At 68.8% G+C, this 55,441-nt stretch carries 53 protein-coding genes and 1 pseudogene (2 of these 54 only partly in view); 20 read left to right on the top strand and 34 right to left on the bottom strand.

The window, feature by feature from the left end:
- The 4 genes from I4U41_RS15040 to I4U41_RS15025 all read right to left on the bottom strand — a co-directional run.
- Positions 1 to 425, bottom strand: partial view of a hypothetical protein gene (locus tag I4U41_RS15040; RefSeq protein ID WP_206861981.1) — the 5' portion only. Its footprint begins 211 nt before the window's first position; the window shows 425 of its 636 coding nt (coding positions 1-425); its start codon is at positions 423 to 425; its stop codon lies beyond the left edge, outside the window.
- A gap of 130 nt (positions 426 to 555) precedes the next feature.
- A complete protein-coding gene (locus I4U41_RS15035) occupies positions 556 to 1,212 on the bottom strand; it encodes an outer membrane beta-barrel protein (RefSeq protein ID WP_206861980.1) in 657 nt (218 codons plus the stop codon).
- 171 nt (positions 1,213 to 1,383) lie between these two features.
- On the bottom strand, positions 1,384 to 2,004 hold the full coding sequence (locus tag I4U41_RS15030) for an Ax21 family protein (protein ID WP_320415203.1): 621 nt from the start codon (positions 2,002 to 2,004) through the stop codon (positions 1,384 to 1,386).
- Positions 2,005 to 2,051: 47 nt separating this feature from the next.
- Complete coding sequence (locus I4U41_RS15025; RefSeq protein ID WP_206861979.1) at positions 2,052 to 2,627, bottom strand: outer membrane beta-barrel protein; 576 nt, start codon at positions 2,625 to 2,627, stop codon at positions 2,052 to 2,054.
- Positions 2,628 to 2,841: 214 nt separating this feature from the next.
- Here I4U41_RS15025 and queF point away from each other — a divergent pair, with 214 nt between their 5' ends.
- The 3 genes from queF to I4U41_RS15010 all read left to right on the top strand — a co-directional run bounded on the left by queF (position 2,842) and on the right by I4U41_RS15010 (position 4,623).
- Positions 2,842 to 3,663 carry an NADPH-dependent 7-cyano-7-deazaguanine reductase QueF gene (gene queF / locus I4U41_RS15020; RefSeq protein ID WP_206861978.1) on the top strand — a complete coding sequence of 274 codons (822 nt, stop codon included), beginning with the start codon at positions 2,842 to 2,844 and terminating at the stop codon, positions 3,661 to 3,663.
- Between the two features lie 98 nt (positions 3,664 to 3,761).
- Positions 3,762 to 4,073: a LysM peptidoglycan-binding domain-containing protein gene (locus I4U41_RS15015; RefSeq protein ID WP_320415202.1), complete on the top strand. Its 312-nt coding sequence runs from the start codon at positions 3,762 to 3,764 to the stop codon at positions 4,071 to 4,073.
- 43 nt (positions 4,074 to 4,116) lie between these two features.
- Positions 4,117 to 4,623, top strand: coding sequence for a hypothetical protein (locus I4U41_RS15010; RefSeq protein WP_206861977.1), 507 nt, complete (start codon positions 4,117 to 4,119; stop codon positions 4,621 to 4,623).
- A gap of 105 nt (positions 4,624 to 4,728) precedes the next feature.
- On the opposite strand, the gene I4U41_RS15005 is transcribed toward I4U41_RS15010, so the two are convergent.
- Complete coding sequence (locus I4U41_RS15005) at positions 4,729 to 5,145, bottom strand: YchJ family protein (protein ID WP_206861976.1); 417 nt, start codon at positions 5,143 to 5,145, stop codon at positions 4,729 to 4,731.
- 68 nt (positions 5,146 to 5,213) lie between these two features.
- Between I4U41_RS15005 and I4U41_RS15000 the strand changes: the two genes are divergently transcribed.
- Entirely contained in the window at positions 5,214 to 5,927 is a 714-nt protein-coding gene (locus I4U41_RS15000) for a UPF0149 family protein (protein ID WP_206861975.1), read from the top strand.
- A gap of 235 nt (positions 5,928 to 6,162) precedes the next feature.
- Positions 6,163 to 8,388, top strand: coding sequence for an NADP-dependent isocitrate dehydrogenase (locus I4U41_RS14995; RefSeq protein ID WP_206861974.1), 2,226 nt, complete (start codon positions 6,163 to 6,165; stop codon positions 8,386 to 8,388).
- A 203-nt stretch (positions 8,389 to 8,591) separates the two neighbouring features.
- On the opposite strand, the gene I4U41_RS14990 is transcribed toward I4U41_RS14995, so the two are convergent.
- The 11 genes from I4U41_RS14990 to I4U41_RS14940 form a co-directional block, all read right to left on the bottom strand.
- Complete coding sequence (locus tag I4U41_RS14990) at positions 8,592 to 8,966, bottom strand: hypothetical protein (protein ID WP_206861973.1); 375 nt, start codon at positions 8,964 to 8,966, stop codon at positions 8,592 to 8,594.
- Between the two features lie 48 nt (positions 8,967 to 9,014).
- Positions 9,015 to 9,803: a LytR/AlgR family response regulator transcription factor gene (locus I4U41_RS14985; protein WP_206861972.1), complete on the bottom strand. Its 789-nt coding sequence runs from the start codon at positions 9,801 to 9,803 to the stop codon at positions 9,015 to 9,017.
- Positions 9,796 to 11,049: a sensor histidine kinase gene (locus I4U41_RS14980; protein ID WP_320415211.1), complete on the bottom strand. Its 1,254-nt coding sequence runs from the start codon at positions 11,047 to 11,049 to the stop codon at positions 9,796 to 9,798. The genes I4U41_RS14985 and I4U41_RS14980 overlap by 8 nt, the downstream gene beginning before the upstream one ends.
- 189 nt (positions 11,050 to 11,238) lie before the next feature.
- Entirely contained in the window at positions 11,239 to 12,276 is a 1,038-nt protein-coding gene (locus I4U41_RS14975; RefSeq protein ID WP_206861971.1) for a DUF4344 domain-containing metallopeptidase, read from the bottom strand.
- Positions 12,277 to 12,425: 149 nt separating this feature from the next.
- Positions 12,426 to 13,394, bottom strand: coding sequence for a DMT family transporter (locus I4U41_RS14970; protein WP_206861970.1), 969 nt, complete (start codon positions 13,392 to 13,394; stop codon positions 12,426 to 12,428).
- A gap of 205 nt (positions 13,395 to 13,599) precedes the next feature.
- A complete protein-coding gene (locus I4U41_RS14965) occupies positions 13,600 to 14,427 on the bottom strand; it encodes an AraC family transcriptional regulator (RefSeq protein ID WP_320415201.1) in 828 nt (275 codons plus the stop codon).
- Positions 14,428 to 14,484: 57 nt separating this feature from the next.
- Positions 14,485 to 16,092, bottom strand: coding sequence for a PepSY-associated TM helix domain-containing protein (locus tag I4U41_RS14960; RefSeq protein ID WP_206861969.1), 1,608 nt, complete (start codon positions 16,090 to 16,092; stop codon positions 14,485 to 14,487).
- Between the two features lie 7 nt (positions 16,093 to 16,099).
- Entirely contained in the window at positions 16,100 to 16,363 is a 264-nt protein-coding gene (locus I4U41_RS14955; RefSeq protein ID WP_206861968.1) for a hypothetical protein, read from the bottom strand.
- Positions 16,363 to 16,659 (bottom strand): hypothetical protein, encoded by a 297-nt coding sequence (locus tag I4U41_RS14950; protein WP_206861967.1) that lies wholly within the window; start codon positions 16,657 to 16,659, stop codon positions 16,363 to 16,365. The genes I4U41_RS14955 and I4U41_RS14950 overlap by 1 nt, the downstream gene beginning before the upstream one ends.
- 12 nt (positions 16,660 to 16,671) lie before the next feature.
- Entirely contained in the window at positions 16,672 to 18,789 is a 2,118-nt protein-coding gene (locus tag I4U41_RS14945; RefSeq protein WP_425492595.1) for a TonB-dependent siderophore receptor, read from the bottom strand.
- Positions 18,790 to 19,036: 247 nt separating this feature from the next.
- Positions 19,037 to 19,249: a hypothetical protein gene (locus I4U41_RS14940; protein WP_206861966.1), complete on the bottom strand. Its 213-nt coding sequence runs from the start codon at positions 19,247 to 19,249 to the stop codon at positions 19,037 to 19,039.
- 153 nt (positions 19,250 to 19,402) lie between these two features.
- Here I4U41_RS14940 and I4U41_RS14935 point away from each other — a divergent pair.
- The 3 genes and pseudogenes from I4U41_RS14935 to I4U41_RS14925 all read left to right on the top strand — a co-directional run.
- Positions 19,403 to 20,347, top strand: a pseudogene (locus tag I4U41_RS14935) (LysR substrate-binding domain-containing protein); the annotation flags it as partial.
- 133 nt (positions 20,348 to 20,480) lie between these two features.
- Positions 20,481 to 21,326 carry a class I SAM-dependent methyltransferase gene (locus I4U41_RS14930; RefSeq protein ID WP_206861964.1) on the top strand — a complete coding sequence of 282 codons (846 nt, stop codon included), beginning with the start codon at positions 20,481 to 20,483 and terminating at the stop codon, positions 21,324 to 21,326.
- Positions 21,327 to 21,442: 116 nt separating this feature from the next.
- Complete coding sequence (locus I4U41_RS14925) at positions 21,443 to 21,976, top strand: pseudouridine synthase (RefSeq protein WP_206862120.1); 534 nt, start codon at positions 21,443 to 21,445, stop codon at positions 21,974 to 21,976.
- Between the two features lie 11 nt (positions 21,977 to 21,987).
- Here I4U41_RS14925 and I4U41_RS14920 read toward each other — a convergent pair whose 3' ends face one another.
- Together I4U41_RS14920 and I4U41_RS14915 are read right to left on the bottom strand one after the other, a co-directional pair.
- A complete protein-coding gene (locus I4U41_RS14920; RefSeq protein ID WP_206861963.1) occupies positions 21,988 to 22,968 on the bottom strand; it encodes a DMT family transporter in 981 nt (326 codons plus the stop codon).
- A gap of 57 nt (positions 22,969 to 23,025) precedes the next feature.
- Positions 23,026 to 23,988 (bottom strand): aldo/keto reductase, encoded by a 963-nt coding sequence (locus I4U41_RS14915; protein WP_206861962.1) that lies wholly within the window; start codon positions 23,986 to 23,988, stop codon positions 23,026 to 23,028.
- A gap of 224 nt (positions 23,989 to 24,212) precedes the next feature.
- Here I4U41_RS14915 and I4U41_RS14910 point away from each other — a divergent pair, with 224 nt between their 5' ends.
- Complete coding sequence (locus I4U41_RS14910; RefSeq protein WP_206861961.1) at positions 24,213 to 25,322, top strand: hybrid sensor histidine kinase/response regulator; 1,110 nt, start codon at positions 24,213 to 24,215, stop codon at positions 25,320 to 25,322.
- 451 nt (positions 25,323 to 25,773) lie between these two features.
- Here I4U41_RS14910 and I4U41_RS14905 read toward each other — a convergent pair whose 3' ends face one another.
- Positions 25,774 to 26,184, bottom strand: a complete 411-nt coding sequence (locus I4U41_RS14905; protein ID WP_206861960.1) for a hypothetical protein — start codon at positions 26,182 to 26,184, stop codon at positions 25,774 to 25,776.
- Positions 26,185 to 26,285: 101 nt separating this feature from the next.
- Between I4U41_RS14905 and I4U41_RS14900 the strand changes: the two genes are divergently transcribed.
- Positions 26,286 to 26,981, top strand: coding sequence for a Fe2+-dependent dioxygenase (locus I4U41_RS14900; protein WP_206861959.1), 696 nt, complete (start codon positions 26,286 to 26,288; stop codon positions 26,979 to 26,981).
- A gap of 226 nt (positions 26,982 to 27,207) precedes the next feature.
- Here I4U41_RS14900 and I4U41_RS14895 read toward each other — a convergent pair whose 3' ends face one another.
- The 6 genes from I4U41_RS14895 to hrpB all read right to left on the bottom strand — a co-directional run bounded on the left by I4U41_RS14895 (position 27,208) and on the right by hrpB (position 34,023).
- Positions 27,208 to 28,272 (bottom strand): saccharopine dehydrogenase NADP-binding domain-containing protein, encoded by a 1,065-nt coding sequence (locus I4U41_RS14895; RefSeq protein ID WP_206861958.1) that lies wholly within the window; start codon positions 28,270 to 28,272, stop codon positions 27,208 to 27,210.
- 9 nt (positions 28,273 to 28,281) lie between these two features.
- Positions 28,282 to 29,178, bottom strand: a complete 897-nt coding sequence (locus I4U41_RS14890) for an alpha/beta fold hydrolase (protein ID WP_206861957.1) — start codon at positions 29,176 to 29,178, stop codon at positions 28,282 to 28,284.
- A complete protein-coding gene (locus tag I4U41_RS14885) occupies positions 29,178 to 29,315 on the bottom strand; it encodes a hypothetical protein (RefSeq protein ID WP_206861956.1) in 138 nt (45 codons plus the stop codon). The genes I4U41_RS14890 and I4U41_RS14885 overlap by 1 nt, the downstream gene beginning before the upstream one ends.
- 114 nt (positions 29,316 to 29,429) lie before the next feature.
- Positions 29,430 to 30,266 carry a helix-turn-helix transcriptional regulator gene (locus tag I4U41_RS14880; RefSeq protein WP_206861955.1) on the bottom strand — a complete coding sequence of 279 codons (837 nt, stop codon included), beginning with the start codon at positions 30,264 to 30,266 and terminating at the stop codon, positions 29,430 to 29,432.
- A 127-nt stretch (positions 30,267 to 30,393) separates the two neighbouring features.
- On the bottom strand, positions 30,394 to 31,383 hold the full coding sequence (locus tag I4U41_RS14875; protein WP_206861954.1) for a sulfotransferase family protein: 990 nt from the start codon (positions 31,381 to 31,383) through the stop codon (positions 30,394 to 30,396).
- A gap of 150 nt (positions 31,384 to 31,533) precedes the next feature.
- Positions 31,534 to 34,023: an ATP-dependent helicase HrpB gene (gene hrpB, locus I4U41_RS14870; protein ID WP_206861953.1), complete on the bottom strand. Its 2,490-nt coding sequence runs from the start codon at positions 34,021 to 34,023 to the stop codon at positions 31,534 to 31,536.
- A gap of 88 nt (positions 34,024 to 34,111) precedes the next feature.
- Here hrpB and I4U41_RS14865 point away from each other — a divergent pair, with 88 nt between their 5' ends.
- Positions 34,112 to 34,954, top strand: a complete 843-nt coding sequence (locus I4U41_RS14865) for a TatD family hydrolase (RefSeq protein WP_206861952.1) — start codon at positions 34,112 to 34,114, stop codon at positions 34,952 to 34,954.
- Positions 34,955 to 35,053: 99 nt separating this feature from the next.
- The gene (locus I4U41_RS14860; protein ID WP_206861951.1) at positions 35,054 to 35,371 is read left to right on the top strand and encodes a winged helix-turn-helix domain-containing protein; all 318 of its coding nucleotides are present in this window, start codon (positions 35,054 to 35,056) and stop codon (positions 35,369 to 35,371) included.
- A 122-nt stretch (positions 35,372 to 35,493) separates the two neighbouring features.
- Here the strand turns inward: I4U41_RS14860 and panE are convergent, their stop codons facing one another.
- Genes panE through I4U41_RS14845 form a run of 3 tightly spaced genes read right to left on the bottom strand, consistent with a single transcriptional unit; the run spans position 35,494 to position 38,245 of the window.
- Positions 35,494 to 36,447 (bottom strand): 2-dehydropantoate 2-reductase, encoded by a 954-nt coding sequence (panE, locus tag I4U41_RS14855; RefSeq protein ID WP_206861950.1) that lies wholly within the window; start codon positions 36,445 to 36,447, stop codon positions 35,494 to 35,496.
- The gene (locus I4U41_RS14850) at positions 36,447 to 37,253 is read right to left on the bottom strand and encodes an ABC transporter permease (RefSeq protein ID WP_206861949.1); all 807 of its coding nucleotides are present in this window, start codon (positions 37,251 to 37,253) and stop codon (positions 36,447 to 36,449) included. The genes panE and I4U41_RS14850 overlap by 1 nt, the downstream gene beginning before the upstream one ends.
- Positions 37,250 to 38,245 (bottom strand): ABC transporter ATP-binding protein, encoded by a 996-nt coding sequence (locus tag I4U41_RS14845; RefSeq protein WP_206861948.1) that lies wholly within the window; start codon positions 38,243 to 38,245, stop codon positions 37,250 to 37,252. Before I4U41_RS14845 ends, I4U41_RS14850 begins: the two co-directional genes overlap by 4 nt.
- Before the next feature lie 144 nt (positions 38,246 to 38,389).
- Here I4U41_RS14845 and I4U41_RS14840 point away from each other — a divergent pair, with 144 nt between their 5' ends.
- The 4 genes from I4U41_RS14840 (at position 38,390) to I4U41_RS14825 (ending at position 42,727) form a co-directional block, all read left to right on the top strand.
- The gene (locus I4U41_RS14840) at positions 38,390 to 39,115 is read left to right on the top strand and encodes a ferredoxin--NADP reductase (protein WP_242525278.1); all 726 of its coding nucleotides are present in this window, start codon (positions 38,390 to 38,392) and stop codon (positions 39,113 to 39,115) included.
- A 123-nt stretch (positions 39,116 to 39,238) separates the two neighbouring features.
- A complete protein-coding gene (locus I4U41_RS14835) occupies positions 39,239 to 40,768 on the top strand; it encodes an alpha/beta hydrolase (RefSeq protein ID WP_206861946.1) in 1,530 nt (509 codons plus the stop codon).
- A gap of 4 nt (positions 40,769 to 40,772) precedes the next feature.
- On the top strand, positions 40,773 to 41,519 hold the full coding sequence (locus I4U41_RS14830; protein ID WP_206861945.1) for an ABC transporter ATP-binding protein: 747 nt from the start codon (positions 40,773 to 40,775) through the stop codon (positions 41,517 to 41,519).
- On the top strand, positions 41,516 to 42,727 hold the full coding sequence (locus I4U41_RS14825; RefSeq protein WP_425492594.1) for an ABC transporter permease: 1,212 nt from the start codon (positions 41,516 to 41,518) through the stop codon (positions 42,725 to 42,727). The genes I4U41_RS14830 and I4U41_RS14825 overlap by 4 nt, the downstream gene beginning before the upstream one ends.
- 136 nt (positions 42,728 to 42,863) lie before the next feature.
- Here I4U41_RS14825 and I4U41_RS14820 read toward each other — a convergent pair whose 3' ends face one another.
- The 6 genes from I4U41_RS14820 to rpmH form a co-directional block, all read right to left on the bottom strand.
- Positions 42,864 to 43,910 (bottom strand): energy transducer TonB, encoded by a 1,047-nt coding sequence (locus tag I4U41_RS14820; RefSeq protein WP_206861944.1) that lies wholly within the window; start codon positions 43,908 to 43,910, stop codon positions 42,864 to 42,866.
- Between the two features lie 91 nt (positions 43,911 to 44,001).
- Positions 44,002 to 45,279: a 5-demethoxyubiquinol-8 5-hydroxylase UbiM gene (ubiM, locus tag I4U41_RS14815; protein ID WP_206861943.1), complete on the bottom strand. Its 1,278-nt coding sequence runs from the start codon at positions 45,277 to 45,279 to the stop codon at positions 44,002 to 44,004.
- Between the two features lie 81 nt (positions 45,280 to 45,360).
- Positions 45,361 to 46,707, bottom strand: a complete 1,347-nt coding sequence (gene mnmE, locus I4U41_RS14810) for a tRNA uridine-5-carboxymethylaminomethyl(34) synthesis GTPase MnmE (RefSeq protein ID WP_206861942.1) — start codon at positions 46,705 to 46,707, stop codon at positions 45,361 to 45,363.
- A gap of 247 nt (positions 46,708 to 46,954) precedes the next feature.
- A complete protein-coding gene (gene yidC / locus I4U41_RS14805; protein ID WP_206861941.1) occupies positions 46,955 to 48,652 on the bottom strand; it encodes a membrane protein insertase YidC in 1,698 nt (565 codons plus the stop codon).
- 15 nt (positions 48,653 to 48,667) lie between these two features.
- Positions 48,668 to 49,099, bottom strand: a complete 432-nt coding sequence (gene rnpA / locus I4U41_RS14800) for a ribonuclease P protein component (RefSeq protein WP_206861940.1) — start codon at positions 49,097 to 49,099, stop codon at positions 48,668 to 48,670.
- 58 nt (positions 49,100 to 49,157) lie between these two features.
- A complete protein-coding gene (rpmH, locus tag I4U41_RS14795; protein ID WP_036139660.1) occupies positions 49,158 to 49,298 on the bottom strand; it encodes a 50S ribosomal protein L34 in 141 nt (46 codons plus the stop codon).
- A 425-nt stretch (positions 49,299 to 49,723) separates the two neighbouring features.
- Here rpmH and dnaA point away from each other — a divergent pair, with 425 nt between their 5' ends.
- From dnaA to gyrB, 4 genes are all read left to right on the top strand, one after another.
- Positions 49,724 to 51,058 carry a chromosomal replication initiator protein DnaA gene (gene dnaA / locus I4U41_RS14790; RefSeq protein ID WP_206861939.1) on the top strand — a complete coding sequence of 445 codons (1,335 nt, stop codon included), beginning with the start codon at positions 49,724 to 49,726 and terminating at the stop codon, positions 51,056 to 51,058.
- Between the two features lie 301 nt (positions 51,059 to 51,359).
- The gene (dnaN, locus tag I4U41_RS14785; RefSeq protein WP_206861938.1) at positions 51,360 to 52,460 is read left to right on the top strand and encodes a DNA polymerase III subunit beta; all 1,101 of its coding nucleotides are present in this window, start codon (positions 51,360 to 51,362) and stop codon (positions 52,458 to 52,460) included.
- A gap of 79 nt (positions 52,461 to 52,539) precedes the next feature.
- Entirely contained in the window at positions 52,540 to 53,637 is a 1,098-nt protein-coding gene (gene recF, locus I4U41_RS14780) for a DNA replication/repair protein RecF (protein ID WP_206861937.1), read from the top strand.
- Positions 53,638 to 53,770: 133 nt separating this feature from the next.
- On the top strand, positions 53,771 to 55,441 hold the 5' portion of the coding sequence (gyrB, locus tag I4U41_RS14775) for a DNA topoisomerase (ATP-hydrolyzing) subunit B (protein WP_206861936.1). It continues 795 nt past the right edge of the window; the window shows 1,671 of its 2,466 coding nt (coding positions 1-1,671); its start codon is at positions 53,771 to 53,773; its stop codon lies beyond the right edge, outside the window.

The raw sequence follows: 55,441 nt of genomic DNA, 5'->3' as shown, positions 1-55,441 counted from the left end.
ACGTCGTCACCGTCGTTGGCGCCTTCCTGGTCGTCTTCCACGTCGATCTTCGTGCTGAGCCAGCTCAGCTCGGCGACCAGGTCGGTGCGCTCGCGCAGGTCGTGGTGCCAGCCCACGCCGAGCACGCCCTGCGACATGTCGACGCCGGCGCTGGCGATCTCGCCACCCGACGGCAGCGAGATGCCCACGTCGTCGTCGCCATCACGGTAAGCGCCGAACACGTGGACCGACGGCGCGACCGCCACGGACCCGGCGAGGTAGAAACCGCCGGCTTCGATGTCGTCGACGTCGAACCCCGCCGGCGACGGCAGTTCCTGGTCGAGCCGGGCGTAACCGGCTTCGATGTACGTATAGCTGTGGCCGCCGGCAAGCGCGGCGAACGGCGCGGCGGCCAGCGCCACCGCCAGTGCGAGTTGCTTCTTCATCCGATCCCCGAAAGGTGCACAAACGCGAGCCGGACTTTCGCATGAAAGCGTGCGTCCGGCATGAGGCGGGCGTCGCATACGAAAAGACCCGGCCGGAGCCGGGTCTTTCCGGTGCTGCATCCGGCTTCGATCAGAAGCTGGCGCGCACGCCGACCATGTAGTGCGACAGCTCGTCGAAGACTTCCACTTCGCCGACCACGCCCCACGTGCGGTTGAACTTGAACTGGCCGCCGACGCTGCCGACGAAGTTGCCGCTGAAGTCGCTGGCGTCGAGGTAACCGACCTTCACCCAGCCCTCGGCGCGCTCGTTGCCGCCGCGCAGGCCGACCGACGCACGACCGCCATTGACGTGCCACTTGTCCGAAACGGTGCCTTCCTCGTCGGAGATCTTGAACTCCTCTTCCATGCGGAAGTAGGCCAGCTCGCCGATGAAGTCCACGCGCTCGCCCATCGGCATGTGGTAGCCGACGCCGAACTCGGTGGTGGTCAGCTCGTCGTCGACCTTCGCCTCGTAGACCTCGTCGAGCCCCAGGTCGATGCTCACGCTGTCGCTGTCCTCACCGCTGGCGTAGCTGCCGAACAGATAGAACGACGGGCTGATCGCGACCGAACCGCGCAGGTAGGCGCCGTCGGCGTCGAAATCGCCGAGGAGCTCGTCCTCGTCATGGTCGATGCGCAGCTGGTTGTAGCCGCCTTCGACGTAGGTGTAGCTCAGGCCGTTGTCCTGCGCGGAGGCGACGAACGGCACGGCCGCCAGCATGGCAGCCAGAACGAAACGCTTCTTCATGATTCCCCTGGTCCTTTTGGTGATGAATCCCTGGCCGCCATTGCAGCGGTGGGCGCACGATAGCGTGAAGAATCCGTTAATACAATGGCCGTCCGGTGGTCTACCGGCGCAAGGAAAAAGCCCGGCGTGGCCGGGCTTTGCGGGAGTGCGGAGAGGCGCTTGCGTCGCGTGTCAGAAACTGGCGCGGGGGCCGATGAAGAACCGGTTGTCTCCGTCGATGGACATCACTTCGGCGCTGATGCCCCACATTGGATTGAATTTCACCTGAGCGCCGAGGCGACCGTAGACCTCGCCGTCGATGCCGCCGTCGTAATCCTGGTAGCCGGCCAGCAGGTAGCCTTCGATTCGCGTCAGCCCGGCGCGCACGCCGGCTTCCACGCTCCATCCGTCGTGGGAACTGAAGTCGTCGCCGGATCTCTGGTACGCGATGCCGGTCAGCAGGTCGGTCTTCGACGAGATGCCGTGGCGATAGCCGACGCCCGCCCGCCATTCCTCGGCGTCGGTGATCGGGTAATCCTGGGTGATGTAGCTGCCGAACAGATGGAAGTTCGGCGCGATGGCGACAGCGCCACGCACCGCCCAACCGTCGGCGGTCCTGGTGTCGACGCGGGTGTCGAAGGAGCCGCTCGCCGGGTCGAGTGTCGCGGTATGCAGGTCGTAGCGCGAACCCACGTAACCGCCTTCCAGCCAGGTGTAGTCGAGCCCGTTGTCGTTCGCGGACGCGACATACGGCACGGCGGCCAGCACGGCGGCCAGAAAAAAGAAGCCCGGCCAGGCCGGGCTTCCAGTCACGACATCGGGGGAGAGAGACGCGTTGTCGTGTTACCGCGGGGTCGGCATCAGAAGCTGATGCGCGGGCCGACGAAGTACTCGGTGTAGCCGTCGACGAACTTCACTTCGCCGTTGATGCCCCAGGTCTGGTTGAACTTCACCTGCGCACCGACGCGGCCGTAGAACTCGCCGTCGACGCCCTGGTCGTAGTCCTCGTAACCGGCCAGCGCGAAGGCTTCGATGTTCGGGGTCAGGCCCGCACGCACGCCGGCTTCCACGCTCCAGCCGTCCAGGTCGATCGCATCGAACTCGGCCTTCTCGTAGGCGACGCGGGTGAGCAGGTCGACGCTGGAGTTGATCTCGTGGTTGTAGCCCACGCCCAGGCGCCAGCGGTCCAGGTCGCCGAAGTTGTGGTCGAACTCCTGGCTGCTGTAGTTGCCGAACAGGTGGAAGTTCGGCGCGATGGCGCCGGAGCCGCCGACCGACCAGCCGTCCGTGTCCGGGGTGTCGTTGAAACCGCCGATGGTGTCGGTGCTGGTACCGACGTAGCCGCCTTCGATGTAGTTGTACGACACGTTTTCCGCAGCGGACGCGGCGAACGGCAGCGCGGCCAGCAGGGTCAGGGCAAGCAGGGAACGCTTCATAAGGTCTCAGCCTCTTTATTTGTTCTGGATCCGGCGCCTTGGGGGACACGCGAGTGGCGCCGGTGCCGAGGGAGTATCCGGACCTAACTCAAATTTAACCTGAATACTGAACTGGCAGGTGCAGGAACTTCGATGTGGCGCGGGAGTCCGACGCCCGTTTCGGCAAAGCGCGCGCGTGCGAAGGACGCGCCGGCGCGGCAGGTAAAATCGCGCGATGAACCACGATCTCCCCCTCGGCCGACACGTCGATTACCCGCGCGAGTACGACGCGAGCCTGCTGTTCCCCATCGCCCGATCGCTCGGCCGCGACCACATCGGCATCGACGCGGGCGCCCTGCCCTTCATCGGCGTGGATCGCTGGAACGCCTACGAATTGAGCTGGCTCGATGCGCGCGGCAAGCCGCGCGTGGCCACGGCGACGATCACGGTGCCGGCCGCTTCGCCGAACCTGGTCGAATCCAAGTCCCTCAAGCTCTACCTCAACTCGTTCAACGCCTCGCGCTTCGCATCGGAAGCCGACGTGCGCGCGCGCATCGTCGAAGACCTCACGCGCGTGGCCGGTGCGCCGGTCGACGTCGAGTTCGGCCTGCCGCCGATCGACGAAGCCGCGCCCGACAACGCGGTGATGGACTGCATCGATTCGCTCGACATCGACATCGACGACTACGGCCCGCCGAATGCGGACCACCTCGCCGCCGACGCCTCGCACGTGGTGACCGAGACGCTCACCAGCTCGCTGCTCAAGTCCAACTGCCCCGTCACCGGGCAGCCGGACTGGGCGCGCATCGTGATCGACTACCACGGCCCGAAGCTCGATCGCGCCGCGTTGCTGCGTTACCTCGTCTCGTTCCGCGACCACGCCGAGTTCCACGAGCAGTGCGTCGAGCGCGTGTTCGTCGATCTCGTCGCACGCACCGGCGCGCAGCGCCTGTCGGTCGAAGCGCGCTACACCCGGCGCGGCGGACTGGACATCAATCCGTGGCGCGCGACGCCCGGAATCGAGCGCCCGGCGCCGGGTCGCGACGAACGGCAATGACGAGCGGCGTCAACGCGGAATTTCCGCGCATTCCGATTACCTACCCTTAACAGGGCGCGTGCGAAGGTGCCTCCGCCATTGCGCAGGAGACACCCCACGTGACCACACCGGACAAGAAGGCCGACTTCTCCGACGTGCAGAGCAACGTCGAGAGCACGGAGCAGATCAAGCCGGATTTCGGCGACGTCCAGTCTTCGATCAGCTCCACCGAGCAGATCACGTCCGCCACCGCGGGCGAAGCGCAGACGTACACCGTGCAGAAGGGCGACACGCTTTCGCACATCGCCAAGCAGTTCTACGGCAAGGCCAGCAGGTGGAACGCGATCTTCGACGCGAACCGCGACCAGCTGGACGATCCCGACCGCATCCAGCCCGGCCAGGTGCTGCGCATTCCGCCGGCCGGCGAATGACGCCGCCAGCCCACCGCCCCAGCCCTTCCCAGGAGAAGTTTCGATGACGACCCGTAACCGCCTGCATACCGCCATCGCCGCCGCGCTGCTCGTGTCGGTGGCCCTGGTCGGCTGCAAGAAGAAGGAAGAAGAACCCGCCGTCACCACCACGCCGCCGGCGACGACCGCACCGGCCGCGCCTGCGCCCGCTCCGGCACCCGCGCCCGCCGCGACGGTGTCGGTCACCACGGTCGATCTGGGCTCCAGCGTCGGCGCCGACAAGAAGGTCGCCGCGCCGACCGCGACGTTCAAGCCGAGCGACACGATCAACGCCTCGGTGGGCACGACCACGTCCGATCCGGCCGCCGCGGTGCCGGCCAAGCTCGGCGCGAAGTGGACCTTCCAGGACGGCCAGACCGTCAAGGAAGACACCGCCGACATCAACTTCGCCGGCCCGGGCCAGACGGTCTTCAGCATCAACAGCCCGAAGGGGTTCCCGACCGGCAAGTACAAGCTCGAAGTCATGCTCGACGGCGCCGTCGTGCAGACGCGCGACTTCGAGGTGAAGTAATCGTCTCTCTCCCCCACCCACGGGTGGGCAAGCATGGGCGCGGCTCCCTACCGCGCCCTTTTTTTGTGTGCTTGAAGGTACCTGCCGGCACGCGCCGCGCGCGCATCACCGCGCCGGCAGCACCCCGTCCACGTAGAACCAGCGCCCGTCCTCGCGCACGAAACGGCTGATCTCATGCAGCCGGAACGCCGAGCCGCCGCCGACGCGGTATCGCGCCACGAATTCCACGATCGCGTGGTCCGCATCCACCGGCGTGTGCCGCTTCACGTCCAGCCCCAGCCAGCGCGTCCCGGCGACGTCGCCCAGGTCGAGCGCGTCCGGCCGCGTGTCCGCATGCCAGCTCGCCAGCAGGTACGCCACGTCGCCCAGCACGTACGCGCTGTAGCGCGAACGCATCAGCGCCTCCGCGTCGGGAGCCGCCGCGCCCGCGTGCAGCGGGCCGCAGCATTCGCCGTAGGGACGGCCGCGACCGCAGGGGCATGCGGCCGAAGGCGCGATCGGGGTGGATTTCACGGAGCTCATGCGCGAATTCTCGGCGAGACAACCCCACTGCGACTACCATGACCCGCCCCCGCGTAGCCCGAGCCGCCATGAAACCCGCTGCCCCCAACTACCTCGACGACGATCAGATCGAACGCCTGGCCGAGCTGCTCGACCAGCGCGCCGTGCCGTTCAAGGGCTTCAACCTCGAGGCGCTGGACGGCTATCTCTCGGCGCTGGCCGTCGGGCCGGAGACGATCCCCTTCGAGCAGTGGCAGACCGCCGTGTGGGGCACGCCGCCGCGCTGGAAGGACGAGGAGGAACGCCAGCAGGTCGAGGCCCTGCTGCTCGGCCACTGGAACATGGCCAACCAGCGCGTGCGCCACGGCGACGACGACCTGCCCGACCATCTCGCCCCGCTGCTGTGGTTGCCGGAAGATCCGGAAGAGGAACAGGACGACGAACTCGACGTCGGCCGCGACTGGGCCTTCGGTTTCTTCCGCGCGGTCGAGCTGAGCGAGATCGCCTGGGACCGCTGGCTCGACGAACACGACTGGGTCGAGGAGATCTTCCTGCGCTTCGACCGCCTCGCCAGCGGCGAGATCGTCGGCGAGGATCCCGAACAGCCCGGCGAGCCGGTGAGCTACCGCGAACGCCTGGAGATCATCGCCTCGCTTCCGGGCATGCTCGCCGACCTGCACCACCTGCGCATCGACACGCTGACGCCGCGCGAGCCCATCCGCCGCGAAGCCACGCCCGACCGCAACGAACCCTGCCCGTGCGGCAGCGGCAAGAAATACAAGAAGTGCTGCGGCGCGGCCTGACCGCGCCCCCGTAGTTCTCGCAGCGCCCGTTCGCGCCATACCCTCGCGAACGGCGTCACATGCTCCCCGCGCGCGCCTCACTGTTGCGCCCACGCGCTTTGCCGCGCTGCATCGAAACCGCGACAATGCCGGGGTTGCGCGTCGCCCAGGCGCGCGCGTCGAACAGGCCGCGCCGGCGCCACGCCGCGACGAGCCGCGCACCCGCCCCCGTCTTCCGCTAGCGAGTCACGCCGACATGCCCAACACGCCCAAGATCCTCTACACGCTGACGGACGAAGCGCCGTTCCTGGCCACGCAGTCGCTGCTGCCGATCATCGAGGCCTACACCGCGCCGGCGGGCATCGCGGTGGAAACGCGCGACATCTCGCTGGCCGGCCGCATCCTGTCGCAGTTCCCCGAACTGCTGAAGCCGGACCAGAAGATCGCCGACGACCTGGCTGAACTGGGCCAGCTCGCGACCACGCCGGACGCGAACATCATCAAGCTGCCCAACATCTCAGCGTCGGTGCCGCAGCTCAAGGCCGCCATCGCCGAACTGCAGCAGCAGGGCTACGCGCTGCCGGATTACCCGGAAGAGCCCAAGGGCGAGCAGGAAAACGACATCAAGGCGCGCTACGACCGCGTCAAGGGCAGCGCGGTGAACCCGGTGCTGCGCGAAGGCAATTCCGACCGCCGCGCGCCGCTTTCGGTGAAGAACTACGCGCGCAAGCATCCGCACCGCATGGGCGCGTGGAGCGCCGATTCGGCCTCGCACGTCGCGCACATGGACGCCGGCGATTTCTACGCGAGCGAGCAGTCCAAGGTGATCGACAAGGCTGGCACGGTCTCGATCGAACTCACCGGCAGCGACGGCCGCCGCAGCATGCTCAAGACCAACATCAAGGTGCAGGCCGGCGAAGTCATCGACGCCTCGCTGATGAGCGCCAAGGCGCTGTCGGCCTTCGTCGATGCGCAGATCGACGACGCGCTCGCGCGCGGCGTGCTGTTCTCGCTGCACCTGAAGGCCACGATGATGAAGGTGTCCGATCCGATCATGTTCGGCATCGTGGTCAAGCGCTTCTATCGCGACACGTTGGCCAAGCACGCCGACGTGCTGGCCCGCGCCGGCTTCGACCCGAACAACGGCATCGGCGACCTCTACGCGCGCCTGCCGTCACTGCCGCCGGAAACCGTCGCCGCGATCGAGGCCGACATCGCCGCCGAATACGCGCGTCGCCCGTCGCTGGCGATGGTGAACTCCGACAAGGGCATCACCAACCTGCACGTGCCCAGCGACGTCATCGTCGACGCGTCGATGCCGGCGATGATCCGCGACTCCGGCCGCATGTGGAACACCGACGGCAAGCTGCAGGACACCAAGGCGATCATTCCCGACCGCTGCTACGCCGGCATCTACCAGGCCGTCGTCGACGACTGCAAGGCGCATGGCGCGTTCGATCCGGCGACGATGGGCTCGGTGCCCAACGTCGGCCTGATGGCGCAGAAGGCCGAGGAATACGGCAGCCACGACAAGACCTTCCAGATCCCCGCCGACGGCGTGGTGCGCGTGCTCGACGACGCCGGCCACGTGCTGATGGAGCACACGGTCGAAGCCGGCGACATCTGGCGCATGTGCCAGACCAAGGACGCGCCGATCCAGGATTGGGTGAAGCTCGCGGTGAACCGCGCGCGCCTGTCGAACACGCCGGCGGTCTTCTGGCTCGATCCGCAGCGCGCGCACGACGCGAACCTGATCGCGAAGGTCGAGCGCTACCTCAAGGACCACGACACCGCAGGCCTGGACATCCGCATCCTGTCGCCGGTGGAGGCGATGAAGCTCTCGCTCTCGCGCTTCCGCGACGGCAAGGACACGATCTCGGTCACCGGCAACGTGCTGCGCGACTACCTCACCGACCTGTTCCCGATCATGGAACTGGGCACCAGCGCGAAGATGCTGTCGATCGTGCCGCTGATGGCCGGCGGTGGCCTGTTCGAGACCGGCGCCGGCGGTTCGGCGCCGAAGCACGTGCAGCAGTTCGTCGAGGAGAACTACCTGCGCTGGGATTCGCTGGGCGAGTTCCTCGCGCTGGCCGCCTCGCTGGAACACCTCGCCAACCATACCGGCAACGCGCGCGCAAAGGTGCTGGCCGACACGCTGGACGAGGCGAACGCGAAGTTCCTCGACAACGACAAGTCGCCCTCGCGAAAGGTCGGCGGCATCGACAACCGCGGCAGCCATTTCTACCTGGCGATGTACTGGGCACGCGCGCTGGCGAACCAGACGAGCGATGTCGAACTCGCCGCGCGATTCGGCAAGCTGGCCGACGCGCTGGAAGCGAACGAGCAGAAGATCGTCGACGAGCAGATCGCCGCGCAGGGCAAGCCGGTGGACATCGGCGGTTACTACCACCCGGACATGGGCAAGCTCGCCAAGGCGATGCGTCCGAGCGAAACGTTCAACGCGGCGCTGGCGGCCCTCTGAGGGTCCGTCGCCACCGTCACCCTCCCCTGCTTGCAGGGGAGGATTGGGGAGGGGTGAAGTGACGCGCGATGGCGCGTCGTTTGTGCGACAACTTCCGGGTGGCTTCGCTTACCAGCCTTTGTAGCCCAGGTTAGCGAAGCGCACCCGAAGCCTCTCGGAACGTTTCCCCGGGTACGCTTCGCTTACCCGGGCTACAAGAGCGGTCAGCGCGCGGTCGGTTTCGCCACCGGGCAAGCCGGCGCCGCAGCGCCATTCTCATCGCTCACGCACAACCGGAAATCCCGCAGCCCCGCGATCTGCCTCGTGTCGCCATCGGCGACGGCGAACTGCCGGATCGGCTTCGTCAGGCAGCCCGCATCCTTGCCGTTCGAAGCGGAACAATCGCGCGGGAACAGCGTGTAGTAGCACTGCCCGCTCGCGCTGCGCAGGCATTCGAAGCGCGCGATGCCGGCTTCGACCACCGCGCGGCTCTCCAGCGTGGCCGCGCCGTCATGCACGATGCGGTCGACGAACGTGCTTCGTCCGACGTCGCAACCGAACATCGACAGCACGAAATACAACAGCGCCTGGAACTTCATGGTGCACCTCGCAGATGGAATGGCGATCCGTTGCCGGAAGCGTCGGTGTTACATGTGGCGGAACAGCGCCATGAAAGGCGCGCTGACCGGCAGCGTTTCGGGCCGCGATTTCAGGCGCACCGTGCCGCGCCCGGTGTCGTCGCGCACGATGCCGGCGATCGCCTTGAGGTTGACGATGGTGGAACGGTGGATCTGCTTGAACGTGTTCGGATCGAGCACGCCCAGCAGTTCGCGGATCGGCGTGCGCAGCAGCGCTTCGCCTTCCGCGGTGACGACGGTGGTGTACTTGTTGTCGGCGCGGAAGTAGGCGACTTCGTCCACCAGGATCAGCCGCGTCTCGCGCCCGGCGCTGGCGGTGATCCAGGTCAGCGGCGTCGACGTGGCGGCGGCCGGTCGCGCACCGAGCCGTTGCAGCAGATCGGCCAGCACGGCCGCGTCGTTCTGGCCCGTGCGCTCCTTCAGGCGCTGCACGGTGGTGGAAAGACGCGCGGGCGAGATTGGCTTGAGCAGGTAATCGACCGCACCGCGTTCGAAGGCGTCGATCGCGTACTGGTCGAACGCGGTGACGAACACGATCTGCGTGCGCGGCGAAACCTGCGCCGCAGCGGCGGCGACTTCGAGCCCGGTGATGCCCGGCATGCGGATGTCGAGGAAGGCGACGCCCGGCGTGTGTTCGGACAGGGCTTCGAGCGCGCTCGCGCCGTCCTCGCATTCGGCGAGGATCTGCAGTTCCGGCCACGCTTCGCGCAGCTGCTTCACCAGCGCCTCGCGCAGCAGCGTCTCGTCCTCGGCGACGATGCAGGTGAAAGCACGCTCGGACAGCGTCGTCTCAGACATGACGGTTCTCCGTCGGAATCGCGGGCGGCACGGAGATGGTCGCGGCCACGCCGCTGGGGAAATTCGCGACCACCGACAGCGCCGCGCTCGCGCCATACAGCAGGCGCAGGCGTTCGCGCACGTTCTTCAGGCCGATGCCGGTGCCGCTGGTCTTCGTGTTGAAGCCTTCGCCATCGTCGGCGACGGTAACGGCGACGACGTCGTCCACGCGGCGCGCGCGGATCCACACGGTGCCGCCGCCGGTGCGCGGTTCAAGGCCGTGCTTGATCGCGTTCTCCACCAGCGTCTGCAACACCATCGGCGGCAGCGGCGTGGCGCGCAGCGATTCGGGCACATCAACCTGCACCGACAGTCGCGACCCCATGCGGATCTTGAGGATTTCCAGATAGGCCAGCGCGCGTTCGAGTTCCACGCCCAGCGTGGACATCTCGTTGTCGGTGCTCGGCAGCGAACGTCGCAGGTACTGGATGAGGTGGCCGAGCATCTCGTCGGCGCGCGCCGGATCGCTGCGCGTGAGCAGCTGCGCGCTGGCGAGCGTGTTGTAGAGGAAGTGCGGTTCGACCTGCGCGTGCAGCAGGTTGAGGCGCGCGACGGTGAGTTCCTTCTCGGTGGCGGTCTGCGCGGCCTCGGACTTCTCGTCGCGCCGGCGCTGCGCGACGCGCCGGCTGATGGCGCGCGCGATCGCCTCGGCGTTCTCGAAGTTGGTGCCTTCATCGACCAGGAACCAGTCGCTCCACGTGGGGCTTTCGGGTTCGCAGATCAGCGTGACGCTGGCCGCGTCGTGGCCCGGCACCACGGTGGCGTGGATGCGGTTGCGCGGCACGCCGAACCAGCGCATCGGGTTCCAGCGGCCCAGCGGGTAGTCGCCGTCGTTGTCGGGGCGTTCGACGATCGCGCGCAGCTGCAGGCTGTCGCGCGCGCTTTCGACCTGCTGCACGCGCGGCAGCTCGCGCACGGCGGCCTCGACCAGGTCGAACGCCTCGCCCGCATCGAACGGGACTTCCACCTGCCGGCGCTGGCGGTTGTCCAGCGCTTCCTTGTCGACGCGTCCCGCGATCAGCCGCACGCGTCCCAGGTGCGAGGACGCGGCGACCACGACCAGCGCCATCGTCGCCATGCCGGCGATGCTGAGCAGCCAATCGTGCCGGCCGAGCACCGGCAGTTCGTTCCAGATGGCCGACACGACCAGCAACGCCAGCAGCCAGGCGGCGGCGATGCGCAGTACGAAGGCCAGACCCTTGAGCACGAAACGTCCCGACACGATGGAATGCGGCGCAGCATAGCGGCCCCGGGGCGGGGCGGAAGCGCGACTGCGACGAACGCGGGCCTGGGACGACGAAGGACCGGAAACGGGGAACGAGTGATCAGGGCCGGTAGCCGTGAACGGCGCACCCCGCGTGCCCGGCGCCCGTTCCTTCCCCGCGCGCGCCCGGCTTCAGCGGATGTACGACCGGTCCGTGTTGCGCTCGCGTTCGCGGTCGCGCTGTTCGAACAGGCGGTTCGCCTTCTCTTCGGTCATCTCGTACTTGGGCGCCACGTACGGCAGCAGCAGGCGCAGCCACGAGCGGCTGACGCGACGCGATTCCTCCGGGCATCCCTTGGCGCGCGCCTCCGGCAGGTCGCCGTCGGTGACGATGCTCAGGTAACGCGCCGGATCGCTGCCGTACAGCAGGCACTGCAGGTTGAAATAGCGCTGCTCGCCCAGTGCGTGCTGGTCGGCGTAGGCGTCGAGGTTGTACTCGCCGGTACTGCGCGCGAGGAACCAGTTCGACGCCATGCGCAGGTTCTCGGTCACGGTGGTGGTCGATTCGTCGAGCCCGGCGAAGCGCAGCATCAGCGTGGTCGCGAGCTGGTCGACCGCGTCTTCCTCGCGGCCGGTGATCGGGATCTCCAGCAGCGTGATCAGCGCGTGGCCGGTCTCGTGCAGCAGGATGAAACGGAAGTTCGCATCCAGGTACTGCTGCGCGTAGGTGTCGGGCAGCTTGTTGTGCGCGGCGAGTTCGCGCCCGCGCTGCTCGAGCACCTGCATGGTCTCGTAGCACATGACGACTTCGTTGCGTTCGGGCGAATAGAACGCGTTGACCTCGCCGCATTCGGCGGTGACGTAGTTGATCGGGCGCGGCAGCATCAGCATGCCGTCGATGGCCTGCACCTCGGGGATGTGGCGCAGCATGTCGGTGTCGTGCGCGAGCTTGTAGAACGGTTCGAGCTCGGGGTTCTTCGGCTTCACGTATTCGTAGCCGAACTGCACGCCGCCGGCCTTGCTGTCGGCATCGGCCGCCTTTGCGAAGCTGACCGGCTTGAGCGCGGCCATCTCGTCGCTGTAGGCCTTCTCGGCGGCCTTGCGGCCTTCCTCGCGCGCGGCGGCGAGTGCGGCGGCCTGGCGCTTGCCGGCGATCAGCGACCAGCCGAACGCGCCGCTCACCGCGCCCAACGCCAGCGACAGCACTACGATCAGGAGTCTCGTCGACATGCGCTTCCCCGTGCGCTCCATCCCAGGCGGCGCGATGCTTCGCCGCGCCGTGCGGGGATCGTAGCGGCTCGCGCGTGATGGCGGAACCGCGGCGGCCTTCACGCCGCGCGAAAAGGCGCGTTCAGGCCGCGAGGTTCAGCCGGCGGAGTTCAGCCCGCATGGCCTTCGGCGGCGACCGGCTCCGGGCGGATCCGCACCGCCCACATCACGCCCGCGATCAGCAGCGCGATGCCGGCCAGGGTCAGCGGTTCGGGTACGCGCCCGCGCAGGATGAAGGCGTAGGCGAGCGCGGCGAGCGTCTCGAACACGATCAGCTGGCCGACCAGCGCGGTGGGAAGCCGCTGGCTGGCGGCGTTCCAGCACATCGTGCCGAGCCACGAGGCGAACAGTCCGATGCACGCCATCAGGCCGAGGAAGAACCACGGACGCGGGCCGAGCGGCATCGCGAAGTCGCTGCCCACCGCGGCCATCCCGGCCCACAGCAGCGCGTATCCGACGAACGCGAGCGGCAGGGTCGCGACGCCCTGCGCGGTGGCCCAGGTGCGCGGGTTGCGGTCCGGATGCGCGCGCAGCCAGTCGGCGTTGCGCAGCGGGTACCAGGTCCAGCACGCCACCGCGACCACCGCCAGCAGCGCACCCTGCAGGTAGCGCGCGGCGCTGGCATCGGGCTGCGCGCGCAGCGCTTGCAGCTCGACCCGGTTGACGCAGGCGATGCCGAGCGCGATCAGCAGCAGCGACGGCGCCAGCCGCCGCCACGGCAGGCGGCCGTCGCGGCGGTGGTCGCGCAGGTTCGCACTGATGGCGATGACCACCGGCAACGTGCCGATGATCATCGTCGGCAGCGGCGCGCCGGCGCGCTGGATCGCGCTGGCCAGGCACACGTAATAGAGCAGGTTGCCGATGGCGGCGAGCTTCAGCGCCTCGATCCAGTCCGCGCGCGACAGGCGCCGCAGCGCCGCGCGGTCCATCCACGCCAGCGGCAGCGCGATCAGCCCGAAGGCGAGGTAACGCCCGACCGACTGCAGCGTCGCCGGGTACTCCGGCAGCAGCAGCGGCGCGACGAAGACGAGGCCCCACATCAGGCCGGCGGCGAGGGCGTAGAGGGTTCCGGTCCACATGGGCGCAGCGTGGGGCTTTGTGGGCTAGGTGTATTGAACGAGATTGCGGTCTGAGCCCCTCTCCCTGCGGGAGAGGTGGGTGAGGGCAACGAAGTGGAAGCGCACAACCACCAGCGCAGTGAGGCGGGTTGCAGCCTTGATCCTCCGTTCCCCCCATCCGCCCTCGGGCATCCTCTCCCGAAGGGAGAAGGAGGAGATCGAGAGCTCAACCCCGCACCTGCCTCTGATACCGCCCCGGCGTCACCCCATACCGCTGCGCGAACGCCCGCGTCAGGTGCGCCTGGTCGCTCAAGCCCACTTCGACCGCCACCTGCGCCGGCGCGACGCCGCCGGCCAGCCGCCGCTTCGCCTCGAACAAGCGCAGCGCCATCAGCATCTGCTGCGGCGTGGCGTCGTACTGCGCGCGGAAGGCGCGCAGGAAATGGAACGGGCTCAGCTCCGCGACCGCCGCCAGTTCATCCAGCGTGAGTCGCCGCGCGAGGTTGTCGCGCAGGTACTCGACGACGCGCGCGAAGCGCGGCGACGCGTGCCGCTCCACCGGACGCGCGGCGCGCGCCTGGTCCGAGAACGCGTCGAGCAGCTCCACCATCAGCCCGTCGAAGGCCAGCGGTTCATCGGTGCACCACAACGCATCGAGCAGTCCGGTGACCCGCCGCGCGCGCGGCGCATCGTGCTCGACCGCATCGCGGAACCACAGTCCGCGCTGCCCGGTCACGGTCTCCACCACCTCCGCGTCGATGTAGGCCATGCGATAGCGCCAGCCGCCGTCGGTCTCGGCGCGGCCGGTATGCAGCACGTCCGGATTCATCATCACCCGCGAATCCTGCGGCGCCAGGTGATCGCTGCCGCGATAGCGGAACCGCTCCACGCCGGTTTCGATCGCGCCCAGGCCGTACGCCTCGTGCGTGTGCGGCTCGAAGGCATGGCGCACGATGTGCGCCCGATAGAGCTCCACGCCCGCCCGATGCGCCGGGCGGCGGAACTGCGCCCGGTCCAGCGGATGATCGAAATTCCCGGCCGCCGATGATGCCACGCAGGCTTCAGGCGCGGCGTCGGGCCATCGGCGATGGCGCGTTCGCCACGCGCCCGTTCAGGGCTGCGGCGCTTCGACGCGCGCGGCGACCGCCGCCGGCGCCAACGCCCACACGCTGTTCGCTTCGCCTTCGCGCATGCGTCGCGCGGTCACGCGGGCGAGCCATGCGAAGCCGACCGCCATCGCGATCGCGCCCGCGTCGATCGCGAACAGGGACCATTGCCCGGCCGCGGCGCTGGCCCACCACCACGCGCCGGTGACGACGCCGTGCGCGGCGGGGATCAACGCGGTCGTGAACGCCGCCGCCCACAGCAGTTCCTGCGCGGCGCGGATCGGCGGACGCAGCGCGGCCCACAGCGCGCACAGCGCCCAGGTCGCGAAGCACGCGGCGTTCACGCCGAAGGCGAGTCCGACGCCCGACAGCGCCGGCGACTGCAGCAGCTGCGTCGCGATGAACGCCACCGAGATCGCCACGCACACGCCGATGCACACGCCGACGGTCGCGCGCGCCATCCACAGCTGCGCGCGGCCCTGTTCGGCCTGGCGGCGCTTGCGGCGCGATTCGATCCACAACAGGTTGCCCGAATAGAACAGGAACGCGCCGCCCAGTCCGAGCAGGAAGTACAGCCACTGCACCCAGGCGTTGCCGAATTCGCCGAAGTGCAGCGCGTACGCGGAGGCGAGCGTGGCGTGGTTCGCATCGCGCTGGCCGGGCAGCTGCGTGGCGAGCACCTCGCCGGTGTTGGCGTTCATCGCCACCGATCCCGGCGGGCCCAGCGTGCCCGACGATTCGCCGGTGACTTCCACCGTCGCGTTCGCATCGCCGGCGTTGGCGAGCTTGAGGTAGGCGGGTTCGAAATCGGCAAGGCCCTGCTCGCGCGCCACGGCGATCGCGCGCTCGCGCCACATCGCCAGCGAGCCGATCGGCTGCTCGCGACCGGCCGGCGCGATCACCGGCGCGGTGTCCATCGCCGGGCCGAGCGCGGTCATCAGCTGGCCGCGATAGACCAGCGGGTTGAGCGCGAGCATCACGATCATCGCCAGGCACAGCAGCGCGCCGGTGACGGCGAACATGATGTGCATCGGCAGGCTCAGCACGCCGATGACGTTGTGCGCGTCCTGCCACATGCGCTTGAGGTTGCGGCCGGGGCGCAGCGCGAAGAGGTCGTCGACGAGCTTGGGCAGGTGGATCACGACGCCGGAAATCAGCGCCAGCCCGTACAACAGGCTGACGATGCCCATCAGGTACGTGCCGGCCACCGGGATGCCGAGCGAGTAATGCAGCGCGTTGACCAGTTCCGACAGCACGCCGCCGGGCATCTCGCCGGTGCCTTCGGGATGCTCGGTCGTGGCGTAGTGCCAGGTGCCGTTCGCATCCGGCCAGTAGGTCGCGGTGACCGGGTATTCCTCGCCGGGGAACACCATGCCCACGTGCTTGCGCGCGTCGGGATGGCGCGCCAGCGTTTCGTCGAGCAGGTGTTGCGCCTGCGCGAGCGTCTGCGACGTGGCGTGGATGCCGTGCGGCGACTGCCATGCCTGCAAGTCGTGGTGGAAGATGGTGATCGCGCCCGCGTAGAACGCGACGAACAATCCGAAGCCCGCGACGAGCCCGACCCAGGTGTGCAGCGTGGTGAACGTGCGCAGCGTGTTGGAGGAAAGTTTCATGTCCGCCTCACTCGATCCAGCGCAGCCATTGCAGCAGCCACAGCGCGCCCAGCGACACCGCGGCGAGCGAGCCCAGCCACGCCCACGCGCGTTTGCCGTTGGCGAACTGGAAGCTCGCGCCCATCACCGCGATCCACACGATGAAGAACGCGATGATTCCGGGAACGATCGTGGCCTGCCACGGGCCCGGCAGGGACCACGCGACCAGCCCGACCACGCCCGCCGACAACAGGAAGCCCGGCACGATCCCGGCGAACGCGCGCGACCACATCAGCGGGTTCCTCCGTTGTCTTCCGCGCCGGTGCGCCATGCGAGATACGGGAACGCCATCAACCCCAGCATCCACGTCCCCAGCATCGCGCACAGTCCGGCACCCACGCCGAGCTGCGCGATCCACACCCACAGCGACGCGATCGCCAGCACGCCGACGACGAGCTTGCCGCGCGCGGCATGCCGCCGCCATGCCGGCCAGCGGCAATGTCTCGAAGCGGCATACAGCGATGCCGCGGAGAGCAGCGATAGCGCGATGGCGGCGATGGTGGCGATGGTGGCGGCGAGCGGGTTCATGGTGTCGATCCGTCAGGTCACCACTGGTAACGCGCGGTCGCGGTCACCGTGCGCGGGTAGCCGTAGTAGCACCACGTCGCGCTGTTGCAGGTGGCGATGTATTCCTTGTCGCCGACGTTCTGCGCATTGAGCTGCAGGCGCCACGCGCCGATGTCGTAATGCACCGACGCGTCGAACAGGGTGTACGAAGGCGTGCGCCAGTCGTTGTACGCATCGCCGTAGTGCGCGCCGGTGTAGCGCACGCCCGCGCCGAAGCCCAGGCCCGCGAGCGGAGGTGATGGTGTAATCGCCGCCGAGCGAGGCCACGTTCTCCGGCTGCAACGGGATTTCCTTGCCGATCGACAGCGGATCGGTGGACTGGGTCACTTCCGAATCGGTGTAGGTATAGGCGCCGTAGACGCTCAGGCCGTTGCCCGGGTTCCAGCGGCCTTCCAGCTCCACGCCGCGCACCTTCGTCTCGCCCTGCTGGATCGAATACAGCGTGTGGTTCGGATCGACCACCAGCGTGTTTTCCTGCACCAGCTCGTACGCGGCGAGCGTGGCGAGGATGCGGTTGCTGGCCGGCTGGTACTTGATGCCGACTTCGGTCTGCTCGCCGGTGGTCGGCACGAACGCGTTGCCGAAGAAGTCCGTGCCCACCGTGGGCTGGAACGACTGCGACCAGCCGATGTAAGGCGCGAAACCGTTGTCGAAGAGATAGTTCACGCCGACGCGGCCGGAGAACTTGTCGTCGCTCTGGTGCGACTGCGTGCCGCCGATCACTTCATGGGTGTCGGTGCCGACCCAGTCCTGGCGCGCGCCGAGCGTGACCACCCAGCGGTCGACCTTCATCTGGTCCTGCGCGTACAGGCCGAACTGCGACTGCGTCTGGCGCGTGCGCGAGGTGAAGTCGGGCTCGACGATCGGCGCGCCGTACACCGGCTCGAAGATGTCCAGCGTCGGTGCGCCTTCGAAGGTGAAGGCCGACGCGTAGTCGTTGCGAGCGCGGCGGAAATCCAGGCCGGTGAGCAGCGTGTGCTCGACCGCGCCCGTGGCGAAGTCGAACTGCAGCTGGTTGTCGACGCCGAAGTTCCTGCTCTCTTCCTCGGTGTTCCACAGGTAGCGCATCAGCGTGCGCTGGTCGGCGAGCAGGCCGAACGCACCGACCGAAGTGCTCGGATCGATCTCCGTCACGCCGTAGCGCAGGTTCTGGCGGAACGTCGCGCCGCCGCCGAAGTCATGGAAATACTCCCAGCCCAGCGACGACATCGTCTTGTCGTAGTTGTTGAAGCCCGGCTCGCCGGTGAAGCGGTTGGGCGGGATGCGGCCGTGCGGGTTCGGCAGCAGCGTGCCTTCGGCCGGCAGGAAGCCGGCGCCGGCGACGGTGTCGTTCTTCTGCCAGCGCGCGAGCAGGGTCAGCGAGTTCGCCTCGTCCGGCTTCCACGTCAGCGCGGGCGCGATGAAATAACGGTCGTCATGGACGAAATCGACCTGGTCGTCGCTCTGGCGCGCCAGCGCGGTGAGGCGGTAGGTCCACACGCCGTCGTCGGTGAGCTTGCCGCCGAAATCGCCGGCGAGCTGGAACAGGTCGTAGCTGCCGACCTGCACCTCGACTTCGCGCAGGGTTTCGCTGGTCGGACGCTTGCTCACGTAATTGACCATGCCGCCCGGCGGCATCGCGCCGTAGGCGACCGACGCCGGGCCCTTGAGCACTTCCACGCGCTCCAGGCCGTAAGGCTCGATGCGGGTGATGCCGGTGCCGCTGCCGTCGGCGAGCGCCAGGCCGTCGAGGTAGCGCGCCGGGGTGAAGCCGCGCAGCAGCAGCCAGTCCGAACGCGGATCGCCGCCGTAGCCACCGCCCTGCGCGCCGGCGGTGAACCACATCGCTTCCTCGATGCCGTGGATCGCGCGCTCCTTCATCTGCAGGTCGGTGACGACCGAGATCGACTGTGGGATCTCGCGGATCGGCGTGTCGGTCTTGGTCGCGGTGCCGGCGGTGCGGGCGATGGGGGCGCGGACTTCGACGGAATCGAGGTCGGTCGCGCTGTCCTGTGCGGAAGCAGGCATGGCCGCGCCGGCGAGCAGCGCGAGCGCGAGGGCGTGGCGGATCGAGACCGGCAGCGACCGGACGGACGAACGGTGGGATTGCATCGGGGACCTGTGGGTAAGGTTGGCGCCCGTCCCGGGAACACCGGGTCCACGACGCCGGCTCGCCAACGAATGAGAATCGTTCGCGATTGTAGGCCCTTCACCTGGGGCAAACAATCGCCCGCGCGAGCCGGGCCGGTGAGGTCCGTTCGTCGGACAGGAAAAGAAAAGCGCCGCGGTGGGACGCGGCGCTGGGGAAAAGGCCTGGAGATTGAAGCGGGGGAACTTCGCGGTCGGCGGTGGTTTTGCCTCAGCCGCAACCGCCAAGCGCCAGCTCGGCGTCGAACGCGAGCGAAGCGGCATCGTCCGGGCGCTCCGACCTGGCATGGCCCAGCGGAGCGAACACGCGCGCCGAGGCGATGCGGTTGCCGTAGCCGTGCGCGTAGCGATCGTCGCCCTCGTCGAACGGATGCGGCCGGGCCTGCTGGCCCTGCGAGAAGAAGAGGTTGGTGAACACGTTCATGGCGTTACTCCCGGTGTGCGGCGGCCTGCGTGGCGTGGACAACTTCCTTGAGTGCGTTGCAAGATACGCCCGCGCCGGAGCCCGAAAAAGCGACGGTTCTGCAAGCCAGTGTTGAATCCGCTTCAAGAGGCGCCGTTGCCGGGAGGAGGTCGAATGAGCCGTCCGCCGTTGCAGGCCCTGATGGGTTTCATCGCCGCCGCGCGCGCGGGGAACCTCACCCGTGCCGCCGAATCCATGCACCTGACCGTGAGTGCGCTGAGCCACCAGATCCGCGCGATCGAGGAACGCCTCGACCGCCGCCTGTTCGTGCGCGGCGCGCGCGGGGTGAAGCTCACCGAACACGGCCAGGTGCTGTACGACCGCATCGCGCCGCACCTGGAAGCGATCGAACTGGCGCTCGCGCCGCGCCGCGTGCGCCGCGACGACGCGCTCGCGGTGACGCTGATGCCCTCCTTCGCCTCCAGCTGGCTGGTGCCGCGGCTGCCGCGTTTCCTCGCCGCGCATCCGCAGCTGGAGATCAGCCTGCAATCGAACGTCGATCCGATCGACTTCTCGCGCGAAATGGCCATCGACGCCGGCATCCGTTTCGGCCCGGGCAAGTGGCCGGGCGTGGAAGCGGTGCACCTGTTCGACGACTGGATGACCCCGACCGCGAGCCCCGCGCTGATCGAACGCCTCGGCCGGCCGACGCTCGCCAACCTCGACCAGTTCCCGCTGCTCGGCGCGCCGGGCGGTCGCTGGAGCGAGTGGTTCGCGCGCTTCGGCGGCTCGCCGCCGGCGCGTTTCGTGGCGATCTTCGACGATTCGGAGAACCTGCATCGCGCCGCGGCCGAAGGCATGGGCATCGTGCTGGGACGCGTGACGCTGGCCCGGCCGCTGATCGAGGCCGGGCGGCTGGTCGAACTGTTCGACGAACGCCTGAAGACCGAGTTCGCGCACTACCTGGTGTATCCGCCGCGTTCGCGCGATCACCGCGGCCTGGCGCGGTTCCGCGACTGGCTGCTGGAGGAAGCGGCCGTGTACGCGGCCAGCGACGCGATGACGCCGCCCACGCCCGGCGCGCGCAGGCCGGCCGGCAAGTCCGGTCGCAAGCCGGCCGCGAAGTCCGCCGCGAAAACGCCTTCGAAAGCTGCACCCAAAGCCCGGCCCCGTGCCGTCCGTTGATGGTGGCCGCCACTTCGTTGGCGTTAGTCTGGCCGCCCGTTCACGGCCCATCCGCATGGAGATCCGCATGAAGCGCCTGCTGCTCGCCGCACTCGTCCCCGCCCTGCTCGTCGTCAACGCCGATGCCCTCGCGCAGGCAACGCCCGCGCCGAAGGCCGCCGCAACCGCCGTCGCCGACCCGGCGCTGCAGGCTGCGGTGGCCTCGTCCGCGCGCGATCCGAAGAACGTGCTGCGCGACCAGTACCGCCATCCGGCGCAGACGCTCGCCTTCTTCGGCGTGAAGCCCGACCAGACGGTGGTGGAGATCACCCCCGGCGGCGGCTGGTACACCGAGATCCTCGCGCCGTACCTGAAGAACGGCGGCCAGTACGTCGCGGCCATGTACGACCCCGCGATCCCGAACCAGCCGCAGTACCGCTACCGCCAGAGCGAGGCGATGACCAGGCGGCTCGCCGACACCGGCGTGTACGGCAAGGCGAAGGTCCAGAACTTCGATCCGAAGGCGCCGGACTTCGGTCCCGCCGGTTCGGCCGACGTGGTCCTGACCTTCCGCAACGCCCACAACTGGGTCGACGACGGCACGGCGGACGCGTATTTCAAGGCGTTCTTCGACGTCCTCAAGCCGGGCGGCACGCTGGGCCTGGTCGACCATCGTGCCAAGCCGGGCACGGACATCGAGAAGATGAAGACCTCCGGCTACCTCACCGAGGCGCTGGTGATCGAGCTGGCGCAGAAGGCCGGCTTCAAGCTGGATGCGAAGAGCGAGATCAACGCCAACGCGAAGGACACCGCCGATCATCCCAACGGCGTGTGGACGCTGCCGCCGTCGAACCAGCACGACGCGAAGGACGACGCGAATTACAAGGCGATCGGCGAGAGCGATCGGATGACGATGCGGTTCGTGAAGCCGTAACCCACGCTGTTCCCATTCCAATCCACCCGGTTCGGAAGCCGGTACGACGAGTGCCGGCCGCGCCACTTCGCCGCCCCCCACCCCAGCCCCTCTCCCGCAGGGAGAGGGGCTTGAAGATGCTCATCGCCCTCAACAAACCCTACGGCGTGCTCTGCCAGTTCACCGACCGCAGCACGCCGCCGCGACGGACGCTGGCGGAGTTCGGGCTGCCACGCGACGTCTACGCCGCCGGCCGGCTCGATCACGACAGCGAAGGCCTGCTGCTGCTCACCGACGACGGTGCGCTCGCGCACCGGCTGACCGATCCGCGCCACAAGGAACCCAAGACGTACTGGGTGCAGGTGGAAGGCGATCCGTCCGACGCGCAGGTCGAGGCGCTGCGGCGCGGCGTCCAGCTCAACGATGGGCCGACGCGTCCAGCCAAGGCGCGCCGCATCGACACGCCGGCGCTGTGGCCGCGCGATCCGCCGGTGCGGTTCCGCAAGACGGTGCCGGATGCGTGGCTCGAAATCGTCATCAGCGAAGGCCGGAACCGACAGGTGCGGCGCATGACGGCCGCGGTCGGGCTGCCGACGTTGCGGCTGGTGCGGGTGGCGATCGGGCCGCATCGTCTTGACGGGCTGGCGCCGGGGCAGTGGCGCAGGCTGTAGGCCGCGCGGCTCTAGCGCGTCCCGGTCCTCTGGGCATCGCTGTCTTCCGGCGCGTTGTGCGCCGTTTCCGCGACGGGCACCGAATTCGCCCCCGGCCGCGTGAGCAGCAGCACGCCGCCGAGCACCACGGCGGTGCCGACCAGCTGTACGGCGGTGATCGGCTCGCCCAGCAGCCACGCGCCGAGGAACACCAGGGACACCGGCCCCAGCACCGACAGCTGCGCGGCCGTGCCGGCACCGAGCCGGGCCACCGCGCCCATCGTGAAGGTCACCGGCAGGAAGGTGCAGAAGAACGCGTTGATCGCCGCCAGCCCGTACACCGGCGCGGGCAGTTCCAGCAGATGCGAGGGATCGCGCGCGACCAGGTAGTGCGTGAGCGTCGCCGCGGTCGAGATCGTCATCGCATACGCCACCAGCCGCAGCGAACCGATGCGCTTGATCAGCTGGCCGGACATCGACAGGTACAGCGCGTAGCTCAGCGCCGCCAGCAGCACCAGCGCACTGCCCAGCAGGATGTGCTCGCCCTGCACGCGCAGGCTCTCGACGAACACCAGCGACACGCCGGCGTAACTGACGGCGAGCGCTAGCCATTCGCGGCGTGCGACGCGGCGCTTGAACGCGAACACGCCGATCAGCAGCACGAACGTCGGATTGAGGAACAGGATCAGCCGTTCCAGCGAGACCGGCACGTACTCCAGCCCCCAGAAATCCAGCAGGCTCGACAGGTAGTAGCCGAGCACGCCGAGGATCACGATCAGGCCGAAATCGCGGCGGCTCATCGGCGCATGGTCGGGCCGGCGCGTTTCGCGGACGCCCAGCGCGACGAACAGCGGCAGCGACAGCAGCATGCGCAGCGCGAGCACGTCGAGCGAGTCGACGCCGTAGCGGTACTGGAACTTCGCCAGGATCGCCTTCGCCGAGAACAGGATGGCGCCGGTCGCGGCCATCGCCAGGCCGATGCGGCGGGAAGAGGTGTTCGATGGTGATGTCATGCGAAAGGCACGGGAAAAGGGAACGGAAAGTCGGCGCTCACGTGTTGTCGTTTCCCGCTACTCGTTCCTCTCCTGGCTCGCCTCATCCAGCTGCGCCAGCTGCGCTTCGCTGAGCGACAACCGCGCCGCCGCGAGCAGTTCGTGCAGTTGCTCGAGCGACGTTGCGCTGGCGATCGGCGCGGCGATCGTCGGCTGCGCCATCAGCCAGGCCAGCGCCACCTGCGCGGGCGTGGCGCGCAGGTCGGCGGCCACGTCGTCCAGCGCCTGCACGATGCGCAGCCCGCGCGGATTGAGGTACTTGCCGATCGCGCCGGCACGCGCGGCGCTCTTGCCCACGTCCGCCTCGCTGCGGTACTTGCCGGTGAGGAAGCCGCTCGCCAGCGCGTAGTACGGGATCACCGCGACCTCGCGTTCGCGCGCCAACGGCTGGAGCGCGGCTTCGAATCCGGCCCGCGCGTAGAGGTTGTATTCCGGTTGCAGCGTCTCGAATCGCGGCAGGCCGTGGCGCTCGGCCACGTCCAGCGCTTCGCCCAGTCGCGCGGCGGTGTAGTTCGACGCGCCGATCGCGCGCACCTTGCCCTGTTCGATCAGCCGCGCGAACGCGCCGAGTGTCTCGGCCAGCGGCGTCGCCGTATCGTCCTCGTGCGCCTGGTAGAGATCGATCGCGTCGGTCTGCAGGCGCCTGAGCGAGCCTTCGACCGCCGCCTGGATCGTCGCCGGCGCCAACCCCCGGTGGCGTTCCCACTTGCCCAGCTTGGTCGCCAGCGTCACGCGCGAACGCTTGCCGCTGCGGCGGAACCAGCGTCCCAGCAGCGCTTCCGACTCGCCGCCCTGATTGCCGGGCACCCAGTACGAGTACGAGTCGGCGGTGTCGACCAGGTCGAAGCCGGCGTCGACGAAAGCATCCAGCAGGGTGAAGGTCGTGGCCTCGTCGGCGCTCCAGCCGAACACGTTGCCACCCAGGGCGAACGGGGCGACGCGCAGGCCGGTTCGGCCGAGGGGACGGAGGATGGGCTGCATGGGGCGGATCGTGAGTAGGGGGACACATGATGCGATGCGTTCTAGCCGGCGGGGCGACCGAACCGCGACAGGACGTCGCGGTCCCGCCCTTACGAGGCCGACGCGGTACCGGCCCGGCACAGGGGGACGCCATGCACGCAATCGCCCGCCTTTCTGATACCGTTTGTCCCAATGAATCCGCGGCGCGAAGGGGGTCGACGCTGCCCCGGGGACACGGAAGCAGCATGGTCGTAGCCGCTGGCAATTCGGGCCGAATCCTGGTCGTCGACGACCAGAACGTGAACCTGCGCGTGGTCGGCACGCTGCTGGCCCGGCAGGGCTACGAAGTCGTCTCCGCCAGCTCCGGCGAGGAAGCGCTGCAGCGCTACGTCGAGAGCCCGCCCGACCTGATCCTGCTCGACATGATGATGCCCGGCATGGACGGCTTCGACGTGCTCGCCGCCCTGCATGAGCTCGGTCCGTTGCAGGTGCCGGTGGTGTTCGTCACCGCCGCCCACGACCGCGACCTGCTGCTGCGCGCCTTCGACGCGGGCGTGGTCGATTACGTCACCAAGCCCTTCCTGCCCGAGGAACTGCTGGCGCGCGTCAACGCGCACGTCGGCCTGAAGCTCACGCGCGATCGCCTGGAACGCGTCGCCCGCGAGCGCGAGGAGCTGGTCAACCTGGTGGCGCACGACCTGAAGAATCCGCTGAGCAGCGTGGTGTTCGCCGCCGAGCTGCTGCGCAGCGGGCTGTGCAAGGCCGAGCGCGTGCCGCGCTACCTCGAGATGATCCACGAGAGCGCCGACGACGCACTCGGCTACATCCATCACTACCTGGAAAGCCAGTCCGACAAGCGCGCCGACGAAGCCGCCAGCGCCACTCGCGCCGACCTGGTCGAAACGCTGCGCTGGCTGCACAAGCGCTACGAGATGCAGCTGGAAGCGCGCGGCATCCGCGCCGAACTGCGCCTGCCCGAATCGGCGGCGCAGGTGAACATCCATCCGCGCGTGCTGCGCCAGGTCGCCGAGAACCTCGTCACCAACGCGATGAAGTACGCCCCCGATTCCGAACTGCTGCTCACCGCACGCGCGGGCGCGCCGGGGTACTGGCAGCTGGTGGTGGCCGATCGCGGCCCCGGCATTCCTCCGGAGCGCGAGAAGGAACTGTTCAAGCCGTTCGTGCGCCTGCACGACGACCCGCGCTACGACGGCCTGTCGAGCGGCCTGGGCCTGTCGCTGGCCCGCCGCATCGTCGCGCGCGCCGGCGGGCAGCTGTGGTACGAAGCGCGCCGCAACGGTGGGGCGCGCTTCATCATCGAGCTTCCGGAAGCGCCGGTGACTGCGTTGGCGTGAGGCGGTAAGGCGGCGAGGCTGGTGATGGTGGCCAGCGCGACAAAGCCAGCGGGACGCGACGGGCTCGCGCTCAGGATCGGGAATCGGCTTCATGTAAACCGCGCGCCAGCGCGCCGCGTGGATTCCGTCCTCCCGGCGAAAGCCGGGATTCACGCGCAGGCACCCTCACCGGCGACCACTCACCGTCACTTGGCGAAGGCCTGGATCCAGGCCCGCAACGCATGGGCACTCTCTGCGACCACGTCGCCGTCATTCCAGCGAAAGCTGGAACCCTTTCGGCTTTGCGCGTTCGCGCCACTGGTGTGCGCTTCCCACCGCCGACGTAATGCAGCGCCGGGATCGTTCGCCTGAATGGAGGCGAGCTGTCTGATCCGCGTCAGGAAGGGCGGACACGGCACGCGTCCCCGTCAATCCGCAGCACAGCAGCGGAAGCGGCATACGGCGCGGCGTATCAATGCTCCACGCGCGACTGCTGACGCGACGCGGACGTCCGGCGCGGGATCGGCGCCCGACGACCGGTGCCGCGGCGGGCCTCGACACGGCGCGAGGATCCCTCGATCGCCTCCTGCGCCTCCAGTTCCTCTTCGGCCCGGCGTGCGCGGCGCTTGGCCGCGTACCAGAGCAGGCCCGCGCCGGCGACGGCGGCGGCGATCAGCACCGGATTACGGCGGACGAAACCGCCGGCCACGCGGGCGCCGCCCTTGAGCGCGCCCAACTTGGCGCCCGTTCCGAGCCATTCGCTGGCGTGGTGGGTGACCGCGGGCACCGAGTGGCGGAGGTTCTCGCCGACGTGGCGCAGGTTGTCGCCGACCATCGAGGCCAGGTCGAGCGCGCGTTCGGGGATCGAAGTCAGCTTCGTCATGGTGGGCACCCATCGCGGAAACGGAATCCAGTGTCGGCAAGCCATCGTTGAAGCAGCGTGAGCGCGCCGCGCGCTTGCCGGCCCCCGGCTGAATGCCGATGATGGCCGCCACCACCGCCGAGCGCACCGTCATGATCCGGATCCTGCCCAACGTGCTCTCCGCCGCGGAACTGCAGGCGGTGCGCGAGTTGCTGCCGCAGGTGCGTTTCAGCGACGGGCGGATCACCAATCCGGACTCGACGATCAAGCAGAACCTGCAGGCGCCGCAGGACGATCCGGCGAACCAGCGGATCGCGCTGATCGCCCGTGACGCGCTGATGCGTTACGGCGAGCTGCGCGTGTTCGCGCAGCCGCGCACGATGGCGCGCACCACCGTCGTGCGCTACGAGCCGGGAATGAACTATGGCTGGCACGTCGACGAGGCGCTGTTTCCCTCGACCCCGCCGATCCGCAGCGACCTGTCGTGCACGGTGTTCCTCAACGATCCGTCCGAATACGACGGTGGCGAGCTGACCATCCAGTTGGGCGCGCAGGAGCTGTCGTACAAGCTCGAGCCGGGCAGCGCCATCCTGTATCCGTCCACGACGATCCACCGGGTCACGCCGGTGACGCGTGGCGTGCGCGTCGCCGCGATCACGTGGCTGCAGAGCTGGGTCGCCGACAGCAACTGCCGCGAACTGCTGGTGCAGCTGGAGGAAGCGCGCGCGCTGGCGGCGAGTGGGGGCGATCGCCAGCGATTGCAGGTGTTGCTGGAATCGTTGCGGACGAATCTGTTCCGGATGTGGGCGGATACGTGAAGCCGCGTCGATAAGCGTGGTTCGCTGGGTCACCGTTTCGTCCGTTGCGGCTCCCGCCGCCCAGCGTCTGTAGCCCGGGCAAGCGCAGCGCACCCGGGGCTTTTGACCGTCTCGGCTTCAAACCCGGGTGCGCTTCGCTTGCCCGGCCTACAAAGGCTTCGTTGCAGCGAAGGCGGGCGTTCACCGCTAGATCTCCGCGGAGGGGCGTACGAGCGAGGGCGCCGCATCACGCCTCTGAAGTTTCTTCGCTCTCCTCGTCTTCATACTCAAGCGTCAGATCGAAATGCTCCGGCGCCAGCGCGCCAAGGAAGCGCGCTGCATCGAACACCTCGCCCGCGGTCCAAGCGCCCGGCTCTTGAACCTCGCCGGCGAGGACACGCTCCAGCGCTTCCACGATGAGCGGCGCGGTCACCGCGTAGATGTCGCGACCTTGTGCCATCGCCAACCGCGTGTAGCCGTCGCGCCGCACGCGCACATCCAGCACGAACCGCTGCGACGACCGCCCGCGCTCGTCCGAAGCCACTGGCGACGGCGTGGATGGATCGCGCAGGTCCCGCAACGGCGCCAGGTTCATGTACGAATGCACCCGCCGGCTGCGCAGGTGACGCATGATCGACACGATTTCAGACAGCGTCAGCAGGACCGTTTCCTGCGTGCCCAATGGCGGCGGGAAGTTCCACTCGCGCGTCGGCGCTGGATCGGGCAATGGCCGCAGCTCGCCGTCGTCCACGATCCAGCGCACGGCGCGATTGCGCTCGCCGGTGATGCGCGTTCCGCGAGTCGGATGCCAGCCGTCGAGACCGACGGCGATGTCGATGGAATCAGCGTCGTCCCACTCGTCCATCGCCGCGGTGGCGAGCAGGTCCGCTAACGCGCCGTAGAACGCCACCGAAGGCATCGCGACGATCCCGGCTTCGCGTACCTGCGCATCGCGTCCGAACACGTGCGCCGCCGCACCCTGTTCGGCGCTGGTGTCGAAGTAGTGCAGCCGGTTGCGCAGCGCCGCGTCCAGCAGCGGTTCGGTGGTATCGAGGAACGGACCGGCGGCGTTGATCAGCGCGGATGCACCGTGCAGTGCAGCGTCGAGTGCGGCTGCGTCATCGATGGCGGCGACGTGGCACACCACGCCCGGATGTTCCCGCGCCATTTCACCCAGCCGCACCACGTCACGGCCGCACAGCACGGGCGTGCGGCCCCGACGCAGCAGTTCGGCGACGATGAAGCGTCCGGTGTGGCCGGTCGCGCCGTACACGACGATCGGCGCGTCCGGTGAAGTTTGGTGAAGATGCATGGCTTCGTCCTACGCTGCAGCGCCGGTACCGGTTCGCGATTCGGGTTCGAGCGCCGCCGCCAGGTGCGCGCGCAGCTCGCGGTTGAACTCCGCCGCGCGTTCCTCCGGGAAGAAGATACGCGCGCCTTCGAACTCGACGCGTCGCGTTGTGCCGGGAATGGTCTTGCGCAGCCAGTGCGACCACTCCACGGGAAAGTACACGTCGTTCGTCGCCCACGCGATCAGCGTGGGGACCTGCAGGCGTCGCAGTCCGTCCTCGATGGCCAGTGTGTGATCGCAGTCGAACGCATTGACGAAGCGCTCCAGCTGCGCGAGCCGGCCGGGCTGGCTCACGAACGGCTGCAGGTAGGCGTCGATGGTCGCATCCGACACGTCCTGCGGACGTTCATAGGCCGGCGCCAGCGCCTGCCGATACACCGATTTGTCGGCGAGCATCGCGCGGATCGTGTCCGGCAGGCCGCCGGCCGCCACCATCGCAACGAAGGGCTGGAATGGCTCCGGCGGCCAGTTGTCGTGCGCATCGCAGTTCGTCAGCGTGAGGCTGCGCAGGCGCTGTGGATACAGCGCGGCGAAGATCTGGCAGATGCCGCCGCCGCTATCGTTGCCGACCAGGTCCACGCGGTCGATGTCCGACGCATCGAGGAACTGCGCCAGCATGTGCGCGTTGGCGGTCACCGACACGTCCTGCGCGTCGTCCGTCTCCGTGTACCCATGCGCGAGCAGGTCGACGGCGATACAGCGGCGGACATCGGAGAGGGCCTCCAGCTGATGCCGCCACAGATAGCCGTTGAGCAGCACGCCGTGCACGAACAGCGCGACGGGTCCCTGGCCGCGCTCGACATGGCTGATCAGACCCGACGGCGTGCGCACGGTGCGGCGCGACGCGAGGAACGTGCCGGTGTCCATCACGCGCCCTGCCCGGCTTCGCGGAGCTTCTGCGCGCATTCCTCGCAGCACACTTCGACGGCGCGACCGCCAATGGTCACTTCCACGCGGTTCTCGTCCAGCGGGTAATCGCAGACGGCACAGGTGTTCTCGCTCATGACACGCTCCGGTGAGGCCCGGCGATTCCGGGCACGCACATGGGACCATCCGTGCGAGGGCACCGCTGTCGGAATCTTTAGCAATCGCGTGTCGGGCTCGACCGCGTACGGGTGTCAGGCGCTCTTGGCCAGCGTCGCCGCGCGGAAGGCCGACGGCGTGCGGCCGTAGGCCTGCTTGAAGGCGGCACTGAAATGACTGTGGCTGGAGAACCCCAGGTCCTGCGCCAGCGCCGACATGTCCCCGCTCACGGCCAACCGGTCCAGCGCGCGCGCGAGCCGCAGCCGCAGGTGGTAGCGGTGCAGCGGGATGCCTTCGACCTGGGCGAAGGCCTGGGTGAGATACACCGGTGAGCCGCCGATGTGCGCGGCGATGTCGGCGAGTTTCCACTGGCGGCCGAGATCGCTGGCGAGCAGCACCTTCACGCGATCGACCAGCCGCCGCCGCGCCTGCGTGGCCCGGGTTTCGTGCGCGGTGCGCGGCCCGAGGCTGCGCGAGATCAGCGTCACCGCCAGCACTTCGGCTTCCAGCGGTTCGATGCCGCCATGCCGCAGGCTGTGGCGCAGCATCGCGACCAGCGCCTGGGCGCGCGGGTCGATGCGCAGCGATTGCAGGCGGTAGGTGGGATCGTCGTGGCGTTCGAGCAGTTCGCGCGGGGAAAGCTCGCGCAGCAGGCCGGGCGAGACCGCCAGCACCAGGCTCGCGTCGCCGCCCTCCACCGGATGGCTCACCTGATAGCCCTGCCCCGCGTTGAAGAACAGCACGTGGTTGGCGTCGGCGACCGACTGGTCCTGGCCGACGTGGCGCGCGTACAGCCCGCGATACGGGAAGACCAGGTGCGTGTTGGCCGCGCATTCCTCCGCGCTGCGATGCCGGCAGGTGCCGGCGCAGAAGACGTCGCGCACCCTGACGGTGCCGGTGTCGAGCAGCGTTTGCACGGAGAAATCCGACATGGGGCGGAGCTTAGCGCAGCGGGGTCGGCGCGGCGCTTGCTGCCCGGGTAAGGCGCAGGCCGTACGGGCGCCTTCTGCTTCGGCCAGCGAACCCCGGGTGCGCTTCGCTTACCCGGGCTACGAAAGCTCAGCTCACCGCGAGCGCGGCGATCCAGCTTTCCGCATCTTCGATATCCGCGCCGTGCGTCTGCATCGAAAGCGCCAGATCGTGCGCGCGGTCCTCGCGCCCGTAACCGTGCGACTGCGCTTTCGAATAGCGACCCCATGCGGGCGATGCAACGGCCTGATCCACGCGTGCGGCATCCAGCCCCAGATGCACGGCAACGCGATGCAGTTCGCGGGCGGGCTCATCGAGCAGCGATTCGAAATCGACGCGGATCACGCGTTCGCCGTGGCGGCCGTTCGCCAGCGTGTCGAAGCGCATCTGCTCGGCCAGCCAGCCCAGCGCGCATTGCCGGTGCAGCGGGATCTGATGCAGCGCGAGGTGCGTGGCGACGCCGTGGCGTTGCAGGTAGCGCAGGCGCTCGCCGGCGGCGCTCGCGGCGTCGAAGACGGAGTTGGGCGATTTGAGCAGCGTGGCGAGGTACGGCCGCAGCGACATGTCCATCAGTACGACGCGCATGTGCGGCTGCTGCGAGAGCAGCGGCGCGATGAGCCCGTTGCAGCTGCTGGTGGCCTTCACCACGCTGCGCGAATGCGGCGGCAGCGCCTGCGACCAGCGCGCCCACAACGCGTCCAGCGCGTCGTCGGCCTGATCGGGCGAGAGGCGCGAGGCCGGCTCCTCCAGCGTCGGCCACGCCTCGGCGAGCGTGCGCAGCGGCAGCGGTTCGCGCAGGCCCTGCACGTCGGGCCAGGTGTCGATCAGGCGGCTGAGCAGCGTGGAGCCGCAATGGCCGATGTGGAAGATGGCGTGCGCGGGCATTGCAGTGCCAGCCCTGCGCGAAAGCAGCGTGTCGATCGACGCCCAGCCGCCTTCGGCGTTCTTCGGGACCGCACGGTCGTCGAGGAAGGCGGCGTCGCGGCGTTGCGCTTCGTCCAGCCGAAGCCACAGCACGCGCCGGCCGATCAGGTCGAGCTTGAACGGCAGGAAGGCGGCGTTGTCGAGGGCGACGGTCATGGGGGAAGTGTAGCGAGCCGCCGTGGTTCGCTCCTGTAGCCCGGGTAAGGCGCAGCCGCACCCGGGATGTTCGGCTCGGCGAGGTGGACCCCGGGTGCGCTGCGCTTACCCGGGCTACAAGGGCATGGCGTTCACCGGGTCGCTGATGCCCTACGTCCCGCGCGGCTTCGCCCGATGCGTCGCCGTCGCGCTCCACGGATCGTCCGGCCACGGATGCTTCGGGTAGCGGCCCTTCATTTCCTTCTTCACTTCCGGGTACGTGCGGTCCCAGAAACCCTTCAGGTCCTGCGTGATCTGCAGCGGCTTGCCGCCAGGCGAGAGCAGGTGCAGCGTGAGCGGCATGCGGCCCTCGGCGATGCGCGGCGTGTCGGCCAGGCCGAACAGTTCCTGCAGTTTCACCGCCAGCACCGGCGCGACCGGTGCGTCGGTCTCGTCGTCGTAGGCGTATTCGATCGTCCGCTCCATGCCCGACGGCACCTGGATACGCGTGGGCGCGAGCGCGTCGATCTTCTGCCGCATCGCCCAGGGCATCGCGGACTTGAGCGCTTCGCCGAAGGCCTGCTCGTCCAGCGCGTCGAGCCGTGTCTTTCCGGCGAGCGCCGGCTTCAACCAGTCGTCCAGCGAGTCCAGCAACGCAGCGTCGGAGAGATCGGGCAAGCCTTCGAGCTCCGGCATCCACGCACGCAGGCAGCGCACGCGCGCGCGCCATTGCTCCTGCGCCGGCGTCCACGGCAGCGCACGCAGGCCGAGCTGGCGCACCGCATCGACGAGCGCGTCCGCGTAGCGCGCGGGATCGGGTTTCGCCAGCGGCCTGCTTTCGATGACGATGCGGTCGAAGCGCGTTTCGCGTACCGCCGCGATGCCGCGCGTGTTCGCGTCCCACAGCACGCGGTCCTCGGTGATGAAACGTTGCGGGAAGTCCTCGCGCAATCGCGTTTCGTCCAGCGGCGCGGCGCGCAGCACGCGCGCGTCGCGGGCTTCGTCGCGCAGTTCGCTCGCCACGATCCACCGCTCGCCGTACAGCGTGGAATCGTCGAACAGCTTCACGCTGCGGCCGTTGGCGAGGAGGTAGCGGTACGGATCGGAAGGATGCTGGCGCCCGATGCGATCGGGGAACGCATGCAGCAGCACGTCGCCGAGCAGGTGCGCGGGCGCATCCGGTGGCGGTGCCGTGTCGAGTCGCAGGCGGCGTCGCCACTGCTTCGCGGCCTGGTCGAGCGCGGCGAGCGACGAACGCGAAGCCTCCGGCCCGATGCGCCCGGCACGGAACGCCGCCAGCGCCTGCCAGCGTTCGGCGAGCGAATCGCTGCGAGAGCGCAGGGGATCGCGTGCTTCCAGCAGCGCGGCCAGATCGCACGCCAGCGCCTGCTCGACGCGATCGCGCGGCGCGAGCAGCATCGCGGCCAGTCGCGGATGCGTGCCCAGCGCGAGCATGCGACGGCCGAGCGGTGTGATCGAACCGCCTTCCAGCGCGCCCAGGCGGTGCAGCAGTTCGCGCGCGGCGGCGAGCGCGCCCGGCGGCGGCGCATCGACGAAGCGCAGGTCGGCGTCGCCCCACGCGGCGAGTTCGAGCGCGAGGCCGGCGAGTTCGACCTGCGCCATTTCCGGGCGACGCTGCGGCTCCAGCCGCTGCGATTCGGGCCAGAGGCGATACGCCCAGCCTTCGGCGACGCGGCCCGCGCGGCCGGCGCGCTGGTCGGCCGATGCCTGCGCGATGTTCACCACGTCCAGTCGCGCGAAACCGCTGTTGGGATCGTAGCGCGGCTCGCGCGCCAGGCCGGAGTCGATCACCACGCGCACGCCGGGCAGCGTGACGCTGGATTCGGCGACGTTGGTGGCGAGGACGACACGGCGCCGGCCGTCGGGATCGGGCTGGAGCACGCGGGATTGGGCTTCGACCGGGAGCTCGCCGTGCAGGGCGAGGATGTCGGCGGCCTGCGACGGCGCGAGCAGCGATTCCACCCGCGAGATCTCGCGCTGCCCCGGCAGGAACACCAGCACGTCGCCCGGATGCTGCGCGAGGGCGTGCTCGACGGCGCGGCGCGTCTGGTGTTCCGGCGCCTCGTCGCGACGCGACGCGAAGTGCGCGATCGACACCGGAAAACTGCGGCCGGCGCTGCTCAGGCGCGGCGCGTCAAGCAGGTTCGCCAGCCGCTCGCCGTCGAGCGTCGCCGACATCACCACGATGCGCAGGTCCTCGCGCAGCCCGGCCTGCACGTCGAGCGCCAGCGCGAGTCCAAGGTCGGCGGACAGATGGCGCTCGTGGAATTCGTCGAACAGCAGCGCACCGACCTCTTCCAGCATCGGATCGTCCTGCAGCATGCGCGTGAGGATGCCCTCGGTGACGACCTCGATCCGCGTGGATGCCGATACGCGGTTCTCGAAGCGGATGCGGTAACCGACCGTGCCGCCCACGTCCTCGCCGCGCTGGCGCGCCATGAAGTGCGCCGCGGCGCGCGCGGCCACGCGGCGTGGTTCGAGCATCACGATCTTGCGCCCCGCCAGCCACGGCTCGTCCAGCAGCGCCGGCGGCACCTGCGTCGTCTTGCCCGCGCCGGGCGGGGCTTCCAGGACGAGGCGGGGATGCGTGGCCAGGCTGGCGCGGATCCGCGGCAGCAGCGGGTCGATGGGGAAGGTCACAAGCCGTGATTCGTGATGGGTGATTCGTGATTGGACAAAGGATAGCCGCCGCAGCGGTTACGATGCCTGCTGTCCGGCCGCCAGCAGGATGCGCGGCGCGCCATCGAATCACGCATCACCAATCACGAATCACGTGCAATCGCTCATCGACATCGGCGCCAACCTCACCCACGACTCCTTCGACCACGACCGCGACGCCGTGCTCGCCCGCGCGCGCGAGGCCGGCGTCGCGCAAATGGTGATCACCGGCGCCAGCCGCGAGCATTCGCCGCTGGCGCTGAAGCTGGCCAGGCAGCATCCCGGCGAGCTGTTCGCCACCGCCGGCGTGCATCCGCACCACGCGAGCGAGTACACAGCCGAATGCGACGCGGAGATGCGCGAACTGCACACGCACAGCGAAGTGGTTGCGGTCGGCGAGTGCGGGCTCGACTATTTCCGCGATTTCTCGCCGCGTCCGGCGCAGCGGCGAGCGTTCGAGATGCAGCTGCAGATCGCCGCGGAGACCGGGAAACCCCTGTTCCTGCACCAGCGCGACGCCCATGCGGACTTCATGTCGGTGATGCGCAACTTCGACGGCCGCCTCGGCCCCGCCGTGGTGCACTGTTTCACCGGCACGCGCGAGGAGATGTTCGATTACCTCGACCGCGACTGGCACATCGGCATCACCGGCTGGCTGTGCGACGAGCGCCGCGGCCAGCATCTGCGCGAACTCGTGCGCCACATCCCGGCGGAACGGCTGATGATCGAGACCGACGCGCCCTACCTGCTGCCGCGCACGATCAGGCCGGCGCCGTCGCATCGTCGCAACGAGCCGATGTACCTGGCCAACATCGTCGAGGAGCTGGCGCGCGATCGCGGCGAGGAGGTGACGACCACCGCGGCGATCACCACGGCAACCGCGCGGGCGTTCTTCCGCCTGCCGGAACGCTGACGCCGTCCATCGGGCGCGCCCGGCGTGGGCGCCCGGAGGTGGGGGGCCGGCTCCGGCGGCGCGTACCGTATCGGGTAATGGGTGAATCCCGCCGCGCCGATGACCTGCCCCGACCCGCCCGTGCTCGCCTTCGACGACATCACGCTCGACCTCGCCGGGCGGCGCCTGCTGCGCGCGGGCGAGGTGCAGCCGCTGGATCCGCGGGCGTTCGCGGTGCTGTGCCTGCTGGCGCGCTCGCCGGGACAGGTGTTCTCGCCGGAGGAGATCCTGGACGAGGTCTGGGGCCACCACGACGTGCCGCCGGGCGCGTTGGGGCAGATCGTCGCCCTCCTTCGGACCGCACTGGGCGATGACGCGCGGCAGCCGCGCTATCTGCATGCGGTGAGGGGATATGGGTACCGGTTCGATCGGCCGTAGGGCGGTCGCGGTTTGGCTTATGTAGCCCGCGGGTAAGGCGTAGCCGCACCGGGGCTCCTGCTTCGGCAAGGCAAACCCGGGTGCGCTTCGCTTACCCGGGCTACAAAAGCGGCGCGGGTGATTCAGGCCGTCGCGCGGCCGGTTTCGTATGCCTGCAGGTGCACCCAGGCCGTCGCCAGCAGCGGGGCTTCCATGCCGGCGTTGCGCGCGCGCAGGAACATGTCGCCGACGATCTGCATCGCCTCCACCTTCTGCCCCGCTTCGAGGTCGCGCAGCATCGACGCCTTCAGTGGCGAGCCCGGCGCGGTCAGCGTCGCCAGCGCGGTCTGCTGCGCCGCCTCGTCGATCGGCTCGCCTTCGGCCTGCGCCACCGCGAGGCATTCGGCGTACAGCGCGCGCATGAACGCGTCGCCGCCCTGTGCCGCCACGATGCGGCCCACCGGCGCGCGCATCAGGCAGGTGCCGGCGGCGAGCGTGGCGAGGAAGGTGAACTTGGTCCACTGCTCGCGCGCGATGCGCAGGGAACGCACGTGATCGACGTTGGCCCGCGCGCACAGCGCCGCGAACGCCGCGGTTCGCTTGCTGTCGGCGTGAGGTTCTCCCTCGTCCACGCGCTCGCCGAAGGTGATCGACGCCGGTTGGCCGAGATGCCGCACTTCGCCGTCCGCGCCCTTCATCGCGCTGATGAAGCACAGCCCGCCGACCACGCGCCGCGCGCCGAAACGTTCGTCCAGCGGCGCGTAATGGCGCAGGCCATTGAGGATCGGCAGCACCCAGGTGTCCTCGCCCATCGCCGGTGCGATGGCGTCCATCGAGCTGTCCAGGTCGTAGGCCTTGCAGCTCAGCAGCACCATGTCGAACGGGCGCGCCTTCGCGAGCTGCGGCAACGCATCGGCCGTCACGTGCGCCACGCGCAGGTCCGCATCGCCCAGCGGGCTGCGCAGGCGCAGACCGTTCGCGTCGAGTTCCGCCGCGCGCGCCGGACGCACGAGGAACGTCACGTCCGCGCCGGATTGCGCGAGGCGTCCACCGAAGTAACCGCCGGTTCCACCGGCGCCGAGCACCAGGATGCGCATCAGCTGCGCAGGCCCACGCCACGCTTGAGCAGCCACAGGCCCAGGCTCGCCAGTGCGACGACGAAGCCCAGCATCAGCGCGTACGCCACCCACACCGGCACGTCGGACACGCCGAGCAGGCCGTAGCGGAATGCGTTGACCATGTAGAAGATCGGGTTCGCATGCGTCATCGCCTCGGCCCACGGCGGCAGCAGCTTCACCGAGTAGAACACGCCGCCGAGATACGTCAGCGGCGTGAGGATGAACGTCGGCACGATCGCGATGTCGTCGAACTTCTTCGCGTACACCGCGTTGACGAAGCCGGCGAGCGAGAAGATCGTCGCGCCCAGGATCACCGTGGTGAGCGTGATCAACGGATGCGGCAGGCGCACCTTGGTGAAGAACATCGCGATGACGAGCACGATCGCGCCCACCATCAGCCCGCGCAGCACGGCGCCAGTCACGTACCCGGTGAGGATCACCCAGCTCGGCATCGGACTGACCAGCAGTTCCTCCACGTGCCGGCCGAACTTGGCGCCGAAGAACGAGGACGAGATGTTGCCGTAGCTGTTCTGGATCACGCTCATCATCACCAGGCCGGGGACGATGAAATCCATGTACTTGATGCCGTCCATCATGCCCACGCGCGAGCCGATGAGGCCGCCGAAGATCAGGAAGTACAGCGTCATCGTGATCGCCGGCGGCACCAGCGTCTGGCCCCAGATGCGCAGGATGCGGTTCACTTCGCGACGCACGATGGTGCCCAGCGCGACGAAGTTGCGCTGCGTGGCGGAGAGTTCGAGGCTGGTTTGCGTCATGTCGTTCATGCCACCTGCTCCGGCGGCGTCTGCGCCGTGCTGTCCTGCGCGTTCTCACCGGTGAGGCGCACGAAGAGTTCTTCCAGCCGGTTGGATTTGGTGCGCATCGAGCGCACGCGGATGCCGGCTTCGCCCAAGGCGGCGAACACGCGGTTGAGGTCCATCGCGCGCGGCATTTCGATGTCGAGCGTGTGGTCGTCGGTCGCCACCAGCGTGGTGCCTTCGATCGCTGGCAATTGCGCCGGCAGCGTGCCGTCGATGTCGAGCAGGAAGCCTTCCACGTCGAGCTTGGCCAGCAGCGCCTTCATCGGGCCCTGCTCGACGATGCGACCACGATCGATGATCGCGAGGTTGCGGCACAGGCTCTCGGCTTCCTCCAGGTAATGCGTGGTGAGGATGATCGTCGTGCCGGCGCCGTTGATTTCCTTCAGCGTCTTCCACATGCCGCGGCGGATCTCGATGTCGACGCCCGCGGTGGGCTCGTCGAGGATCAGCAGCCGGGGCTGCGTCATCATCGCGCGGGCGATCATCAGCCGGCGCTTCATGCCGCCGGAGAGCGTGCGGCTCATCACCGTCGCCTTCTCCCACAGGTGCGCGCGCTTGAGTTCGACTTCGGCGCGCTGCAACGCTTCCTCGCGCGGCACGCCGTAGAAGCCGGCGTAGTTGACGAGGATGTCGACCGGCTTCTCGAACATGTTGAAGTTCAGCTCCTGCGGCACCAGGCCGATCAGGCGCATCGCGGCGTCGCGCTCGCGCTGCAGGTCGACGCCGAAGATCGACACGGAACCGGAGCTCAGGTTCACCAGCGAACTGACGATGCCGATCAGCGTGCTCTTGCCGGCGCCGTTGGGGCCGAGCAGCGCAAAGAAGTCGCCGGGCGCGACGTCGAGCGAGACGCCCTTGAGCGCCTGCACCTTGTTGTCGTAGGTCTTGCGCAGATCGCGGACGCGCAGCGCGGGAATGGAGGGGGACGCGGGCGGGGATGCGGTTGCCGGGGTCATCGGTGAAGGCCTGTGCCGCGGCCTCGCGGCGATAGACGGTAGTATAGGCGCCCCCGTGTGGGCGCTCCGGCCACACACTGTTGCATCATCGTCGGTACCGCCGTGGCCATCGCGCATTTCCCGCTCAAGCTCGTTTCCCGTCGCATGCTGGCCCCCAGCGTGGGCCACTACACCTTCGTGCGCGACGACGGCCAGCCGCTGGATTTCATCCCCGGCCAGTTCATCCAGGTGCATTTCCAGTACGCCGATGGCACCGCGACCAAGCGCAGCTATTCGCTGGCGACGATCCACGATCACGCGCTGGGCCCGGGCGAGGCGGTGGAGATCGCCGTGAGCTACGTGCCCGGTGGCGCTGCGACGGCGCTGTTCGAAGGGCTGGAGGAAGGCGGGCGCGTGGATGCGAGCGGCCCGTTCGGCCGCTTCTGCCTGATGCCGACCGATGCGAACCCGCGTTACCTGCTCATCGCCACCGGCACCGGCGTGACGCCCTACCGCGCGATGCTGCCGCAGCTGGAGGCGCTGATCCGCGAGCGCGGCGTGCGCGTGGTGCTGCTGTTCGGCGCGCGCAATCCGGAGGAACTGCTGTACGGCGACGAGTTCCGCGCATTCGCCGACAGGCATCCCGGGCATTTCCGCTTCGTCCCGTGCTTCTCGCGCGAGCTGCCGTCGCCGGGGTCGCCACACGCGCATGCCGACGTGCGGCACGGCTACGTGCAGCAGTTCCTCGGCGAATTCGGGCCGAACGCGACCGACGACATCGCCTACCTGTGCGGCAACCCGAACATGGTCGATGCGTGCTTCGAGGCGCTGAAGGAATACGGACTTCCCGTGCCGCAGGTTCGGCGGGAGAAGTACGTCAGCAGCAAGTAGGGCTTCGCGCTTCGCCCCGCGTTCCCCGGATGACGGCGGAAGATCCAACCGCCATGACGCGTGCAATCCAAGCGCCCGGCGCCTCTGGCATGCTGGCGGCCTTCACGTCGCGCGAGGGACCCGATGCGCACCTGTCACACGTGGATCGCCGCGCTCGCGGCGCTCTGTTGCCTTGCCGCCTGCAGCCCAGGCGATGACGCGGCGACCGCGACGTCGCCGAAGGACGCTGGCCGCCGCACCTTCGGTTCGATCGCCTTCGAACCCTGCACGCTGTCGGGCGCGCTCGCCTCGTCCAGCATCGACGCGCAATGCGCCCGGTTCGACGTGCCCGAGAACCCGCTGCACCCCGACGGGCGCCGCATTCCGCTGAACGTCGCGTGGCTGCCCGCCGGCGACAAGGGGTCGAAGGCGCCCGATCCGGTGTTCTTCCTCGCCGGCGGCCCGGGGCAGGCGGCCACCGAGTACGCGACCGAAGTCGACGTCGCGCTGCGCGAAGTGCGCAAGCATCGCGACGTGGTGCTGATCGACCAGCGCGGCACGGGCAAGCTGAGCCCGCTCGCGTGCCGCGACGCCAATGGCACCGAACTGCGCCTGCCGGCCGACGAGGAAGTCGACGCGAACGCCGTCGCCGGATTCGCCGCACGTTGCGCGAAGGCGCTGGAAGGCAAGGCGGATCCGCGCTTCTACACGACGACGCAGGCGATCGGCGATCTCGATGCCGTGCGCGCCGCGCTCGGCGCCGAACAGGTCAACCTCGTCGGCGTGTCGTACGGCACGCGCGTGGCGCAGCAGTACGCCGCGCGCTATCCGAAGCACACGCGTTCGCTCGTGCTCGATGGCGTGGCGCCGAACGACCTGGTCGTCGGCGGCGAGTTCGCACGCACGTTCGAACGCGCGCTCGAGCTGCAGTCGGCGCATTGCCAGTCGCTGCCGACGTGTCGCGAACGCTATCCGCGCGACCTGCGCACGCAGCTGCGTGGCCTGAAGGTACGCCTGGAGGCCGCGCCGGTGCAGGTGGATTTCCGCGATCCCGCCACCGCGCAGCGGCGTCGCGACACGCTGACCGCCGACACCGTCGTCGGTCTCACGCACCTGTTCTCGTACATGCCGCAGATGATGTCGCTGATGCCGGTGGTGATCGACGAAGCCGACCGCGGCGAGTACGCACCGCTGATGGCGCTCGCGCAGCTGGCCACGCGCAGCATGGACGGGCGCATGTCGCGCGCGATGCAGTGGTCGGTGATCTGCGCCGAGGACGCCGATCGCTACACGCCCGATCCGGCCGATGCCGACACCCTGCTCGGCGCGGAAACGGGCCCGGCGTTCTTCGCCGCCTGCACTTCGTGGCCGCACGGCACGCGTCCGGCGTCGTTCGATACACCATTGAAATCGGACGTGCCGGCGCTGCTTCTGTCGGGCGAGATCGACCCGGTCACGCCGCCCGCGTATGGCGAGCGCGTGCTGAAGGGCCTGCCGAACGGCCGCCATTTCGTGCTGCGTGGCCAGGGTCACAACGTCGGCGCGACCGGGTGCCTGCCCAAGCTCGTCGGGCAGTTCGTCGAATCGCTCGACGCGAAGTCGCTGGATGCGAAGTGCCTGGATTCGGTGGGCTACGTGCCGCCGTTCACCGGATACAACGGATGGGAGCCGTGACCGAATGATCGTCGCACAAGACCTGCACAAGAGTTTCAGGACGCCCACCGGCGTGGTGCGCGCCGTGGAAGGCGTGCGCTTCACCGCGCGCGACGGCGAGATCACCGGGCTGCTGGGCCCCAACGGCGCCGGCAAGACCACCACGCTGCGCATGCTGTACACGCTGATGAAGCCCGACGCCGGGCAGGTGCTCGTCGACGAGGTCGATGCGACGCGCGATGCTGCCGCCGTGCGCGGCGCGCTCGGCGTGCTGCCCGACGCGCGCGGCGTGTACAAGCGCCTGACCGCGCGCGAGAACATCGCGTACTTCGGCGAACTGCACGGCATGTCGAGGCAGGCGATCGAGGCGCGCACGCAGGTGCTCGCCGACGCGTTGCAGATGCACGACATCCTCGATCGCCGCACGGAAGGTTTCTCGCAGGGACAACGCACCAAGACGGCGATCGCGCGCGCGCTCGTGCACGATCCGCGCAACGTGATCCTCGACGAGCCCACCAACGGACTGGACGTGATGACCACGCGCGCGATGCGCGGATTCCTGCAACAACTGCGCGCGGAGGGACGCTGCGTGATCTTCTCCAGCCACATCATGCAGGAGGTCGCGGCCTTGTGCGATCGCATCGTGATCATCGCCAAGGGCCACGTCGTCGCGTCGGGTACGGCCGATGAGCTGCGCGAGCAGACGGGCGAGGCGAACCTGGAGGACGCGTTCGTCAGGGCGATCGGTTCGGACGAGGGCCTGCACGCATGAGCGCCGCTTCGATGAATCGCCATCGTCCCGGCATGTTCGCGTCGATGTGGTCGGTGATGCGCAAGGAACTGCGCGACATATCGCGCGACCGGCGCACGCTCGCGCTCGCGTTGCTGCTCGGACCGCTGCTGTATCCGGTGCTGATGATCGGCATGGGGTCGCTCGCCGAATCGCGCGCCCGCACGCAGCTCGATCGCGTGCTCGAAGTGCCGACGGTCGGCATCGAACGCGCGCCGAATCTGGTGGCGTTCCTCGGCACGCAGGGCATCCGTGCGGTGAAAGCGCCGGAGGATGTCGATGCGGCGATCGTGCGCCAGGAGTTCGACGTGGCGCTGCGCATCGATGCGGAATTCGCCAACGACTGGCGTGCGGGGAAGCCGGGGCTGGTGGAGATCGTCGCCGACACGACGCGGCGCGACAGCGAGATCCCGAGCGCGCGCGTGCGTGCGGCGCTGGAAGGTTACGGTGCGCAGGTCGGCGCGCTGCGCCTGCTGGCGCGCGGCATCGATCCTTCGATCGTGCGAGCGGTGAGCGTCGGCAGCCGCGATCTGGCGACCGAGGAAGCCAAGCGCGGGCTGATGCTCGCGGCGATCATGCCGTACCTGCTGATCCTGATGTCCTTCATCGGTGGCGCGTACCTGATCATGGACGCGACCGCCGGCGAACGCGAACGCCAGTCGCTCGAACCGCTGCTCGCCACGCCGGCTTCGCGCGGTGCGATCGTCAGCGGCAAGATCGCCGCCGCCTGTGCGATGGGGCTGCTGTCGCTGCTGCTGACGCTCGTTGCATTCAAGCTCAGCGCCCAGATGAGCACGGGCGTCGGACGCATGCTCGACGTGAGCTTCGCGTCGATCGGACGCATGCTGCTGATCCTGCTGCCGATGGTGTTCATCGGCACGACGCTGCTCACCTGCCTGGCCGCAGCGGCGAAGAGCCTGAAGGAGGCGCAGAGCCACATGACGTGGCTGATGCTGCTGCCGATGATCCCGACGATCGCGCTGATCGTGAATCCGGTGAAGACGCAGGCGTGGCAGTTCATGGTGCCGTTCCTCGCGCAGAACCAGATGCTGCTGAAGGTGATCCGCGGCGAGGCGATCGACCTGCGCACGTGGGGGATTTACCTCGGCACCGGCTTCGCCGTGGCGGCGTTGCTGTGGTTCGTCGCGGTGCGGCGCTATCACCAGGAGCGGCTGGCGATTTCGGGGTGAGTGTGGCGAGTGCTGGAGGGTGTGGAACCCGACCAAAGAGAAAGGCCCGGCATTCGCCGGGCCTTTCGTTTGCAGCGTTGCTTTGCGGAGCGCCCGCGGTGGCGTCGGTCCCCCAACCTTCGCCGCGCGCGCGCGATCAGCTCTGCGGGTTGAAGCCGATCGTGCGGCGGGTCGTCACCGGCGCATCGACGGGCTGGAAGCGCCACTTGCGCACCGCGTTGACCGCTTCGCGATCGAAGATGCGCGCCGGGTTGGAGCGCACCACGCGGGCGGCGGTGACCGAACCGTCGGTGCCGACCGTGAACTCGACCTGCACCTCGCCCGAGGTGCCGGCGCGCAGCGCTTCCGGCGGGTAACGCGGCGGCGGCATCGACAGCGGACGCAGGTCGCTCGCATCGGCCGTGGCCGGCGCGGCGGCGGCTTGGCGGGCCGCGGCGGCACGCTGTTCCGCGGCGCGCTGTTCGGCGGCGCGGGCCTCGGCCGCACGCTGTTCGGCGGCGCGGTCGGCGGCGGCCTTGTCGTCGGCCTGCCTGCTCGCGGCCTGCTGGGCGGCGAGCTGGCGGGCGGCCTCTTCCTGCTGCTTCTTCTGGTCCTCGGCGCGCTTCTTCTCGAGTTCGACCTTCTTCCTGGCCTCTTCCTCGGCGCTCAGCTGCTGCTGCGCGGCGCGCTTGACCGATGCGTCCTGCTGCGCGGCGATGCTCGTCTTCAGGCGCGCGAGCGCCGGATGCTGGGCATCGGCCTTCTCCAGCAGCGCGGCCAGGCGCTGGGCTTCGGCGAAGTCCTCGCGATTGACGCTCTGCTCGGTCGCGATGACCGTCATCGGCAGCAGGTCGGTCAGTGCGCTGGAGACGGCGGCGTCCCCCGGCGCCTTGTCGCGCAGCGCCAGGTAGTACTCGACCGCGTTGTCGCCGGCCGGTGCGTACAGGCGGTTTTCCGCATACGCCTTGCGGGCGGCGTCGCGCAGCTGGTCGGCGGTCAGTGCCGTGACCTTGGCCGACACCGCGGTTTCCGCCGTGACCGCAGGCGCGGCCTGGGGGGTCGCGGCCGGTGCGGCGGCGGTGGGCTGTGCGGGTTCTTCTTTCTGGCATGCCGCCAGCGCGCAGCCCAGGGCCAGCGCGACGGACAGGTGCGATACGACAGACAGTCGGCGCGAACGCCGGTCTTGTGGATTAACGAACGTCATTGGCAAAGCTCCCCTGAAGTGCGCCGTCACGAGCACACGGGACTAGATCGCGTGAGCGGGCCCCGTTTGTCAAGCGAACGACCCGTCGAGCCTACCACCGGTCGGCGCCCCGTGGCCGCCCATCGCCCTGTTCAGCAAAACCGTGGCGGGCCGTCGTCTGACGGTCCGCAAGCCCGTTCTTACCCGGCCGGTCGGCCAAGGATGCGGCAAGGAGGCGCCGGAACGGCGGGAAATGCGCGCTCGTGCGCAACAAAGCGGCGCGCACCGCTCGGGCCGGCCGCCGGTCATCGGTGAACAGTCCGACCACCCCGCGCGTGGCCAGGTACAACGGCGCCGTGGCGATGCGATGCCCGCGCTCGTAGCGGGCCAGCCGCACCGGTTCGCCCGGATCCGCACCGCCCTGCGCGGCCTCGCGCAGCTCCCTCGCGAGTCGCTCCACGCCGAGCAGTCCGAGATTGAACCCGTGCGCCGTCACCGGATGCATGCCCACCGCCGCATCGCCCAGCAGCGCCGCGCGCGTGCCGACGAAACGCGTCGCCCACGTGCCGACCAGCGGATAGACGTGTCGTTCGCCAGGATCGGACACCGCGCCGAGCCGGCCGTCGAACCGGCCCGCGATGTCGTCCGCGAAGGCCGCATCGTCCATCGCCTGCACCGCGCGCATCCGCGTCGACGGCAAGGTCAGCACGATCGAGGAACGATGCCCCGCCGGCGTCGCGCGGCCGAGCGGCAGTCGCGCCAGCGTCTGGCCATGGTCGAACCATTCCCATGCGGTGTCCTCGTGCGGGCGTTCGTGCGTGACGCGACAGACCAGCATGGCGCGGCCGAAATCGTGCATGCGCGTCGCGATGCCGAGCGCGCGGCGCATTTCCGAGAAGCGGCCGTCGGCGGCGACGATGAGGTTCGCGGTGAAGACGCGGCCGTCTTCGAGCCCGACCCGTGCGCGGATCGCGTCGGTGTCCACGCTCGCGATGCGCACGCCGGCATGGAGCTCGACGTCGCCAGAGGCCGCCGCCGCTTCGAACGCCGCGGCGCGGATCGCGTGGTTCGGCACGAGCCAGCCCAGCGGTTCGTCGCTGCCGCCGACCCGCATCGGGTCGCGCACGTCGGTGTCGAACACGCGCGCTTCGCACAGTGGATGGCACTCGTCGGGCGGTAGCCTCCGCCACATGTCCAGTTCGCGCAGCAGCCGCACGGAGCGCTGGGTCAGCGCGATCTCGCGTCCATCGAACGCCGGCGCGCGCAGGCCCGCCTCGGCCTCGCGTTCAAGCACCGTCACGCGCAAACCGCTGCGCTGCAGCGCGCGCGCCAGGCACAGGCCGGCAGGGCCGGCGCCGATCACGATCACGTCGGTTTCGATGGTCTGCATGGGGCGCTCGCGTGCGGTGGTGCGCGCACTGTCCCGCGCATGTGACGCGTGCGCCTTGATCCGCGTCAAAGGTGCGGTGGGCTACTTGCCGATGCAGAAGCTCGAGAAGATGTGGCCCAGCAGGTCGTCGGCGTGGACGCGGCCGGTGATCTCGCCCAGCGCGTCGTGCGCGAGGCGAAGCGATTCGGCGGCCAGGTCGAGCGCCTCGCGATCGAGTTCGACGCGGGCCTGCGCGAGGTGTTCGCGCGCGATCGCCAGCGCATCGACATGGCGCGCGCGCGCGGTGAACGCGCCTTCGCCGGCGGCATCGGCATTGCCCTGCGCGAGTTCGCGGAGCCGTGCGTGCAACATGTCGATGCCGGCGCCGGTGCGCGCGGAAACGTACAGCGCGTCGGCCGTGTTCGATGCGGCGGCATCGAGCAGGTCGGCCTTGTTGTGCACCCACACGCGCAGCGGCACGCCGGCGATCGCATCGCCTACCGACGCGCGCCCCTCTTCGGGATCGCGCGCATCCAGCACCACCAGCGCGAGATCCGCGCGTTGCAGTTCGCCGCGTGCGCGGCGCATGCCCTCGCGTTCGATGGCATCGCCGCCTTCGCGCAGGCCGGCGGTGTCGACCAGCGTGAGTTCGACGCCGTCGATGCGGATGGTTTCGTGCAGCAGGTCGCGCGTGGTGCCGGCAATGTCGGTAACGATGGCGCGCTCGCTGCCGGCCAGCACGTTGAGCAGCGAACTCTTGCCGGCGTTGGGCGGGCCGACGATCACCGCATGCAGGCCATCGCGCAGGCGGCGGCCACGCTCGGCGGCCTTCAGCAGTTCGTCGAGCGCGAGCGCGGTGTCGTCCAGGCGCATGCGCAGCTGCGCGCCACCGAGCGTGTCGATGGGTTCGTCGGCGAAGTCGATCGCGGCTTCGACGTGGACGCGAATCGCGAGCAGTTCGTCGCCGATCGCCTCGACGCGACGCGAGAACTCGCCGTCCAGTGCACGACGGGCCGCGCGTGCGGCGCGCACGTCGGCCGCCGCGATGAGGTCGGCTACGGCTTCGGCCTGGGCGAGGTCGAGGCGGCCTTCGAGGAACGCGCGCTCGCTGAACTCGCCCGGACGCGCGCGACGTGCGCCGAGCGCGACGCAACGCGCGATCAGTTCGTGCAGCACGGCGGGACTGCCGTGCGCCTGCAGTTCGACCACGTCCTCGCCGGTGTAGCTGGCGGGCGCGGCGAAGTACAACGCGATGCCGTCGTCGATCGTCTCCCCTTCGCCATCGCGGAAGCGCACGTAATGCGCCTGGCGTGGAACGAGCGCGCGGTCGCTCAGGGTTTCGGCGATCGCACGCGAGCGCGGCCCCGAAAGCCGCACGATGCCGACGCCCCCCGCACCGGGTGCGGTGGCGATGGCGGCGATGGTGTCGCGGTCGGGCTCAGTGCTCATTCGGGCCGGGGTTGTTCTTGAAGTGATCTCGCGCCAGCTTCCGCTCCGCGTCGTCGTCGAGTTCCATCCGATGACGCAAGGCGGGGGATCGGGCACGTCTTCGCGGATGGCTTCAAGGCGTTACTCCGTTTCGGGGTAACGCCTCTTCCATCGCGCAAACGCGCCCTCCAAAGTTAGCGCGGATTCGCGGCGCCGGAAAAAACAAAGCCCGCCGGGTGGCGGGCTTCGTGGCGTCCAGGGCGGACCGTCAGGTCGTCGCCTTCGCCGGTTCCTCGCTGTACTTCTTCACCATCCACCACTGCTGGAGCAGGCCCAGCGCACCGTTGGTGACCCAGTACAGCACCAGGCCGGCCGGGAAGAAGGCGAACATGACGCCGAACACCAGCGGCATGAACTGCATCATCTTGGCCTGCATCGGATCCATGCCGGTGGTCGGGTTCAACTTCTGCGTGAACCACATGATCGCGACGTTGATGATGGGCAGCACGAAGAACGGATCGCGCGAGGTCAGGTCGGTGATCCAGCCGATCCAGGGCGCGTGGCGCAGTTCGACCGACTCGGAGAGCATCCAGTACAGCGCCAGGAAGATCGGCATCTGCAGCAGGATTGGCAGGCAGCCGCCGACCGGGTTGATCTTCTCCTTCTTGTACAGCTCCATCATCGCCATCTGGAGCTTCTGGCGATCGTCGCCGTAACGTTCCTTCAGCTGCGCCATGCGCGGCTGGAACTTGCGCATCTTCGCCATCGACTTGTACTGCGCGGCCGACAGCGGGTACATCGCGAGCTTGATCAGGAACACCAGGCCGACGATCGACCAGCCCCAGTTGCCGACCAGACCGTAGATCCACTCAAGCACCCAGAACAGCCAGCCGGCGATGGTGGCCATGATGCTGAAGCTGCTGAAGTCGACCGCGCGGTCCAGGCCCGGGACGTTCTGCGCTTCGATCGCCTTGACCAGCTTCGGGCCGACCCACAGGCGCGCGGTGGTTTCGGCCTTCGCGCCCGGCGCGACGGTGACGCCCGGGCCGACTTCGCGGATCAGGTACTGCGTGCCGCCGGTGCCGCTGGGCGTGGCGAGCGAGAAGGTGCTGGTGTCCTTGTCGCCCGGGATCCAGGCGGCGAAGAAATGGTGCTGGAGCATGCCGATCCAGCCGCCGGTGACCTGCTTGTCGAGCGGGCCGTCGTCGACGAAGTCGTCGTACTTGCGCTTCTCGTACTTGTCGGCGCTGGAGTACCACGCGGCGCCCTGGAAGCTGTACTGCTCGGCGCTCATCGGCCCCTTCTTCACCAGCGCGCGCGGGACGCGGCTGAGCTGGCGGTAGACGAAGCCCTGCCACGGCTGCGTGCCGGCGTTGATCACCTCATCGCGCACCTGCACGACGTAGTTGCTGCGGGTGAAGGTGTAGGTGCGGCGGATGGTCACGCCGTCGCTGCCGGTCCAGACGAACGGAACCTCGATGGAGTTCGCGCCATCGGCCAGCGTGAAAGCGGTCTTGCCGCCTTCGGGCACGAAGCCGGCCTGGTGCGTGGGCGCCTGGCCGCCCTGGCTCACCCAGCCGCTCTGGGCGACGAAGTAGTTGGCCGGATCGGTGGCGAACAGGCGGACCGGCGCGCTGTCGTCATCGGCGGTGCTCGGGTAGTGGAGCAGGTCGGCCTGGCGCATCTCGCCGCCGTCGAGGACCAGCTTCAGCACGTCGGTGGTGACGGTGACGGCCTGCGCGGCGGCGGGCGTCGCGGATGCCGCCGGCGTCGCGGCGGCGATGCTCGGAGCGGTCGGCACGGCGCCCGGCGTTGCCGCTGGGCCGGGGATGCTGCCGGCAGCGGCCGCGGCCGTGGCGGTCTGGGCCTGGACCGGCGGCGCGGCCTTCTCCTTGCCCCACTCCATCCACAGCAGGGTCGCCACCATCAGCCAGGCGAAGATCAGGAAGACACGGGTCTGGTTCATGGGCGACAGGCAGGCTCAGCCGCGATCGACATGCGGCGCAGGGGCGGAAGGGGAAGCGGCCGGCATTGTGCCGGGCGCGGCTGGCAGGGGCAACGCGGCGGGCGCCAGGGCGCCGCTGCGCTGGAGCAGACCGCGGAAGGCGGCGACGAGTTCCGGCCCGGTGGCCTGTCGCGCCGGCGGGCGCGCGACCACGACGAAATCGCCCGCGGGGAGCTGCCCGCGCAGGCGACGGAAGGTATCGCGGAGGACGCGCTTGATGCGGTTGCGACCGACGGCGTTGGGATCGACCTTGCGCGACACGGCCAAGCCGAGTCGCGCGGGCGTGTCGCCGGGTAGCCAATGCAAAGCCAGCACGGGCGACGCGGTGCGTCGCCCGTGCTGGAAGATGCGGTCGAAATCGGGCTTCGCGCGAACCCGCGCGCTGCGCGGGAAGCGGGCCGACGTCATCTGAAGCTACCGGCGTGGGCCGGTGTGCGGCTGCCGCAAGGCGCGGCAGCGGCGACGCTTAGGCGCAAAGACGCTTGCGGCCCTTGGCACGACGACGGGCGAGGACCTTGCGGCCGTCGGCGGTCGCCATGCGGGCACGGAAACCGTGGTCGCGCTTGCGCTTGAGGTTGCTGGGCTGGTAGGTGCGCTTGGTGGCCATGGCTCGGCTCTATGCGTAAACGGCGAAATGGACCGCGGATTCTAGCGGCCCGAGGAGTCCCTGGTCAACCGTGCTCTACGTGCGCTCGCTGCGAACCCAGTGGCTCACGGAAAACGAAGCGACATCAGCCCCTAAGTTGGGGGGCGCTTCGCGCCTGCGCGAAGCGGGGTGTGGATAGTACGGACACGGGGCCCAAAGTTCGCAGCGCGAACTTTGGGGGCGCAGCCGGCAAAGCCGGCAAGCCTGTGGACTACCTGTTAATCCACCTGTGGACAAGTCCTGTTCCGCGCCCGGTCGCGGTGATAGTCTGCCCCCACTCCCCGCCCCGTTCGCCGCGATCCGCGCATCGCGCGGCGGGACGCTTTTCGCCGCGGTTTTCCCTGTCCGCGGTGCTGGTCGCACAAGAGACGAAGACTTCCGAACCGATGGATGCCTGGCCCCGCTGCCTCGAACGCCTCGAAGCCGAACTTCCGGCCGAGGATATCCACACCTGGCTCAAGCCCCTGCAGGCGACCCGGCGCGACGACACGACGGTGCTGTACGCGCCCAACGCGTTCGTGGTCGAACACGTGCGCGAGCGGTACCTGCCGCGCATCCGCGAGCTGCTGGCGCATTTCTCCGGCAGCGGCGAGGTGAGCCTGGAGATCGGCTCCCTGCCCCGCGTCGCGTCGCCGGTGCCGGAGGCGCTGGTCCCCGCGCCCGTGCCGCAACCGCGCAGCGTGGCGTCCGAGCCCTTCAACGGCCACCTGGACAACCACTACACCTTCGAGAACTTCGTCGAAGGCCGCAGCAACCAGCTCGGCCGCGCCGCCGCGTGGCAGGCGTCGCTCAAGCCGGGCGATCGCGCGCACAACCCGCTGCTGCTGTACGGCGGCACGGGCCTGGGCAAGACGCACCTGATGTTCGCCGCCGGCAACGCGATGCGCGCGGCGAATCCGAACATGCGCGTGCTCTACCTGCGCAGCGAGCAGTTCTTCAGCGCGATGATGAAGTCGCTGCAGGACAAGACCATGGACGCGTTCAAGCGTCAGTTCCAGCAGGTCGACGCGCTGCTGATCGACGACATCCAGTTCTTCGCCGGCAAGGACCGCACGCAGGAGGAGTTCTTCCACACCTTCAATGCGCTGTTCGACGGCAAGCAGCAGATCATCCTGACCTGCGACCGCTACCCGCGCGAGGTCGAAGGCCTGGAGCCGCGCCTTAAATCGCGCCTGGCCTGGGGCCTGAGCGTGGCGATCGAGCCGCCGGACTTCGAGACGCGCGCGCAGATCGTGCTGAGCAAGGCGCGCGAGCGCGGCGCGCACATTCCCGAGGAAGTCGCGTTCCTGCTCGCCAAGAAGATGCGCAGCAACGTGCGCGACCTGGAGGGCGCGCTCAACACGCTCGCCGCGCGTGCCAACTTCACCGGCCGCGCGATTACCGTGGAGTTCGCGCAGGAAACCCTGCGCGACCTGTTGCGCGCACAGCAGCAGGCGATCGGCATCCCGAACATCCAGAAGACCGTGGCCGACTACTACGGGCTGCAGATGAAGGACCTGCTGTCCAAGCGCCGCACGCGCTCGCTGGCGCGCCCGCGCCAGATGGCGATGGCGCTGGCCAAGGAACTGACCGAACACAGCCTGCCGGAGATCGGCGACGCGTTCGCCGGCCGCGATCACACCACGGTGCTGCACGCGTGCCGCCAGATCCGCACGCTGATGGAGACCGACGGCAAGCTGCGCGAAGACTGGGACAAGCTGATCCGCAAGCTCAGCGAGTAACGCGGAGGCGGTCGCAGCGCAAAGCGACGGCCGCCGATACATACTTATCCCCGTCCGCGCGGGGCAAGCCGTGTATGGTGCGGGCACAAGTTGTGGACAGTTTCGCCACCGGCGCGGTGCGCTAGAGTTGTCCACAGTTTGTCCGCCGGTTGCCCGACCGGTTCTACCGAAGTTTCACAAGCAAGAAAAATATTGAGAATCAAAGGCTTGAGATGGTTTTCCCGGGTTTTCGGCGACACCATCACCACCATGCTTTTGATTTATTCCACATCCTTAGTAATGGCACGGGGACGGGGTCCGCATGCGTTTTTCCCTTCAACGCGAAGTCTTTCTCAAGCCGCTCGCTCAAGTCGTCAACGTCGTCGAGCGCCGCCAGACCCTTCCGGTCCTGGCCAATCTGCTGGTGCAGGTGAAGGACGGACAGCTCTCGCTGACCGGCACCGACCTGGAAGTGGAAATGGTCTCGCGCGTTCTGGTGGATGAAGCGCAGGACGGCGAAACCACGATCCCGGCGCGCAAGCTGTTCGAGATCGTTCGTGCCCTGCCCGATGGCAGCAAGGTCACCGTCTCGCAGTCGGCGGAGAAGATCACCGTGCAGGCGGGGCGTTCGCGCTTCACCCTGTCGAGCCTGCCGGCGAACGACTTCCCGTCGATCGACGAGGTCGAAGCCAACGAGCGCGTCCGCGTACCGGAGGCTTCGCTGAAGGAGCTGATCGAGCGCACTGCCTTCGCGATGGCGCAGCAGGACGTCCGCTACTACCTCAACGGTTTGCTGTTCGACCTGCGCGAAGCCAGCCTGCGCTGCGTGGCCACCGACGGCCACCGGCTGGCGCTGTGCGAATCGCCGCTGGAGAACGGTGCACAGACCAAGCGCCAGCTGATCGTCCCACGCAAGGGCGTGCAGGAGCTGCAGCGCCTGCTGGAAGGCGGCGAGCGTGAACTGGAGCTGGAAATGGGCCGTGGCCACCTGCGGGTGAAGCGCGACGATGTGACCTTTACCAGCAAGCTGATCGATGGACGCTTCCCGGATTACGAAGCGGTGATCCCGATCGGCGCCGACCGCGAGGTGCGCATCGACCGCGAAGTGCTGCGTGCCTCTCTGCAGCGCGCGGCGATCCTGTCGAACGAGAAGTACCGTGGGGTCCGCCTGGAGGTTTCGCCGGGCCAGCTCAAGATCAGCGCGCACAACCCGGAGCAGGAAGAGGCGCAGGAGGAGGTCGAGGCCGACACCCGCGTGGACGATCTCGCGGTCGGCTTCAACGTGAACTACCTGCTGGACGCGCTGACCGCGCTGAAGGACGAGCACGTGGTGATCATGCTGCGCGATGCGAACTCCTCCGCATTGGTGCGGGAAGCGGCGAACGATCACTGCCGCCACGTGGTGATGCCGCTGCGTCTCTGACGTTCGGTTTCACGTGGAACATCGACGCCCGGCCTTGCGCCGGGCGTTTTGTTTTGGCCCCTCCGCTAAACTTGCCGCGATGCACGTCACCCGACTCGAGCTGCGCCACCTGCGCCGCTTCCAGGAACTCCGGCTCGATCCCGCCCCCGGCCTGAACCTCATCACCGGCGACAACGGCGCGGGCAAGACAACCGTGCTCGAAGCCCTGCATCTGATGGCATACGGCCGCAGCTTCCGCGGACGGGTGCGCGATGGGCTGGTGCGGGCGGGTGACAGCGGGCTCGAGGTTTTCGTCGAGTGGCAGGAGAAGGCCGGTCGCGGCAGCGAGGTCGAGCGGACGCGCAAAGCCGGTCTTCGCCACACAGGGCAGGAGTGGACTGGCAGGCTGGACGGATCGAATGTCGCCCAGCTGGGCGATCTATGTGCGGCACTGGCCGTGGTGACGTTCGAGCCGGGCAGCCACGCCCTGATCACCGGCGGCGGTGATTCCCGCCGCCGGTATCTCGATTGGGGGCTGTTTCACGTGGAACATGACTTCCTGCCGGTATGGCGCCGCTACAACCGGGCGCTGAAGCAACGGAACGCCCTGCTCAAGGCACGGGCCCGCGACGCGCAGCTGGATGCCTGGGATCGGGAGCTCGCCGAGGCGGGTGAACCGCTCAGCCGCTTCCGCGAACGTTATCTGGATCTGCTCCAGGCGCGCTTCGAGCCCCTGTTGGTCGAGCTGGCGCCCGCACTCGGCCGAAGCCGCCTGGAATACGCACCCGGGTGGCGTCGGGAGGAGCTTTCCCTATCGGACGCGCTCCTGCTGGCTCGCGACCGCGACGTGGCCGCCGGGTACACCTCGGTTGGGCCGCATCGCGCGGACTGGCGCGTCCTCTTCGGCAACCTGCCGGGACGCGAAGCCTTGTCCCGCGGCCAGTCGAAGCTCACCGCCCTCGCCGCCCTGCTCGCTCAGGCTGAGCACCACGACGAAATCCAGGGCGAGTGGCCCGTCGTGGCGCTGGACGACCTTGCATCCGAACTCGATCGCCACCATCAAGGAAGGGTGCTGGCGCGCCTGGAGGCCAGCGGTGCGCAGGTGTTCATCACGGGGACCGAGGCGCCGCCCGGGCTTCCGACGGATTTCTCCGTCCAACGGTTCCACGTGGAACATGGCGCCGTCGCACCCCGCTGAGCCGCGCGTTGCCGACTGGAAAGGCCGCTGTCCAGCGTCCGAATTCCGGCTGTTATACTCCCGGTTTGTATAGCTAATGTGTCTCGACGCGCCCGGCCCCGCCGCGACCCGCGTCGACGGAGCCTGTCGCCGAATGACCCACATCGAGCACGATCCCTCGCAAGATCCGTCCGCCGCTTCGACCCCTGCCGTTCCCCAGACCTACGACTCCAGCAAGATCACCGTGCTGCGTGGTCTGGAAGCCGTGCGCAAGCGTCCGGGCATGTACATCGGCGACGTGCACGACGGCACCGGCCTGCACCACATGGTCTTCGAGGTCGTCGACAACTCGGTCGACGAGGCCCTCGCCGGCCACGCCGACGACATCGTGGTGACGATCCACGAGGACGGCTCGGTCTCCGTGCTGGACAACGGCCGCGGCATGCCGGTCGACATCCACAAGGAGGAAGGCGTCTCCGCGGCCGAGGTGATCCTCACCGTGCTGCACGCGGGCGGCAAGTTCGACGACAACAGCTACAAGGTGTCCGGTGGCCTGCATGGCGTGGGCGTCTCGGTGGTCAACGCGCTGTCCGAGCACCTGTGGCTGGACGTGTGGCGCGACGGCTTCCACCACCACCAGGAATACGCGCTGGGCGAGCCGGTGTTCCCGCTCAAGCAGCTGGAAGCGTCGGAAAAGCGCGGCACGCGCCTGCGCTTCAAGCCCTCGGCGGCGATCTTCACCGACGTCGAGTTCCACTACGACATCCTGGCCCGCCGCCTGCGCGAGCTGTCGTTCCTCAATTCGGGCGTGAAGATCACGCTGGTTGACGAGCGCGGCGAAGGCAAGCGCGACGTCTTCCAGTACGCCGGCGGCATCCGCTCGTTCGTCGAGCACCTGGCGCAGCTGAAGAACCCGCTGCACCCGAACGTCATCGCCGTGTCCGGCGAGCAGAACGGCATCACCGTGGACGTCGCCCTGCAGTGGACCGACGCCTACCAGGAAACGATGTTCTGCTTCACCAACAACATCCCGCAGAAGGACGGCGGTACGCACCTTGCCGGCTTCCGTGCCGCGCTGACGCGCACGCTGTCCAACTACATCGAACAGAACGGCATCGCCAGGCAGGCCAAGATCAGCCTCTCGGGCGACGACATGCGCGAAGGCATGATCGCCGTGCTGTCGGTGAAGGTGCCCGACCCGAGCTTCTCCTCGCAGACCAAGGAAAAGCTGGTCAGCTCCGACGTGAAGCCGGTGGTGGAAAGCACCTTCGGTGCGCGCCTGGAAGAATTCCTGCAGGAGCACCCGCAGGAAGCCCGCGCGATCTGCGAGAAGGTCGTCGATGCCGCGCGAGCGCGCGAAGCCGCGCGCAAGGCGCGCGACCTCACCCGCCGCAAGGGCGCGCTCGACATCGCCGGCCTGCCCGGCAAACTCGCCGACTGCCAGGAAAAGGACCCGGCGCTGTCGGAGCTGTTCATCGTGGAGGGTGACTCCGCAGGCGGCTCGGCCAAGCAGGGGCGCAACCGCAAGACGCAGGCGATCCTTCCGCTCAAGGGCAAGATCCTCAACGTCGAGCGCGCGCGTTTCGACCGCATGCTCGGCAGCGCTGAAGTCGGCACGCTGATCACGGCGTTGGGCACCGGCATCGGCAAGGACGAGTACAACCCGGACAAGCTGCGCTACCACCGCATCATCCTGATGACCGACGCGGACGTCGACGGTAGCCACATCCGCACGCTGCTGCTGACGTTCTTCTACCGGCAGATGCCGGAGCTGATCGAGCGCGGCCACGTCTACATCGGCCTGCCGCCGCTGTACAAGATCAAG

It is taken from the genome of Lysobacter changpingensis (assembly GCF_017308985.1).
Lineage (GTDB): Bacteria > Pseudomonadota > Gammaproteobacteria > Xanthomonadales > Xanthomonadaceae > Lysobacter_J > Lysobacter_J changpingensis.
This window is presented reverse-complemented; position numbering and strand designations above follow the sequence as displayed.

Coding starts and splice junctions, on each gene's coding strand:
- I4U41_RS14835 (WP_206861946.1), top strand. CDS start 39,239: ATGCGCACCTGTCACACGTGGATCGCCGCGCTCGCGGCGCTCTGTTGC.
- I4U41_RS15025 (WP_206861979.1), bottom strand. CDS start 2,627: ATGAAGCGTTCCCTGCTTGCCCTGACCCTGCTGGCCGCGCTGCCGTTC.
- I4U41_RS14860 (WP_206861951.1), top strand. CDS start 35,054: ATGACCTGCCCCGACCCGCCCGTGCTCGCCTTCGACGACATCACGCTC.
- I4U41_RS14970 (WP_206861970.1), bottom strand. CDS start 13,394: ATGTGGACCGGAACCCTCTACGCCCTCGCCGCCGGCCTGATGTGGGGC.
- I4U41_RS14880 (WP_206861955.1), bottom strand. CDS start 30,266: ATGTCGGATTTCTCCGTGCAAACGCTGCTCGACACCGGCACCGTCAGG.
- I4U41_RS14945 (WP_425492595.1), bottom strand. CDS start 18,789: ATGCAATCCCACCGTTCGTCCGTCCGGTCGCTGCCGGTCTCGATCCGC.
- I4U41_RS15005 (WP_206861976.1), bottom strand. CDS start 5,145: ATGAGCTCCGTGAAATCCACCCCGATCGCGCCTTCGGCCGCATGCCCC.
- I4U41_RS14845 (WP_206861948.1), bottom strand. CDS start 38,245: ATGACCCCGGCAACCGCATCCCCGCCCGCGTCCCCCTCCATTCCCGCG.
- I4U41_RS14920 (WP_206861963.1), bottom strand. CDS start 22,968: ATGACATCACCATCGAACACCTCTTCCCGCCGCATCGGCCTGGCGATG.
- I4U41_RS14905 (WP_206861960.1), bottom strand. CDS start 26,184: ATGACGAAGCTGACTTCGATCCCCGAACGCGCGCTCGACCTGGCCTCG.
- dnaA (WP_206861939.1), top strand. CDS start 49,724: ATGGATGCCTGGCCCCGCTGCCTCGAACGCCTCGAAGCCGAACTTCCG.
- ubiM (WP_206861943.1), bottom strand. CDS start 45,279: ATGCAGACCATCGAAACCGACGTGATCGTGATCGGCGCCGGCCCTGCC.
- I4U41_RS14890 (WP_206861957.1), bottom strand. CDS start 29,178: ATGGACACCGGCACGTTCCTCGCGTCGCGCCGCACCGTGCGCACGCCG.
- I4U41_RS14820 (WP_206861944.1), bottom strand. CDS start 43,910: ATGACGTTCGTTAATCCACAAGACCGGCGTTCGCGCCGACTGTCTGTC.
- I4U41_RS14985 (WP_206861972.1), bottom strand. CDS start 9,803: ATGTCTGAGACGACGCTGTCCGAGCGTGCTTTCACCTGCATCGTCGCC.
- rnpA (WP_206861940.1), bottom strand. CDS start 49,099: ATGACGTCGGCCCGCTTCCCGCGCAGCGCGCGGGTTCGCGCGAAGCCC.
- I4U41_RS15010 (WP_206861977.1), top strand. CDS start 4,117: ATGACGACCCGTAACCGCCTGCATACCGCCATCGCCGCCGCGCTGCTC.
- I4U41_RS14975 (WP_206861971.1), bottom strand. CDS start 12,276: ATGTCGACGAGACTCCTGATCGTAGTGCTGTCGCTGGCGTTGGGCGCG.
- panE (WP_206861950.1), bottom strand. CDS start 36,447: ATGCGCATCCTGGTGCTCGGCGCCGGTGGAACCGGCGGTTACTTCGGT.
- I4U41_RS14910 (WP_206861961.1), top strand. CDS start 24,213: ATGGTCGTAGCCGCTGGCAATTCGGGCCGAATCCTGGTCGTCGACGAC.
- I4U41_RS14940 (WP_206861966.1), bottom strand. CDS start 19,249: ATGAACGTGTTCACCAACCTCTTCTTCTCGCAGGGCCAGCAGGCCCGG.
- recF (WP_206861937.1), top strand. CDS start 52,540: ATGCACGTCACCCGACTCGAGCTGCGCCACCTGCGCCGCTTCCAGGAA.
- I4U41_RS14865 (WP_206861952.1), top strand. CDS start 34,112: ATGCGCGGCGCGCCATCGAATCACGCATCACCAATCACGAATCACGTG.
- I4U41_RS14990 (WP_206861973.1), bottom strand. CDS start 8,966: ATGAAGTTCCAGGCGCTGTTGTATTTCGTGCTGTCGATGTTCGGTTGC.
- I4U41_RS14895 (WP_206861958.1), bottom strand. CDS start 28,272: ATGCATCTTCACCAAACTTCACCGGACGCGCCGATCGTCGTGTACGGC.
- I4U41_RS14885 (WP_206861956.1), bottom strand. CDS start 29,315: ATGAGCGAGAACACCTGTGCCGTCTGCGATTACCCGCTGGACGAGAAC.
- I4U41_RS14925 (WP_206862120.1), top strand. CDS start 21,443: ATGCTCATCGCCCTCAACAAACCCTACGGCGTGCTCTGCCAGTTCACC.
- rpmH (WP_036139660.1), bottom strand. CDS start 49,298: ATGGCCACCAAGCGCACCTACCAGCCCAGCAACCTCAAGCGCAAGCGC.
- I4U41_RS14960 (WP_206861969.1), bottom strand. CDS start 16,092: ATGAAACTTTCCTCCAACACGCTGCGCACGTTCACCACGCTGCACACC.
- I4U41_RS14850 (WP_206861949.1), bottom strand. CDS start 37,253: ATGAACGACATGACGCAAACCAGCCTCGAACTCTCCGCCACGCAGCGC.
- I4U41_RS14955 (WP_206861968.1), bottom strand. CDS start 16,363: ATGTGGTCGCGCGCGTTCGCCGGGATCGTGCCGGGCTTCCTGTTGTCG.
- dnaN (WP_206861938.1), top strand. CDS start 51,360: ATGCGTTTTTCCCTTCAACGCGAAGTCTTTCTCAAGCCGCTCGCTCAA.
- queF (WP_206861978.1), top strand. CDS start 2,842: ATGAACCACGATCTCCCCCTCGGCCGACACGTCGATTACCCGCGCGAG.
- yidC (WP_206861941.1), bottom strand. CDS start 48,652: ATGAACCAGACCCGTGTCTTCCTGATCTTCGCCTGGCTGATGGTGGCG.
- I4U41_RS14930 (WP_206861964.1), top strand. CDS start 20,481: ATGAAGCGCCTGCTGCTCGCCGCACTCGTCCCCGCCCTGCTCGTCGTC.
- I4U41_RS15000 (WP_206861975.1), top strand. CDS start 5,214: ATGAAACCCGCTGCCCCCAACTACCTCGACGACGATCAGATCGAACGC.
- I4U41_RS14950 (WP_206861967.1), bottom strand. CDS start 16,659: ATGAACCCGCTCGCCGCCACCATCGCCACCATCGCCGCCATCGCGCTA.
- I4U41_RS15035 (WP_206861980.1), bottom strand. CDS start 1,212: ATGAAGAAGCGTTTCGTTCTGGCTGCCATGCTGGCGGCCGTGCCGTTC.
- I4U41_RS14840 (WP_242525278.1), top strand. CDS start 38,390: ATGCTGGCCCCCAGCGTGGGCCACTACACCTTCGTGCGCGACGACGGC.
- I4U41_RS14915 (WP_206861962.1), bottom strand. CDS start 23,988: ATGCAGCCCATCCTCCGTCCCCTCGGCCGAACCGGCCTGCGCGTCGCC.
- mnmE (WP_206861942.1), bottom strand. CDS start 46,707: ATGAGCACTGAGCCCGACCGCGACACCATCGCCGCCATCGCCACCGCA.
- I4U41_RS14830 (WP_206861945.1), top strand. CDS start 40,773: ATGATCGTCGCACAAGACCTGCACAAGAGTTTCAGGACGCCCACCGGC.
- I4U41_RS14875 (WP_206861954.1), bottom strand. CDS start 31,383: ATGACCGTCGCCCTCGACAACGCCGCCTTCCTGCCGTTCAAGCTCGAC.
- I4U41_RS14825 (WP_425492594.1), top strand. CDS start 41,516: ATGAGCGCCGCTTCGATGAATCGCCATCGTCCCGGCATGTTCGCGTCG.
- I4U41_RS14900 (WP_206861959.1), top strand. CDS start 26,286: ATGGCCGCCACCACCGCCGAGCGCACCGTCATGATCCGGATCCTGCCC.
- I4U41_RS14995 (WP_206861974.1), top strand. CDS start 6,163: ATGCCCAACACGCCCAAGATCCTCTACACGCTGACGGACGAAGCGCCG.